Genomic DNA, 56,806 nt, shown 5'->3' with positions numbered 1-56,806 from the left:
AGACAATTTGAATGCTTTCACAATGACCAGATGGCCAGGATAGAATACAGCCTTCAGGATCGCAAAATTTTTCTAACAAAATTTGACATGCCCCAGGAAATGGTTGATGAAGGCTTTACAGAGCCTTTTATGGAAGCGGTTTTTGATGAAGTTAAAAGCCGAAATATCAGTTTGGTGCCCACTTGTGTCGAAGTAAAGTCTTTCCTTAGAAAACACAGAAGGAAATATAAGGGTTTACTGCCTGTTGGGATTAATATCTAACAATAGTATTTTAAATAATGCTTTATATTTAAAGCGTACCGATCTGGGTAGGCTTTGTTGATTTCTTACAACAAAATTTCATCTTTCACAAACTCAAAACGAACCAACCCATCGGCGTCAATTTCTTTGAGCCTAACGTGTTGCAAAGTGTTAACCAGTCCCGGATCCCAAGGCAATTTTACCTTGACATAATTTTCTGTAAAACCGTGAATATACCCTTCTTTGTTTTCACCTTCAAACAATACTGTGCGCGTTGAACCCAACTGGGATTCATAAAACGCACGTCTCTTTTTAACAGACAACCCTCTTAGCATTTTACTGCGCTTTGCTCGCACTTTTTGAGGAACTACTTCCTCCATAGCGGCGGCATCGGTATTGTCTCTTTCTGAGTATGTAAACACGTGTAAATAAGAAATATCCAATTCATTTAAAAAATGATAGGTTTCCAGAAAATGTTCATCGGTCTCGCCGGGAAAGCCTACAATTACATCCACACCAATACAAGCGTGTGGCAATACTTCTCTGATTCTTGCTACTCGATCTATATAAAGCTCTTTCAAATAGCGCCGTTTCATCTTTTTCAGAATTGCATTGCTACCTGACTGAAGCGGTATATGAAAATGGGGCACAAAGGTATCTGATTGTGCAACAAAATCGATGGTTTCATTTTTTAGTAAATTGGGCTCAATAGATGAAATACGTAAGCGTTCGATACCCTCTACAGCGTCTAAAGCCTTAACCAAATCTAAAAAAGTGTGCTCATGGCGCTTATTACCAAATTCACCTTTACCGTAATCTCCAATATTCACGCCTGTGAGTACAATTTCCTTTATTCCCTGGTCTGAAATTTCTTTGGCGTTTTGCAATACATTTTCCAACGTGTCACTGCGGGAAATCCCTCTTGCCAACGGTATTGTACAATATGTACACTTATAATCACAACCGTCCTGCACTTTTAAGAAGGCCCTGGTCCTGTCACCTATAGAGTAAGCACCCACATAAAAATCGGTTGCTTCAATTTCGCAACTATGCACTTCACCAAAATCGTTTTTGGATAAATCGTTGAGATAATCTGTGATTTTAAACTTCTCTTTAGCTCCTAAAACCAAATCCACACCATCAACTGCAGCAAGTTCTTCCGGTTTGAGCTGGGCATAGCAACCCACCGCTGCAACAAAGGCATCGGGATTGACCTTCTGTGCTTTTTTTACGATGGTCTTAAAACGTTTATCAGCATTTTCAGTAACTGAGCAGGTGTTGATGACATAAATATCAGCCATATCTTCAAACTCAACCCTGTCAAAACCTTCCTCAGTAAAACCCCTTGCAATGGTGGAAGTTTCTGAAAAATTAAGTTTGCAGCCTAAAGTATAAAAAGCTACTTTTTTTCTAACGTTCATTCTTGTATTTTTGGAAAATTGCCGGGCGGCAAAATTACGGATTTTTTTAGAGATACAATAACAGACAACAGACTTAAGAAGACAGGCTTATGAAAATCAATTGCACTATTTTATCATTTTGGCTTTTTATAAGTTTTTGTTTATTGAATGTTGCTTGCAAAGATGCTGACAAAAAGAACAATGATCACCTTGTCTTTCGTTACAATGAACATCAAAACATTGCTTCATTAGATCCTGCTTTTGCCCGAAATGCCTCAACCATTTGGGCAACCAATCAACTTTTTAATGGTTTGGTTCAACTCGATGACAATCTGAACATTCAGCCCGATATTGCAAAGCACTGGGAAATAAACGATTCTACACTCACTTATACTTTTTACCTGAGAGATGATGTGTGGTTTCATAAACACCGGCTGTTGGGAAAAGATTCAACACGAAAAGTAATTGCAGATGACTTTGTCTATAGCCTTGACCGATTGAAAGACCCCACGGTGGCTTCACCCGGAAGCTGGGTGTTACAAAATGTTGAAAGCTATGACGCAATAAATGATACCATACTGAAAATTAAGTTAAAACAAGCCTTCCCTCCCTTCATGGGCTTGCTGGCAATGCGTTACTGTTCTGTGGTCCCAAAAGAAGTGGTAGAACATTATGGAAATAACTTTCGGTCCAATCCCATAGGAACCGGACCGTTTTACTTCAAACTCTGGGAAGAAAATATCAAGTTGGTCTTCAGAAAAAACAAGCGCTATTTTGAAAAAGATAAAAACGGGAAAAACCTCCCTTATCTGGAAGCAGTGGCAATTACTTTTTTACCCGACAAGCAAAGCGAATTTTTACAATTTGCACAGGGAAAACTGGATTTTATCTCCGGCCTGGATGCTTCATACAAAGATGAACTGCTTTCTTCAAATGGAAAACTGAAGCCCAATTATGAAAATGATGTTTTTATGATTAAAGGACCGTACCTCAACACCGAATTTATTGCCCTTCAAAATAAATCAGAAAAAAACAAAGCACTGCAATCACCAATTTTCAGAAAGGCTATCAACTATAGTTTTGACCGAAACGTAATCATCACTTACCTCAGAAATGGAATTGGCACTACCGGCACAAGCGGAATCATTCCCAAAGGACTGCCGGGATATGAAAACATTGATGGCTACAACTACAATCCTGAAAAAGCCCTACAATTACTTGAACAATACAAACTAGAAACCGGCGACCAAAATCCAAGCCTGGTGTTGACAACAGACAGCAATTATCAGGATATTTTTGAATACCTGCAACGCGAGTTTGAAAAAATTGGGATACAAACCACCATTGATGTCATGCCTTCATCAGCGATTAGACAGGCACGTGCTGATGGATCACTGGATGCCTTTCGCTCAAGCTGGATTGCCGATTATCCCGATGCTGAAAGTTATTTATCGCTTTTTTACAGTCCCAATCACACACCCAATGGACCCAATTATACTTTTTATGAGAATAAAACCTATGATAGTTTATATGAACATTCCAACAAACTGGTAGACATCACCCAACGCAAAATCATTTATAAAAAAATGGATTCGCTAATGATAGATGAAGCTCCCATAGTGCCGCTTTTTTATGATGAAGCTGTGCGCTTTGTAAGAAAAAATGTATCCGGGTTAGGAATTAATCCTCAAAATTTTCTGGTGTTAAAGTATGTGAAGAAAGAAAAATATTAATTGATTAGGACTTCAGAATCCAAGTAGTAATGCCCTTGTTTTTTATAATGCCCTTTTAATAAACAAATAGTAAATATTTGCCCCAACAATAAACGCATTGGTAATGATGATGGGCCAGGAAGTCTGTAGCATAAATCCATAGACGATAAATGCAATACAACCCAGTGAATTAATAAGCCGAAGTGTCTTGATATTGCGCATCAAAAAAGAGATGATCAACAACAAAGAAGCCAAATAACCAATGAGTTCGGTGTTTGAAAAAAAATCGTTTTCCATAATAAAACAAAAAAAACACCTTTGATGCTTTGATACAAAAAAGGTGTTTAGTTAATTTTTAAACTCTATTCAATTTTATAACGCTTGCGATCTACTTCTTTTAAGTAAATTTTTCGCAAACGGATGTTTTTAGGAGTAACTTCAACATATTCATCCTTTTGAATATATTCCAGGGCTTCTTCCAGTGAAAACTTGATAGCAGGCACTATTTTTGCCTTATCATCTGCCCCTGAAGATCGCACGTTTGAAAGTTTTTTAGTTTTGGTAATATTAATCACCATATCGTCACCACGAGAGTTTTCACCAATCACCTGACCTTCATAAATTTCTTCTCCCGGGTCAACAAAAAACTTACCGCGATCTTGTAATTTATCAATTGAATAAGGAATCGCTTTTCCATTTTCCATGGAGATCAACGAACCGTTTTGACGCTCCGGAATACCCCCTTTAAACGGTTGGTATTCTAAAAAGCGATGGGTCATAATGGCTTCACCTGCAGTAGCAGTTAAGAGCTGATTTCTCAACCCAATAATACCTCTGGAAGGAATCTGAAACTTACAAACCATACGTTCGCCTTTACCTTCCATACTAAGCATTTCCCCCTTTCTGATTGTTACCATATCGATGGCTCGTCCTGATACATCTTCGGGTAAATCGATGGTTAGCTCTTCTACCGGCTCACATTTAACACCGTCAATTTCCTTGATGATTACCTGTGGCTGCCCTATTTGAACTTCATATCCTTCACGGCGCATGGTTTCAATTAAAACCGAAAGGTGTAAAACCCCACGGCCAAATACCATAAACTTATCGGCACTGTCTGTAGGTTGCATGCGCAAAGCCAGGTTTTTTTCCAATTCGCGTTCCAAACGCTCTTTGATGTGTCTTGATGTCACATATTTACCGTCTTTTCCAAAGAAGGGAGAGTCGTTGATCGTAAACAACATACTCATGGTGGGTTCATCAATAGCAATGGTTTTCAATCCTTCAGGATTTTCAAAATCGGCTACTGTATCACCAATATCAAAATTTTCCAGGCCCACTAAGGCACAGATATCTCCTGCAAAAACTTCGGTTACTTTCTTTCTTCCAAGCCCTTCAAAAGTGTGTAATTCTTTTATTCTTGATTTAACTATACTTCCATCTCTTTTTACCAGAGAAATTGGCATTCCTTCTTTCAATGTACCTCGTTGCAAACGACCAATGGCAATTCTTCCGGTAAATGAAGAGAAATCCAGTGAAGTGATTAGCATCTGGACGGTACCTTCTTCAATTTTTGGAGAAGGAATGTGTTCAATCACCATATCCAGTAAAGGTTCGATGTTTTGAGTGGGCTTTTTCCAGTCTTCACTCATCCAGTTATTTTTAGCAGAACCATATACTGAAGGAAAGTCTAGCTGCCACTCTTCTGCACCCAATTCAAACATCAAGTCAAAAACCGCTTCGTGTACTTCCTCGGGAGTACAGTTTTCTTTGTCTACTTTATTAATAACCACACAAGGTTTCAAGCCTAAATCTAGTGCTTTTTGCAACACAAAACGTGTTTGAGGCATAGGGCCTTCGAAGGCATCTACTAAAAGTAAAACACCGTCTGCCATATTCAGTACCCGTTCTACTTCACCACCAAAATCGGCGTGACCGGGGGTATCAATGATATTAATTTTTGTGTCTTTGTAAACTACAGAGACATTTTTTGAAGTGATGGTAATACCACGTTCACGTTCTAAATCATTATTGTCAAGAATGAGATCACCGGTGTTTTCGTTGCTGCGAAACAGGTTACAGTGATACATAATTTTGTCAACCAAGGTGGTCTTACCGTGGTCAACGTGTGCAATAATGGCGATGTTTTTAACTTTAGTCATAAAAAGGGCTTCTTTTTGAGCGTGCAAAGGTACGTTTTATTTTAATAGATTTAACGTGAAGATTTAAAATACAGCCTGTTAAATTTTTAATGGGTAAAGCAAATGAGTATTCCTTCTAAATTTGATTAACTTTGTTGTCTAATTTTAATTATATGAACCTCCAAATAATCCCAAAAATAAAACACACCCATTCCAACAACTTCTTTTTACTCGCAGGGCCTTGCGCCATTGAAGGGGAAGATATGGCTTTGCGCATCGCCGAGCAGGTAGTAAAAATTACCGACTCACTTGAAATCCCTTATATCTTTAAAGGAAGCTTTAAAAAAGCAAACCGAAGCCGAATTGATAGCTTTACAGGCATTGGCGATGAAAAAGCATTAAAAATTCTCAGAAAAGTCTCTGAAACTTTTGATGTCCCCACAGTGACAGACATTCACGAAGTGAGTGATGCAGCTATGGCTGCTGAATATGTAGACGTATTACAAATCCCTGCGTTTCTGGTAAGACAGACTGATTTGGTTGTTGCTGCAGCTAATACCGGTAAAGTAGTCAACCTCAAAAAAGGCCAGTTTATGAGTCCTGAAAGTATGAAACATGCTGTCACTAAAGTAACCGATTGTGGCAACCCACAAGTGATGGTGACTGATCGAGGCACTATGTTTGGCTATCAGGATATGATTGTGGATTTCAGAGGCATACCCACAATGCGGGAGTTCGCGCCCACTGTGCTGGATGTAACTCACAGCCTGCAACAACCCAACCAAAGTAGTGGCGTGACGGGGGGAAGACCTGATATGATTGCCACCATTGCCAGGGCCGGTATCGCTACAGGAGTGGACGGTATTTTTATCGAAACTCACTTTGACCCGGCCAATGCAAAAAGTGACGGCGCCAATATGCTTGATTTAAAATATTTGGAAAAATTATTAACTGATTTGACCGCCATTAGAAAAACCATCATTAAATTATAAAAAAGTGCTGAGAATATTATTTTTTACTTCTGTCCTCCTTTTTACCCTAGAATCTTTTGCTCAACCGGGAATAATACATGAATTTGGGAAACCATCTCTACCTGAGGTTAATATGAACGCATACCCTAAAGATACACTGGCAAAAGCAGTAGTCCTTTTTGAAACCGGAAATTATACATTTGAAGTGGTTGATTACAAAATTGTCTTAGTAAAAAAAGTGTACCGAAAATTAAAGGTTCTCCAAGAAGATGCCAAAAATTTAGCTAATATAGCTATACCCCTTTACAACAATAGTAAGGAAAGTGAAAGTTTAATTGCATTAAAAGCAGTAACCACCAACAAAAATGGCAGTGATTATCTCCAGCAGAAGGATATTTTTAACAACAGGGTAAACGGCCGGCTTAGTGAAATAACGTTTGCTTTCCCCAATGTGCAGAATGGAAGTGTTCTGGAATATGAATACACAGTTACATCTCCATTTATTTTCAATCTTGAGGGTTGGAGTTTCCAAAACAATTTTCCAACGGTTTACAGTGAGTTCAAAGCTGAAATTCCAGGTTTTTATCATTATAACCGTACATTAATTGGTGATAAAGGACTCGATGTAAACCATTCTGAAATCAAAAAGAACTGTTTTGAGCCGGTAAAAGGTAATCTGGCAGATTGCGAAATTTTAACATATGCAATGTCTGACATTCCCGCATTTATTGAGGAGGATTTTATGCTTTCCAAAATGAATTATCTCAATCGATTGGATTTTCAGCTAAAGCAAGCTATTGACCAAAGAGGTAATAAACACATGTACACTAAAAACTGGAAAACAGTGGATAGGGAATTTAAAAAAGATAAAAATATTGGCCTTCAAACCCGTAAAAACAATTTTCTTAGCAGACAATTACCGGAATCTATTTCTAACATTAATGACCCTTTAGAAAAAGCCAAGAGCATTTACAGCTATATCCAAAATCACTTTACCTGGAACAATAGTACAGCACTCTTTAGCGAAGCGGATGTAAAAAAAGCATTTAATGAAAAAGTTGGAAGTGCTGCAGAAATTAACCTTGCACTTATAAACGCACTTCAAGCTGAGGATCTTGATGCTGAAATTGGATTGCTATCCACTAGAAATAACGGAATCCCAACCAAAGAATTTGCTGTGATTTCAGACTTTAATTATTTAGTTGCACATCTAAAAATTAATGGTGAAACCTTTTTATTGGATGCAACAGATAAATATATACCCTTTGGAACAATCCCTTTTAAATGTTTAAATTATCAGGTAAGAGTGATGGATTTTAAAGAGGGTAGTTATTGGGAACCTGTTCATCCAAATAATCAAAATGTAAACCATGTGAACATTCAAATTGAAGTTGATGAAAATTATAACTTTATAGGCAAACTACGGGAAACCAATAAAGGTTACAACGCAATTTCTAAAAGAAGACAAATTTCTGAAACCAATAAAGAGGGTTATTTAAGACAAAAAGAGGCAGGATATTCAAATTTAGAAATTGCTACATACAAGATAAAAGATCAACAGGATATTGATAAGCCTATAAGTGAAGATTTTGAATTTACATTCACAGAAAAAGAGGCTGAAAATCTAATTTTTGACCCTTTTCTATTCAAATCGTTTGAAAAGAATCCATTTCAATTAAATAATCGCCATTACGCTGTTGATTTTGGACACCCCAGAACCTATTCCTATTTATTGTCATTAAATCTCAACGAAAAATATACGTTTGAAGAGCTCCCCGAGAATAAGTCAATACAAATGCCAAACAATATGGGGGAGGCTTTAGTTACCTACTCAGAAAACAATGGAATTATTCATTTGAGATTTTCTATGAATATCAATCAATATCATTTTGATCCCCAATCATATGATGGACTTAAAAGCTTTTTTAACCATGTTGTTCAAATACAAAACAATTCACCTATTGTATTAAAAAAGTTGTTTTAAAAAATTCTGATGATTTTAGTCTTTACTGACAATTATCATTTTTAGTTTTCTTTAATCAAATTAATTTCGTTTTTCAAAAATCAATAACCTATGGAACAATTAACCATACCTCTTTACTCTTGGGAAAACGGCGCTTTCATCATGACCATTATTTTTGGGCTTGTAATTATAGGCTTGATTGCCGGTGTTTATTTAATGATGAACAACGACAAGAAAAAGGATAATTAAATATTATTTCTTAACAAACTTAAAAGTGGAAATAGTCTGATCTCCGGTCACCCTTACCAGATACACCCCGTTATTTAAACTAGAAGTGTTCAGAAGTACTCGTTCTTGATCAATACGTGATTCAGACGTTACCCGCGCTCCTTTTAAATCAAACACCTCAATTCCGGTAACCCTGAATGTAGATACAATGTGCAATTGATTTTCTGCAGGGTTGGGATAAAAAGAGATTCCTTTTTTTTCAATTTCGGCTAGTCCTAAACTTTCATCCTTAATATTTTGAGCATAAATACGTGGCTCATTTCCTGTAGAAGCCCGCTCTTCTACAAACACAGCTACACTTTGATCTAGTACATTTTTAGTCAGGGCTATTCGACCTTTGGAGGCTTGATGGGTGGCGACTGGTCGGGTTTGTTCAGGCCATGCAAAATCTCCGTTTTCATCCAGATACACAGCGTGCAGTTCTGTTGGAAAAGCTCCGTTGTCAGTACCCAAATTGATTAAAAAGAGCGGCGTTGAATTCACACTCATCATTTGTAAAGCACCCCTTGGTGATTGATCATCTGAAGAAATAGCAAACACTTGTTTGGCACTATCTGTAAACAAACGGGCGCCGGTAACAGGATCAAATTTTTGAATATAGGTACCACTAATTGACTGGTTGCTGTCTGTATAACGGCAAACAGAATAAATACCTCCGGCCCCTGCCTGAATTGAAGTTTCCATTTCGTAAAAATCATTGGAAGTGTCAAAGTCACTTCCGTTGATACCCCAGGGCAATGTACCATCTTCTTCAATGCGTTGTAAAAAAGAATCAAACCGATTACCGGTAGAACCATAATAACCAATAACTACATCATTGCCATAGACAAGCAAAGGACCATAACGCCTGAATGAAGTGGTGGTTTGATTGGAAATCTGAACTGGATCTGTCCACAAAGCTTCCCCCGATGCATCATAACGCTGTGCATACAAGAACGAGCTTGGTGAAGAACTCATACGATCATGAAATATAATAACAAAACTACCATCTCCCAGTTCAGCCATTTCACCGGCATTCGTAAAGTTGGTGCCATTTAAAGGCTCAATAATTTTGTCTTCCGCCCAGAGTGCTGTGCCTGTTGGAGAAAACTTATTAAAAAAACCTTGATTGTCGTCTCCAATCCAGCTTACCACAATAGTATCATCGGCCATTGGTAACATTTTTACATCCACAGCCTCACCTAAATTGACACCGGTGGAACCCCAAAGGTAATCTCCCGAAGGATTGATGGCACTTACATACCCCTCAAAAGTTGATGTAGATGTATAGCCAATAAATAAATTGCCGTTAAAATCTACAGAGAGTGACATTAAAACAGTAAAAGTACTCATTGGTAAATTGCTGTTAACCAACAATCCTTCCGGGCCAAAAAGCAAATTTCCATCCACATCTATTTGTTGGACTCGTAATTCATAATTTTCGGGAGCGGAAACATTTTTCCAGAAAACAACATAGGTATGACCGTTATCCAGACCAATCGTTTGACAATCTGAAGATAAAGCATCAGCAACCAAAGTGTTTTGTGAAGTGTCTTCAACCCATTGTGAAAAAACTGAAAACTGAATGAACAGGACGATCAAAAGTAATTTTAATTTCATATATAATATATTTTTAGTTAGTTTGGAAATATAAATATACTGATTTTTAGAGGATCACGTCAATTGTAAAACAAAAAAAAGGTTGCGATACAGAATCACAACCTTTTAAAATAAAAGCCGCTTTTATTAACTCCCCAATTAATAAAGCTGGTGTAAAGATGCTATTATTAAGGTATATCAATCAAGGGTGTTTTCCCCTGAATTAGACAAGGGTGTTTTTCCCCTTTTGAAAAAGAGCACTGGTTGCTTACTTGCCCTCTACATAAGCTTGTAAATACTTAAATCGTTCTGTAAGCTTGCCATCTTTTGTTATAAGTGCACGTTTTAACACACCGTTTTGATCACCATTAAAGAAAGCCGGCATCACATGCTCTAAAAACATTTCGCCAAATCCCTCACTGGCATCTTTGGGAAGTTCACAAGGAAGATTATCAACCGCCATTACTGTGATAGCACCCAATGCGTCAAATGCAACTTCAGTTTCAGATTGTGGGTCGTAGCCGTAAAATGGGTCAGCGATGGTAGAAGGCCTTAGAGTCGATGCAACAGGACCGTCAATATCACAGGAAATATCAGCTACCAGATTAATTTTAAAATCACTCTTTCGGGCATCATCACGGGTAAACAAAAAGGGCGCTCCAGTACCATAAAAATGTCCGGTAATCAACATATCGGCCGTCTTGGCAAAACGCATAAAATTACTTTCATATACTGATGGATCTTTATAGAAGGTATACTTATCTCCTTGCTTTCCATCTTTGCGTTTGTTATAGTCCATCACATCAATAAAACAATAGACCGCTTCCTGAAAAGTAGTGTTCAAAAAAGAACCAATCGATACTTCTTTAACACCCAAGTGATCTAAAATTTCTTTGGCACCAAAAGCCACTTTACCCCTTCCGGTTAGCACAATTTTAACAGCAGGTAATTTAATTTTGTTAAGTTCGGCCTTAACAGCATCGAGATCCGGTAAATGTTCTACTTTGGGTAAGGTAAAAAGTTGATCTCTCAACCCCAAAGCCCTAAAACCGTTATAGGCACCCACTAACCCGGCATACCTTCCAAACCCAATAAGACGATGGCCATGTTCTGTCACAATCGTTTCGTGATCATACAGCTCAATGTTCTTGTCGAGAATGGCTCTCAACAAATCGCGATTATAGGGTTGCTTTTTGATGGTGTGGCTAAAGAAAAAGTATTTCTTATGAGGTATCAATGCAGCTATAGGTACTTCCTTCACTCCCAGCATCACATCACAATCTGACACGTCATTTTTGACCTCCATTCCTTTTTCCTCATAGGCCACATCCGGAAAAATCCTGACTTCTGAACTTTCCACGATTATTTCTGCTTCGGGAAAACGAACACTGACTTCCTGACATTTTTCAGGTGAAAAAACAACACGTCTGTCAGGCGGATTTTTACGTTCTTGAATGAGTGCGAACTTCATAGGCTTTTTGGAATGTTTTTTGATGTTGATAGTCTTGCAAAGATATAATTTTAAAATGTATCTTTGCAGTTCGCCTTTAGGCGAAACCTATTTCAACGGGGTCGACTGGTTTTGACAGCGAGATTAATGGAATAGTAAGCACGCCGAGCGCCGGATCATAGCTCGTAAATCTCATGGTTCAGACTTTTTAAACGGCGAAGATAACTACGCCCTAGCTGCATAACCCGAATTATAGTAAGGTAATGCCTCGTCCGACTAGGTCGGAAAGCAGGATGTCTCTCAACGGCCTTGGTTTGCGGCAATTGATCCAGAGACATCGTAAAAGTAAACCTAGAATTCACAGGGTCCTGATGTGATTTCGAAACTTAATTGGGAATAAGGATAACTTTGGATGTTTTTTTCCGGTGTTATCTCGAAAACCAATAAAAAACTAAGCGTGTAGAAAGCTGTTGTATTACTTGTTTGGACGAGGGTTCGAATCCCTCCGACTCCACCAGTAAGCTCGTAAATTCAATGTTTACGGGCTTTTCTATTTTTGGGGGCATAATAAGGGGCATATTTATTGTGTATAGTATTAAAAAAGCTTAGTATGCCTTGTGATAAAATTCAAGTTATTAAGTCCAGGTTAATTCAAATAAAACTTCTTTACCCATCCAGAGACTAAAATAAAATTTTCCAGAGTAAGTTAGTTTTTACTGTTTTGATATTCTCAAACATTAATCAAATATACATAAATATTTTTTTGAGCTACAGTCTAACAAAGAGCGTTGCTTTCAAGTTGAATTGACGCAACGTCGCACGTTGCGGATCGTTGTTATCGTGTTGGATGCACGTTGATTAATTTCACAACACGCTGTTTTACTGATATTTAAACAATATTACAACAAAGCAACACAACGCAACCCGCATCGTTTGGTGTGTCGTTGCGGTAAGTTGACTTTTAACTAAATTCTGAGTAAATAGCTGTATGACAAATTTTATAAAGATTGTAATGACTTTGCACCATCACTCAATCAACGTTGCATATTTTGTCCCAAAAAATAAAAAAGTAAATTAGCTGACTTTTTAAATATTGACAATGAATTTAAAAAACCTAATAAACAAAATCCAGGAAAGACAATTAGAAACTTTCCAATTAGTTTCCGAATTTCAAGATTGGAAAAAAACTCCTAATCTTCAAACAAAACGCCGAGGGTTATATTGGATTTGGACAAATCACTCTTCTGAGTCTTTACAAACAATATTAACTAAAGCAGGCACAAAAGAAGTTCCTATAACAGAATTAGTTACTCGTAGACATCAATTAGAAAACATTTGTAAAGTTTCTATTAACGGGTATAAAATTGTTTATAATGGTATTGGAGGTTATATAAAGGAACCACCGGCATTTGGTCTAAGAGAAAGGATAAATCAAGAGTTAAATTGTAATGACAAAAGGACTGGCACTTTAAATATTATAAACAGATTTAATGACTATAACTCATTAGATAATTGGGGAGTTTCCTATTTTGATTTTGATGACCCTAAAAATCAAGAAATATTAAAGCTTCTTCCTTATGAAAAAAATTTCTATTTAGAACATGCCAAAAACCTGGAAGTTGATTGGAGAATAGAATACGGTATACCAATACTAACAAGGCATTAAGACTCATCAGTCATCTAAATGAGGAATCCCGCAATACCTACATAAACTTTTTAATTACATTTGAATTGAGGGGTTATGCATTTTATGCTATATTTGAACATCCCCATTATTTTTTTAATTATAACCCCTTTAAAACAACCCAACTAACCCCATGTTTGAACAAACATTTAAAAACATTGACGATATACTTCATAAAGATGCCGGTTGCGGTAGCGAGTTAGACTATGTAGAACAAACCTCCTGGATCTTATTTCTCAAATACTTGGACGACTTAGAAAAAGACCGCGCAACGTCTGCTGAACTTACCGGTAAATCATATACTCCAATCATTGACATAGAATACCAATGGAGCGTTTGGGCTGCACCTAAATTAAAAGATGGAAAAATTGATCACAACGCCATGACAGGTGATGATCTGTTAGACTTTGTGAACGGCAAGCTCTTCCCCTACCTTAAAAAATTCAAGCTTTCTGCTGAAAGTCCAGATACCATTGAATACAAAATTGGTGAGATTTTTAGCGAACTAAAAAACCGCATACAAAGTGGTTACAACTTGCGTGAAGTAATCAACCGCATTGACGAGTTGCGTTTCCGCACACACGCTGAAAAGCACGAAATGAGCCACCTCTATGAAGCCAAAATTCAAAATATGGGCAACGCGGGGCGCAACGGGGGTGAATACTACACTCCCCGACCGTTGATTCGCACCATAGTAAAAGTGATTGACCCACAGATTGGCGATACCGTTTATGACGGTGCAGTGGGCAGTGCCGGTTTCTTATGTGAAGCATTCGACCATATGAAATTTGGCAAAGAACTTAGTAGTAAAGAATGGGAAACATTACAAAAACGCACCTTTTACGGTAAGGAAAAAAAATCTCTGGCTTATATCATTGGTATTATGAATATGATTTTGCACGGTGTAGAAGCACCCAATATCATACACACAAACACACTTGCCGAAAACCTGGCCGACATACAAGAGAAAGACCGTTATGATGTAGTACTTGCCAACCCACCTTTTGGAGGAAAGGAACGCGCAGAAGTACAACAAAACTTCCCGATCAAAACGGGTGAAACTGCTTCTCTTTTTTTACAACACTTTATTAAAATTTTAAAAGCAGGTGGTAAGGCAGGGGTGGTCATTAAAAACACTTTTTTAAGCAATACAGATAATGCAAACATTGCCCTTCGCAAAGAATTATTACAAAATTGCAACCTGCATACCGTTCTGGATTTACCGGGCGGCACCTTTACCGGTGCAGGTGTAAAAACCGTGGTTTTGTTTTTTGAAAAAGGAAAGCAAACACAAAAAACTTGGTTTTACTCGTTAAACCCCGGGCGCAACCTGGGCAAAACCAACCCGCTTAACGAAAAAGATTTGGAAGAATTTTTACAATTACAAAAAACCTTTACAGAAAGCGAAAACTCTTGGACTATAAATATCAAAAATGTTGACCAAAGCACTTTTGATTTAAGTGTAAAGAACCCCAATACCCCGGAGGCCGACCCGATACGAAAACCTCAAGGCATTTTAGAAGAAATAAAAGCCTTAGATGATGAAAGTGCAGAAATATTAAACTCTATCTCGGAACTAATATGAAGCAAGGTTGGGAATATTGTCAGTTAGAAGATGTCGTCAAAAAAGGCTCATCAAACATCTCACTGAATAAAATAAAAGGTGAAGATGGCGAGTTTCCTGTGTTTGCAGCAAAAGGATATGTTCAAAATGTTTCATTCTTCGATCAAGAAGAAGAATACTTGGCTATAATTAAGGATGGTGCTGGAATTGGAAGAGTTTCAAAACACCCTTCAAAATCTTCAGTGGTTGCCACTATGCAATACTTAATTCCAAAAAAGGGTTTTGATATTAATTTCATAAAGTACTTTTTAGAAGGAATTGATTTCGAAAAACACAGGAGCGGAAGTACAATACCACACATTTATTTCAAAGATTACAAGTCAGAGAAGTTCCCAAAAGTTCCCTTACCAGAACAACAACACATAGTTTCCATATTAGATGAAGCCTTTTCCGCCATCGACAAAGCAAAAGCCAATACAGAACAAAACCTCAAAAACGCCGCAGCACTTTTTGAAAGCTATTTACAAGGGGTGTTTTCAGAAATATTTCATTCCAACGAGACGAAGAAAATAAAGGAATTAGCAAAAGTAGTAGGAGGCTATTCATTTAAAAGCAAAGATTTCAAGAAATCAGGAAAATATCAGGTGATAAGAATGGGCAATGTTCGCCCAGGAATTATTCGAGAAAATGAAAATCCCGTATTTATTGACAAGATTGATGAAAAGGTTCTTTCAAGAGCCACGTTGCATCCAAATGATGTCATAATTACTCAGACAGGTACAAAAAATAAAAGAGACTATGGGTTTACGGTGATCATTGAGAAAACCAATTACCTATTAAACCAACGTATTGCTGCAATCAGATTTACAAAATTATATCTACCAAAGTTCTTCCTCTATTTTTCTTGGACGGATCTTTTCAAAGACCAATACTTTGCAAATGAAACAGGAACTGTTGGACAAGGAAACGTAGGTATTAAAGCAATCACAGATTCTAAAGTGCCTTTTATTCCATTAGATCAGCAGGAAAAAATAGTTGAAAAGATTGATACAATATTAGTCGAAACCCAAAAGTTGGAAACCATCTATCAAAAGAAAATTGATGATTTGGAAGAACTGAAAAAATCCATATTGCAAAAGGCATTTGCCGGGGAGTTGAAAGCGGAAATAGCACAGAAATATGATTTAAAAGACACCTTAAATTTGGCTGCTGAACCAACAATAAAATAGAAATAAATGAACGAAGCAGAAACAAGAGCAGAACTCATTGACCCTAAGCTAAAGGCTTGTGGTTGGGGCGTGGTGGAAGGCTCTAAAGTCCTTCGTGAATACCATATTACTGACGGTAAAATTCAGTCCGGTGGCGGTCGTGGTAAAAAAATCATTGCAGATTATATCTTGGTGCACAAAGGCATCAAACTCGCCGTAATTGAAGCTAAAAGCAGTTTGCAAGCAGTAGGTGAAGGCGTAATGCAAGCCAAACAATATGCTGATAAACTCAAACTGGATATCACATACAGCACCAACGGTAAAGAGATTTACCAAATCTGTATGAAAACCGGTAAAGAAGAGTTGGTAACTGACTACCTAAGCCCGGGACAGCTTTGGGATAAAACGTATGAAGAGCAAAACCAATGGAGGGAAAAATTTGCCAACGTACCATTTGAAGACAAAAGTGGTACCTGGCAATTGCGCTATTATCAGGAAATAGCCGTAAATGAAACCCTTGAAGCATTGGCCAAAGGCCAGAAACGCATTTTGCTCACCCTTGCAACCGGCACAGGAAAAACAGCAATCGCTTTTCAAGTTGCGTGGAAGTTGTTTCAAACCCGTTGGAACCTTCAACGTGATGGCAACCGCAGGCCACGCATACTATTTTTAGCAGACAGAAATATATTGGCCAACCAGGCATTCAATTCATTTTCTTCATTTCCTGAGGATGCTTTGGTGAGGATAAAACCAAGTGAAATTAGAAAAAAAGGAAGGGTGCCCACTAACGGCAGTATTTTCTTTACAATCTTCCAAACCTTTATGAGTGGCACCGATGAAAATGATAAGCCATCACCCTATTTCGGTGATTACCCGGAAGATTATTTTGATTTTATCATCATTGACGAATGTCACCGAGGTGGAGCCAATGACGAAAGCAACTGGCGTGGTATATTGGAATATTTCAGTCCGGCTGTGCAATTGGGTTTAACCGCAACGCCAAAAAGAAATGACAACGTGGATACCTACCGTTACTTTGGAGAACCGGTGTATATCTATTCACTCAAAGAAGGCATCAATGATGGCTTCTTAACGCCTTTTAAAGTAAAACGCATCAAGACAACCTTGGACGATTATCGATACACCTCAGACGATACCATTGTGGAAGGCGAAATTGAAGAAGGCAAGCTCTATGAAGAAAAAGATTTTAACCGCACTATCGAAATTGAAGAGCGGGAAGCAAAACGAGTAAACATCTACTTGGAAAGTGCTAATCAAAATGAAAAGGCAATTATTTTTTGTGCCAATCAGGCACATGCAGCTTTGATACGAGATTTGGTAAACCAAAACGCTAAAAGCAAAGACCCGTTTTATTGTGTACGCGTAACTGCCAATGATGGCGAAGAAGGCGAAAGAATGTTACGTGAATTTCAAGACAATGAAAAAACACTGCCAACCATATTAACCACCTCACAAAAACTATCAACCGGTGTTGATGCCAGAAACATACGCAACATCGTTTTGCTCCGGCCTGTAAACTCTATGATTGAATTTAAACAAATAGTTGGCCGAGGCACACGTTTGTTTGACGGCAAAGAGTTTTTCACAATCTACGACTTTGTAGATGCTTACAAACATTTCAACGATCCCGAGTGGGATGGAGAACCTTTGGAACCGGAACCAGTAACACCAAAACCTTATCCCTCACCAGAACCGGGTGAACCACCTGTTATAACAGAACCGGGTGAACCAAAACCACGCAAACCAAAAATCAAAATCAAATTGGCACGCGGTAAAGACCGGCAAATTCAATACACCACCCAAACCTCCTTTTGGAGCGCAGATGGAAAACCCATAACCTCTCATGAATTTATGAAAAATTTGTTTGGCGAATTACCCAAGTTTTTTAAAGACGAAGAAGAATTACGGAAACTTTGGAGCAACCCCATCACCCGTAAAACATTGTTAGAGAAATTAGAAGATGCCGGCTTCCCAAAATCAGACTTACTGACTTTACAGAAGTTAGTTGATATGGAAAAAAGCGATCTGTTTGATGTTTTGGAGTATGTTTTCAATGGCGACTACGTTGCGCTTACACGCGAAACAAGAGCCAAAACAGCCGAAGCAACCATATTTACCCTACTCAATGACAAACAAAAGGAGTTTATCTCATTTGTGCTAAGCAAATACATAGAAACCGGTGTTGATGAACTCGATCAAGAGAAACTACCAATCTTGCTAACAAACAAATACCAATCCCTGGAAGATGCCAAAGCAATTTTGGGTGATGTAGCAAACATCAGCAGCCTATTTATTGAGTTTCAGGAGCATTTGTATAAGGAGGAAGTGGCTTAAAGTGCGGATTAAAGTTTTCAATTTAATTAAACAACAAATATATATGGATAGAATTTTAAGAGAAGTTATAAATAATTACCTGACACAAATGGATTTACCTTTTGCTGGAAATGAACTTGCGGTTAAACTACGAAATGAATATCCAGCTCTTCTTTCACAAATTTTACCAGATCAGGAAAGATATAAAGTAACAGGTTCTCCCGGTAAAGGAGGATGGACACATAATCCTTGGATTGCTATATTAGATACAATAATTACAGAAACGCCCCAATCAGGCTACTACCCCGTTTTTCTTTTCAAAGCAGACATGTCTGGAGTGTATTTATCTCTAAATCAAGGAGTAACAGAAGTTAGAGAGAATTATAGAAGAGATGCAAAAAGAGTTCTTAGGCTAAGAGCTGAAGACTATAGTGGATAGGGCGGACAAAGTTAAATTTTAGAACTCCCATTTAGTATAATTAAAATAAAGGGGTAGTTTTAAAACAACTTTCTACAACTTGTTTAAAACAATAGAAAATGATAATAATTGATAATTACGCCGAGAAAGGTATAGAAATGAACTATGACTTGTCGAAATTGTATGACGATATTAGAGTGCGCTATAAGGATAACCCCGAAGAGGTTCTGAAAGAATATAGGCGTATATATCGCAAAAAAGAGCAGTTTATAACTTATTCTTATATTATGTGGTGGGGGTCATTATTTGTGATTTGGGGGTTGTTATATTTTGTTGATGATATATATTCTTTTTTTAAAACTGAAAGCATGTTTATATTTTGGGGTTTGTATATTGTTGCTTCTTTGTTTATTAGTACAATGTGTATAAAGTTTTATACACTGCTTCAGGGAGCAAGTGATTTACCTGATTATGGTAAGATAAAAGAAGTATACAAAACAGTGTATTTGAGACTTAAATTTGGAGGAGTTAATTACCCGATGGGACTTCGTTCAGGGTGGGCCATAAAAAGATGGTACTACAATAAGAAGATATTTAGATTGTGAAAAATACAGAAAAACAACGAAGGCACAACACAGCTATTAGCAATGGCTTGTCCTTGCCCACTCGGGTTTTGTTTACTACATTAGTTGCTTAAACCACGCCACAGGTAATAGTCAAGAAACGTTAGCTACAATTTAAACCAACCAATGAACTACTATCAAATTTCAGAACATATTCAGAAGAAATATCTTAAACCTTTAGAAAGTTTTGAGATTAAGAATTTACAAGATGTAAGGAGTTTCCACGATAAAATGATTAAAATTAATGTTGACTTAATCACTAAAGGCGGATTTCCTGTAATGCCACATTATAGGGGAGAACAGAATTATGGTTGGGATATATTGCCAGGTATTTTTAGAGAACCTTTCTCAAAACAAATTGATTTAAGTAAGGCACGAGAAATTGAAAAAAATGGAGCAGTGATTTTCAAGAAAAAAGTAATTGATCATTATGGAGAAAATCAGTTATTCAAACACAGTAAAAAGCCTTACGGAGAAGACTGGGATTTAATATTTCAAGCGCAACATGCTGGAGTTAAAACAAACTTAATTGACTTAACTACCTCAAGCGTTAGTTCAGCATTTTTTATGTCTGAACCTTCTACCAAGCACGAAAATTCTGATGGTCAATTATGGGGTTTACTTGTGCCACACGATTTTATTCTTAATGAAACTTCTGACTACGAAAAATTACTTTACCCTAATTTCAATCCTTATGATTTAGATTCATCTTTTGTATGTAATGTACCAATTTATATTAATGATATTGACCAAAGAACATATCAATTTAGGCTATTCAGACAACACGGTAGATTATTCGCTTCAAGCAACTCTGACATAGAAGTTCCTCTAAATAAAAAAGATTTTTGGAAAAATATGATTGTTAGAATCAGAGTAAAGGCCGAAGCAAAAAAATTAATATTTGATGAGCTAAAAGCAAATGGAATAGATAAAGATAGATTAGTCCTGACTCAAAGTGAGGAAGCGACTAAATTAATTGACGAAATAAATAACGAAATGAAAAACTTTAGTTAACGTTGCTATAAGTAATTGCTCCTCCTCGCCTACTTCTGAAAATCCTAACGGTTTTTCTATTTGGTTTTTAATTACTCAATTTTGGTGCTTATCTACTCAACTAATTTTTCATTTAAACTCTTTGGGGAAAAAAACAAATCTGGTTATTAGAATTAAACCTTTATGGTTTTGGAATTACATTCTATTTTATTCTTATCTAAAACACAAAGTATTAATAAAGGATTTGTAAAAGTGTAGTAGTAAACATTTTCTGCAAAAAACTCTTTACCTTTTATTCTATTATTTTCTTTATCATTAGGTAAATTCTCATCTGCCCTAATATAATAAAAAGGGAATAAATGGAAATTCCCCTTTCTTAATTTTTTAAAAAATTCTATCCAAGCACCAATTGGCCAATTTCTCGATTTTGGTCTTTTTTTTATATAATCTTCTCTCAAATCATTAAAATAATTCATATTTCTACGATTCATAAAATCCAATAATTCTTCATTCGGAATTTTTAAATCTTCAAATTCTACGACATTGAAATTTCCAGCATAATGTTTTTTACCCCAATCTACAGCAGCTTTATTGTTCTCTTCCCATAAATAGTAGCCTTCACCAAGAAAAGGAATTTTAAAAGTTCCTTCTGGTGTTTTCTTTACAGGTGCTTTAAAAGGAGCTTTTTTTAAAATGTAGGCGCTTTGACCCTTTCTACAAGTATGTTGATATGTAAACACAGTATTACTACTCATCTCCAATCTCATCTAAATCAATCATATTTTTGATTAAGTCATCTTTGAATCCAGATAAGTTTAGCGTCGGAAGAGTTATTGTATCAAAGCCAGATAGTGAAGTAAAATTAGAAATAAAGCTTCTGATATATGGAAAAATTATTGCTGGACCATTAATAGAAATAAAACTAAATAATGCTTTTTCATCATCAGTATTAAAATTAAACATCCCAATTGATAACATTTTCAAAATAAAATCATTGTCTTTATCAACAATTTCAATTTCTATGTTTATATGAAATTGGTTTTTAGACCGACTTATAAGAGCTTGGGGTTCTAAATTAAAAACATTTTCATCAGCTTCGACCCGGGTTTTCTCAAAATGAAATTTCGGCACTACAAAATTTACAAAGTTTAATTGTGATTCCATATTATAAAATTAAATAAAAAAAAGAACCTGTTTAGAGTTCTTTTTAATAATGTCTTGTTTTAAATTGACAGATTTTCGATGCTCTGCATCATACAACAGTAGTTTTTCAAAACTTGCAATCCATTGTTTGCTAAATGACTTTGAATTATGAAACCAGTTATTGTGTGATTCTATTTCATAATTATCAAACTCACTCATCAATTCATCTAATTCTGAATTTGACAAACTACTGGCAAGCTTTTTATTTAATTTCAAAGACTTGTCCATTAAGTTAGAATACATAGTTAATCTTTTAGGTTTATAATATTACTTTTCTTTAATCAAATATAGTGTTAAACTTAATATATACAACAAAATTAGTATTTATTTAGCTGTTTTTCGTTCTCTCTAATATTTTGCAAATATACAAAATTTTAATTAGCAAATTGTATGCAAGTATATATTGTTATAACAGATGTTTCATTTAAATTTATCAATAAAGCACTGCTAATAGCCTCAGCCGCTTCTATGAAAAATACTCTTTCACAACTTTTATTACTTTTAAATAATTTTTACATAAATTAACCTGGCAAATTAAAATAAAACCGTTATGTGCTTTCACACCTCACAAACCAAAAAAGTCACCAAACTTGAAAAGCGCTTCAAAGTAAGTTTAGATGACGATGATGCCAGAGATACATATGACATCCCCTCATTCCATTTAAACGGATTTGTACACCCGAGTATGCTCATCATCCCACAAGAAGAGCCAGCGGCATTGGTAGAAGGCAAATGGGGCATTGTCCCACAAAACAAAAAACCGGAAGATGTTAGTGAATATTACAAAGAAGCCGTGCGTTATGGTGGCGGGTTAAACGCCCAATCAGAAAAACTGTTCAATCATTTCATATATAAACACGCCGCACACTCAAGGCGATGCCTAATCCCGGTAACAGGTTTTTTTGAACCCCACGAAGAAAAAAGTAAAAAATACCCTTTTTACATCTCCCGAAAAGATAATGATGCTTTTGCATTAGCTGGCATTTACACTCTCATTGACGGGATGCCTACATTTTCAATTCTAACAAAATCGGCTTCACCCCTATTTGAAAAAATCCACAACAAAAGAAAAAGGCAACCCATTCTCATTCCCACAATAAATGAACATGACTGGTTGGCAGACAACCTTACAGACAAGGATATTCAGAACTTGATCAACAACATATATCCAGAAAACGAGCTAAATGCCTACACTGTTAGCAAAGATCTATTTAGTCCTAAAGTTTATAGCGATGTTCAATCCATTTTAGACGAAGTAAAGTATGAAGGAGTGTCTCTGTAGTATTACCCACCAACAAGCACTTGGTTATTTAAATTCTTTTAGACAAGGTGTGTTTTCCTTAACGAATTAACTCCAAAATTTTTTGTTGAATTGTTGAGTTCAAAAATAAATGTTTAGCAATAAAGTGCTCACAGAAAATTAAGGTTCAACAAAAAATCAACAAATTGAATTTTTTGTTTGTTGATTTTTTGTTGAATTATTAAAAGGGTTGGTTGACTTGGATTAGTTGTGTCAGGTAAAAGATGGTCAACAAATCAACAATTTTTAAGTTCATCAATAAACTCTTTTTTAAACTCATAGAAACGACCCTTTACAGAGTTTGAAAGTTGGTTCCAGGTGTTTTGATGAGGATCGTGTATATTTTTATACAAAGTATACGAGCTATTATAGCTTTGAAGGTTCCATTTTTTGTTTACAATGAGACTAATCTGTGATCTGGTTGCCCGATTATTGAAGCGCTTCAAGTCTTCTAACAAATCAGACAAAGAAAACTGCAGCGTATCTAATCCAATTTCTTCAAACTTTTCTGAAAGAAAAAGTATTAAATCTTTTTCAAGTGAATTTCTGGTACCTTTTACTAAATTACTCAGGGCTTCAGTCCATATTTGGTCTTTAGTAAACCACATTCTGGTTTTCCTTGGAGTCATTATTTCCCTCGTATTTAGAAAATATTTAAAGGCAGGAAGTTCCTTTTCAAACTCATCTAAAATATCAGGATTTTCAATCCTAAGAGATTCTATCTTAATTACCCAATAACGTATTTCCTTGTCGTCAATTAAGATGAAGTTATCTTCATTGTTGCTACATAGAATAAACTTTCCGAAAAAATCGGTTTCAAGTTTTTCCATACCTTTTACTTCCAATTTGTTGGATCTGGAGGTGGAAAGGTTTTTTATGCGCTCACTATCTTCTTTGCGATTAAGAAGTACTTCTTCTGCTGCGATTATCAGCTTGTTGCCCCAGTCCGAATTAAATCTACTTCTAAAATCCTCATTTTTATTGAAGGTCATGTTTCCTTGGAAAATCAATTTTAGCAAGTTCAGAAAGGTTGTTTTTCCGGTTTTTCGCTCCTCGCTTACCAAGCAAAGAATAGGCAAAATTTGTGTTGGATACCGCCAAATAATAGTCAAATAATCTAAACCTAAATCAAATTGATTTCCAAAAATATGTTGCAGGAATTTTTCAATGGTTTTAAAATCACCTTGTTTGATTTCTCCGGTTATTGGCAGATATTCATTATAAAATTCATTTACTTCCTGTTGAAAATTAGTATGTGACGGTAAGGTTACAAAACCTTTGTATTTGGGTATATCCTTTAAAAAGGCATTACCATGGTCATCTCTTATAGTTTCTCGCTTCCATTTTATTATTTGCTCATGTAAATGGCCGTCAATGGTTGGCTTTTTTACAATTCTAAAATATTGTGTTCCTATTCGTAAGTATTCCATCTTAATTATGTTTTTTGGTGATGTATAACGGGTAGTGAAGTAAGGAGCATCTATCATTTCTGGGATTCTCACATAGTAGTATTTTCACCTTGATCAGATCAACAGATTTATCTTGTTTGTATACTTCGTTCACTCCATAACTAAGGTTTGTGGCACTTAAAGAAGGGTGTTGGATTAACCTACCTCTTGATGCCTTAATCATTTCAATTAATTTGTTAAAGAAAACAATTGTGTGTTGTGGGTGCTTTTCATATAGTAGGGATCTTAAGATGATTTTTTGAATCTGTTTCAAGTCATCATCAAATAGCGGGTATGCAGAATTATAGGATAGCATTATCTTCTATATTTTAAAGATTTGACCTCCTTTAACGAATCTTCCATTTTTTTACGATTGATAACGATCCTGTTACCAATACGCTTCGCTGAAAGTGTTCCTCGCTTTATGTAATTTCTTACAGTAAGTTCAGATACATTTAAGTAGCGGGCAGTTTCCTTTACGGTGATAAAGTCATCCTTCTTTTCTTCTTCGGCTTTGGTGAGATAAAATTTAGAAACTGATTGTTCTACAGAAGTCTTTACTATGGCTTCAAGATCTTCTTGGGTAGTGATTATTAAATTCATTTTTCTTAACGTAGTTTTTAATGTGTTAAACTCTGACGCTAAGCTATGAACCTACAAAAGGGATGTAATTTGGGAGAGATGTTAAAATTTTAAAAACATATATATCTTATATTCAAATATTTAAAAAATACAAGTGCGTTGCAAAATGGTAATTTAATTGGGATAAGATTTTTGAAAAAGGTTAATTTTATCATAACTTACCAAAAAAAAGCATTATTCTTTTATAAAATTCAGGTTTGTTTACACTATCAGAATACGGGCTAATATACTTTTCAAAATTATTATAATATCTTTTTCTATCCCTTTTACTTCTTATAACTAATCTGTTCTTAAACCATTTATCTATTTCATTATAATGATTTGGAAAATTTCCTCTTAAATTATGTAAAAAACAACCCAGATCTTCTTGTGTAAAATCAGAACTAAGTAAATATAATTCTAATACCCCATCACTATTTATGTCAGTGTTAAAATAGAAGGAAGTTGGTGATATATGAATGAGTTTGTGTTCAAATAGAAAATCATAAATTTTCCTGAGTTTGGGATAGTCACTACCAAAGACTGTAGCTCTAAATATATCGCCATTGTAGAAATGCATAAGCTTAGCTTCTAATTCAGAAATTTTATATTCGGCTGATTTATATTTATTTTTAATTAATTCAATTTCATTTTGAAAATCAGTTTTAGCATTATTCAAGTTTTCATAATACTGTTTTTTCAACTCCTCTATTTCATCTTTTAGATCTTGGTTTTTCCGCTCAATATCTTTCTTTTCATTCTCCTGCTTTTTATAGAGAAAACTCTCAATATTTGTAACATCGGGAAAACCTACATTGAATCCTTTACTTTTTAAATGATTGCTAAAAGTATAGTGAAAACTAAGTATTCGTTTGTGATACATGTAATTAGCTAAACTTTTTTTTAAGGATTCTAAAGATCCCTTAATAAACATAGGTGAGTTCAATGAATAAAGGTATCTACAAAGCTCGTTTATAAATAAATCATTATTGTCGGCTGTTTTATTGTAAATTGAAAATATAAAATCTTTAGAAAAATAATTCAAATCATTTTTAGCCTTTTGAGTAGCTTGAAGTAAAGCTTCCGAATCAATTCCTCTATCGTTTATTAATTTGTTATTCTCAATGTCAAAATTAAAAATATCCAAAGCATAGATTTGCAACTTATTATACATCTCTTTGTCTGCTTCAGAAATAATATCTAATATATATTCATTAATATTAGATATATTTGTATCAGTTTCCAGTTTTTTTTTCCAAGAATCTGGTATCTTATTCATTATTAGCTCCATGCTTTTATCATTTCGTCCTCTCTAACCTTAGTGGACAGCTTTATATATTTCTGAAAACTACTATAACTTTTATGACCTGTGATGCTCATAACAACATCCGGACGCATCCCCTTTTCTAATGATAAGGTAATAAAGGTGCGCCTGGCAGTATGTGTGCTGATAAATTTGTACTTAGGCTTTTTAGTTTCAATGCGCTTTTTCCCAATAAAAGTAGTTTTAATAATATCCTCTACAAAACCTGCTTTTGCGCATGCTAATTTAATATAATCTCGAAATTTTGAAGGACTGATGATAGGTAAATTATAATTGTATTTTTCAAGTATTGCCTTAGAATATTTGTTTAAGGGTATCCCTAAATTATCTTTTCCCTTTTGTGCATTCTTATAAATAATACCGTTTCTGATATTTTCTTTTTTGATTGTAGAGTAATCACTATAGCGCATACCGGTGGAACAACCGAATATAAATATATCCCTTACACGCTCCAGGCGTGGGTGTTTTGTGAGATCAGCATTGTATAGTGTCTCAAGCTCTTCCATACTCAAAGCAATTTCATCCGTTGCGCTGGAAGGTTTTTTAAAGCTTTTAAATTCCAGATTATCGTGAAATTTATTATTAAATGCCCAGTTCATAAAAGTTTTTATGAACCCAATATTTCTCCCCAACGTATTGTCCTTATGCTTTAAGTGCTCGCGGGAATAATTTAAAAACTTCGTGTAGAAGTTCTGGTCTATGGAATTAAATTGAAGAGGGTAATTCTTTTTTAAGCTAAATTCTTTAAGAAGTGTTTGAATGTTTGTGTATCTATTAATTGTACCCTCGGTTATATTTCCTTGTTCCTTTTTTTCGGCAATTAATAAATCAAAAGCTTCAAGAAACTCATTTTTCTTTGGAGAATATTTTTTAAACTCTATATCTAATTCCTTGCGTATAACTTCAACGGTAAGTGGTTTATTTTGCAGCTCAAGAGTTCTACAAATCAACTGAAATTGTTCTTCATAACGACTGAGTTGAGAAATTATAGAATTGACTTCAATGGCTTCTTTAGTTTTCCCCTTTTGCTTTATTGGGAATTTACTCTCTGCATCCCATAATTTTGGGTGAATTTTTTCTCCTGTGGAATACTTTAAATATTTATTTTGAGACTTTATAGAGGCTCTCAAATAAATCAAAGTGGGTTTCTTACTTGAAGGATCTTTTAAGTTAAAGGTACAATTATATGCCATATGATTTTATTTAGGGGCATAATTAGGGGCATAATTTTGTCATAACCTCTAATTTTTTGCTGGAAATCAAATATAAACAAATTAAGCAATATAAGAGCTTAAAGGCATATTTTATTAGTGATGAGTGGTATTAGATGCAAAAAAGGTCGAATCCCTCCGACTCCACCTTCGCCCTCCGAAGCTTTCGAATTTATGAGAAAGCGTAGGAGGGTTTTTTATTTCATTTAATTTTTAAAAAATATTAGCTTGGGCTTCGGTGGACGCAGTCCACAGTATATAGTTTATTTCTAATAGTGCTTCGTTGAACATCGTCCACAGTATTTATTATATTACTCTAAAGAGGGCTTCGCCCTCCGAAGCTTTCGAATTTATGAGAAAGCGTAGGAGGGTTTTTTATTTCATTTAATTTTTAAAAAATATTAGCTTGGGCTTCGGTGGACGCAGTCCACTGTATATAGTTTATTTCTCAATAGAGCTCCGCGGTACATCGTCCAAAGTATTTACTATATTACTCTAAAGAGGGCTTCGCCCTCCGAAGCTTTCGAATTTATGAGAAAGCGTAGGAGGGTTTTTTATTTCATTTAATTTTTAAAAAATGTTAGCTTGGGCTACGGTGGACGCAGTCCACTGTATATAGTTTATTTCTCAATAGAGCTTCGCGGTACATCGTCCACAGTATTTATTATATTACTCTAAAGAGGGCTTCGCCCTCCGAAGCTTTCGAATTTATGAGAAAGCGTAGGAGGGTTTTTTATTTCATTTAATTTTTAAAAAATATTAGCTTGGGCTACGGTGGACGCAGTCCACCTTCACATAAATCTTCTATAAAAAAAGAAACCAATTACCACATCTAGAATGATAATTTTATTACTTTATTTTTTTTCATACTTTTAAATACTTCCTTAAATTGTATTTTATGTATGTAAAAAATGATAAGCTTTGGTATGTCTATATTTTGCAATGTAAAGACAATTCATTTTACATCGGTTGTACAGACGATCTGGAAAGAAGATTTGAGCAACACAACAAGGGTTACGTAAAATCAACCAAAATGAAATTACCGGTCTTAATTGTTACTCATTTAACATTTACTAATAAATACACAGCTTTTAATTTTGAAAAGTACCTGAAATCAGGTTCTGGTATTGCATTTAGAAATAAGAGGTTAGTTTAAGAATAGTTTATACCATAAGACCATAATGGTATTTGATAAAATAACTCCCATCCGAATGCAAAAAAATCATCACCAGATAATCCCAACTCTACTCATTATGTTTTCTTGACCAGGTTTTGTTGTTTAAAACGCCCGCACCTCTAGGGTCGGATGAATGACAAAACGTATTAAGCTTTCTTACGGGCAGTAAGCACCACCCCCACAAGTAAAACCACAACACTGATTATAACCGGTGTCCAGTTAGCCGAACTTACGGCGATATCCATCCCCAGAAAACTAAAACTTTCTGAATCCTCCATCGCCTGCAATCCAAAGACAATGGTGCCAAGAGCACCCAATAGCAATAATATTATTCCAAGTGTTTTCATAATGTTCGTTTTGATTGTTGATAGATAAAGATAGTAAAATTTGAAATAGGCTTTGAAAATAAAATAATCGAAATTATATTAAAATAAAACTAAATTTTATTTATATTTGCTTTAACTATATTCAATTATGATACCCAAGTTACCCATCCAATGTCCGTCCTGCGTAGAGTCCCTTCAGGTGGCCCAACTGCATTGTAGCAGTTGCGGGACATCGGTCAATGGGAGCTTTTCATTGCCCTTGTATTTAAAACTATCCCAGGAGGAACAGGACTTTGTCTTGCAGTTTTTAATCAACAGCGGCAGTCTCAAAGAAATGGCAAAACAAATGAATAACAGCTACCCCACCATAAGAAACAAACTTGACGATATCATAGAAAAAATAAACCGGTTGAAAGAAGATGAAAACACTGCTCTTTAATCCATTTAAAAAATACAGTGAGCGACCATTGCTCATCTTTGGTCTTATTACTTCTATTGCAGGAGTTGTTATTGCAACCTTAACAAACACCCGCTTTGATGGTGTCCTTGACACACACTTCGCAAAAGAAGTCAGCTTGACTACTGCCGGCCTCGAAAGCTTGTGCAACCTCTTTAGCATCGTTTTGGTATTTTTTATTTTGGGAAAGTTTATCAATTCTAAAACAAGGTTCATAGACATCTTGAACCTGGCACTCATCGTTAAAATACCTGCTTATTTTTTAACTCCCCTCAATTACAATAACTGGATACATACCAAAACATTCCACCTGATGGATACACTTGGAAACCCCTTAATTCCCAACCTCAGCCCAACCGATTTGTTGATACTCATAGGTGTTGGAGCTGCCTCATTAGTTGTATTAACCTGGTTTATTATAGTGTTGTATAACGGCTTTAAAATCGCAACAAACTTAAAAACAACAGCACATAAAGTTTTATTTGTTGTTGGAATCATAACTGCTGAAATCATATCAAAAATTCTTATCAATCAATTTGTACTTAAAGTATGACAGTTCATTGGTCCAATCCACTTTTTTTAACCCTGGGTTTAAGCGGTCTCATATTTTTGGCAGCAGGGTATATAATGCTGAAATACCCGCCAAAAAATAGAAATTATTTCTATGGCTATCGCACACGTCAGTCAATGGAGTCACAGGAAAAATGGGACTTTGCACAAACATTTGCTGCTCGTGAAATGATCAAACAGGCTTGGTATATGTTAACAATTGCCACAGTGGGGCTATTTCTAAATCCGGAAGAAATGTTGAGTATGTTTTTGAGCTTTGGTTTCATTCTTCTTTCAGTTATCATAATGTTAGTCAAAACTGAAAACAAACTCAAACAAAAATTTAAACAAGCAAAATGAAAAGGTTTCAGGAAATACAGCGTTTTGACCAATGGTGGATAAAAGCATTACTAATTATAGTTATAATTGCAACCCTCCTTCCAATTATTAGCATCGTGCAACAGACCAATACAGGTCCTGAAGATATCATTGCAGCTTCAGTAGGGTTTATTACTGTTTTGGCTGTGAGTGTATTTATTTTCTCTTTACAACTAAAAACCACCATCAATTCCCGTGGAATAGAATATCAATTTAAACCGTTTCAGAAAAAAACAATTCCCTGGAAGGAAATCACAGAATGTTACGTTAGAACTTATAACCCTTTAAGGGAATATGGTGGCTGGGGTTTACGTTGGGGCCTGAGCGGAAAAGCACTCAACATCAAAGGAAATAAAGGCATACAAATTGTACTGAAAGACAATAAAAAAATTCTTTTGGGAACTCAAAAAGAAAATGAAGCTAAAAACGTTATAGAAACATACTTTACGATAAATAATTCTACACCATGAAATACATCACTCTAGTAGTTGCTCTTTTAATCACTTCAATCACTTGGAGTCAAAGCAATCTTAAAGAAGAAAAAATTGACATAAATAGCCTTATTGAAGGAACATTGTTGGTTCCAGAGAATCAAGAAACACTCACCTTGGCGATCATTATTCAGGGCTCCGGACCCACAGACCGCGATGGAAATCAACCCAACGCAAAGAACAACTCACTAAAATACCTGGCCGAAGGGCTTTCAAACAATGGAATCGCCACTTTTAGATATGACAAACGCCTTGTAAAACTGGCAAGACAAGGAAATCTTAAAGAAGAGGAGATATCGTTTGACCATTTTATTGATGATGCTGAAGAAATTATCACCTACTTTCAAAACCAAGAACGTTTTAAAAATATCACAGTGATTGGTCACAGTCAAGGCTCTCTGGTGGGAATGGTAGCTGCTTATCGCAATCAGGCGGATGCTTTTGTGTCCATTGCCGGGGCCGGTCAGGAAATTGATGATGTAATCGTTGAACAATTGCAACGTCAGGCACCGGCACTGGTTGATGATGCGCGCCAAAGTTTTGATGACCTGCGGGTTAACGGGATTGCATTGAATTATGGTGAAGGCCTGGCTTCAATATTCAGGCCGGGCATTCAGCCATTTATGCGCACCTGGATGCAATACAACCCTCAAACTGAAATTGCCAAACTCGAAATTCCCGTTCTAATTCTTAACGGAACAGAAGATGTTCAGGTAGATGAAGAAGAGGCCAAATTATTGCACAGAGCAAAACCCAATGCAGAAATGTACTTGATTGAAAATATGAACCACGTACTGAAAGAAATTGCCGCGGGTGATACAATGGACAATTACAAATCATACAACGAGCCTAAGCGACCGGTGGTAGAGGATTTAGTTGAAAAAATAACAGTGTTCATCAATGCTTTGGAGAAATAACATCCCTTATTAGATTGTACTGCCAAGCGCTTTAGTTTTTTGCTTTCTTTCGCTTAAAGCGAAATGAATAAGGGTTACCACCTGATGATAACACTTCCCCAGGTAAAGCCACTTCCAAAAGCTGCCAAAACAACCAAATCACCCTCTTTTATTTTTCCCTGCTCCCAGGCTTCAGTCAAAGCAATGGGCACTGAAGCCGCTGTCGTGTTCCCATATTTCATGATATTGTTGAATACCTGATCGTCTGAAAGACCAAACTTCTTCTGCACAAATTGAGAAATTCGCAAATTGGCCTGATGTGGAATCAACATATTAATGTCTTCTTTTTTCAATCCGTTGGTCATCAATCCTTCCATAATGACCTCTGAAAAACGAACCACAGCATTCTTAAACACAAACTGACCGTTCATATATGGAAAATAAGATTCGTCATTGGGGTCATTATCGGCTAAAATATCATTCACCCAGCGCTTGCCCATTCCGGGGGCAATCAAAGAAAGTTCCTCGGCATATTTACCTTGAGAATGTAAATGAGTTGAAAGCAACCCCTTGCCATCGTCTTCAGAACGACTGAGTACTGCGGCTCCCGCTCCATCTCCAAAAATTACTGTAACACCTCGACCCCGCGTGGTTTTATCCAAACCGTGTGAGTGCAACTCTGAACCAATTACCAAGATGTTTTTATACATTCCGGTCTTGATAAATTGATCAGCAACCGAAAGTGCATAAATAAACCCGGAACACTGATTTCGAACATCCAACGCTCCCACAGTCTTAATATCCAACTCCTGTTGCACCTGCACACCGGGACCGGGAAAATAATAATCCGGACTCAAAGTGGCAAAAATGATAAAATCAATGTCATCTTTTGAAATTCCGGCTCGCTCAATAGCAATTTTGGCAGCTTTTACACCCATCGTGGAAGTGGTTTCTCCGCTGCCGGGTTTCACCCACCGTCGCTCTTTGATACCGGTGCGCTCTTGAATCCATTCATCATTGGTATCCATCATCTTGGATAAGTCCTCATTTGTAACCACATTTTCAGGCACATAACTTCCCATTCCGGAAATTCTCGAAGTATATAATTTTTTCATTCGTAGTGTAATTTTGAAAAAGGCAAGATAGAGATTTAAAGCCATTGGTAAAGGGCTTTAACAAGGCATTTTATATGCATGCATAATAATTAAACTAAATAAAAGAGGCACACTCTTTAGAATCTGAGTATGCCCCTTTAAAACAACCTAACCAATAAATAAAAATTCTCTGTGTTTTATGAAAATAGTTGGTTCATAGCAATTAATTTTCCACATCGATTTTCTTTAATACTGTAAATATAATACTGTTTATATTTTAACCAAATTATTTAAACAAAATGTTTTGTTAATATTTTAAACTGCTACTTTTTTTTCGGGTACATAATTTAGATATCTGTTGATAGAAACCCGGGCGCCCAAATCATTCATCAGATTGTACAGACCAAAAAAGGTCCTGTTAATGTAAAGAAAGTGCTTTGAGCCTCGGTTTCCATTCATCTTCCTGATTTCAGTGTCTTTAGAATATTTATCGCTGAGCTCAGCTATCTTGCCAAAAAATTCTGGATCTGAAAAATCAAAAGTTTCTCTGTGAAATGGCTGGGTGAACAAACTGAGCATTTCGTAAAACAGTTCCGAAAAGAACTTCAGCTCTTCAGCGGTGTCTTCCTTCCTGAGGATTTCAAGCGCCATCATCTTTTCCGTAAAGATTTCAGGGTTGTTGATGTTCTCAGGTTTAGCAAGTTCAAAATAAGGGTCATAAAACTCCTGAGGTACACGCTTGATACATCCAAAATCAATAGCAATGAGTTCCCCTTCCTTATTGACCAGGAAATTCCCGGGATGCGGATCAGCATGAACGCTTTTTAAAACATGCATTTGATACATATAAAAATCCCATAGGGTTTGACCCACTTTATCAGCCAATACCCTATCTCTGTTGCGCTTGGTGAACTCTGAAAGATGCTCCCCTTCCATCCAGTCCATTGTAAGGATGCGTTCGCTGGACAAGTTTTCATAATAATCAGGAAAACTTAAATTGGGAATATGTGAACAAGCCTCTGTGATTTCACGACTCTGCTGTAACTCCAGATTGTAATTGGTTTCCTCCAGTAATTTGTCTTCAATTTCCTTAAAATATTTTTCTGAATCTTTAGCCTTGAGATTAAACATCTTTAAGGCAACAGGCCGCACCAAAGCCAAATCACTGCTGATACTTTCAGCAATACCCGGGTATTGAATCTTAACAGCCAGTTGTTTGCCATTCAACATGGCACGATGCACCTGACCAATACTGGCCGCATTGACAGACTCTGCTTCAAAACTGTCATACAGTGCTTCAGGTTCTTGACCCAAATAACGTTTAAATGTTTTACGCACCAGCGGAGCAGACAAGGGAGGCACCTGAAACTGGGCCAATGAAAATTTCTCAACATAGGCCTTCGGCATAATGTTTTTTTCCATACTCAGCATCTGGGCCACCTTCAAGGCGCTGCCCTTCATGCTTTTCAGTCCATCATAAATATCTTCAGCATTGTCTTCGTTGAGCTTATCCCTAGTTAATTCAGGGTTGACAAGCTTTCCACTATAGTATTTTAAATAGTTTCCACCCACCTTAACGCCGGTTTTGACTAGTTTTGAAGCTCGCTGTATTTTCCCGGTCGGGATGTGATCTAATGTTTTCATTCGTTACACGGTATTAAATTTGGGGTGAGCCTTATCAGGGGTATACATTTCTATCTTTTCTATTTTCTTTATTCTATACTCTAAATACTAAGCCATTTTCTCTTTCCATAAAAACTTACCAAAATCAACCACACTTTCCAAAGGCGTAGTGGCAAACACATCAAAAATGGCACGAACCGATTTTTCAATTACTACATCCGTCTTTTCAAAAGAAGGGGAATTGTCATCCATCCAAAATTTTAAGATAAATACAAACTGGAGCCAGGCTCCTTCAGAAAAAATTACTGCAAGGTGCTTGAGGAATTTAAGTTGTTGCTCGTCATTTTTTTCCTCTATGAGTTCTGAAGCAAAAGATTTTACTTTCTTGCGTAAAGGAGCTAGTTGTTGTAAGGTCTTTAGTTTGTCTTTCTCGTGAGTAAGGGTAAATAAAACAAACGATCGATTGGCAGTCAATAATTCAAAAAAAGTATAGAAAAAAGTCAGCATCTTTTCCTGATTGCTGAAGTGATCATAGTCCTTATTCTTTTCAGACAAATCCATGGTCATCTCATAAAAAGTGGTCCAAATACCTGATTTCAATCCTTCAAACGAACCAAAGTGAGTGTAAAAATCCTGTTCGCTAAAACCGTTTTCTTTTGAAAACTTAAAGATGGAAACCGGCATTTTTTCGTTTTCTAGAACATAGGCCATATAGCTGTCTATAATCTGCTGTTTGGTGATTTTTTTCTTTGTCGAAGTTTTTTTTGTCGTTGCCATATCATTGAATTTTATTTCAATACAAAAATAATCAATGTTTAACTTTATTTATTGTTAATTAAACAGAAAGTTGTGTTAAATAAAAAACAGTTCCCGTGGGATGTATTAAAAATGCCATCTTGTCACTCCAATCACACTTGGTATTTTTTTTGCCATTAACATCCCAAACATTAATAAAAAGAAATATCATGACAAAAGGAAACATTAATGTATCGGTAGATAATATCTTTCCGTTAATTAAGAAGTTTTTATACAGCGACCACGAGATTTTTCTTCGCGAATTAATCTCTAACGCCACAGACGCCACCCTCAAACTAAAACACCTCGCTACACTTGGTGAAGCAAAAGTAGAATATGGCAATCCTGTCATCGAGGTAAAATTGGATAAAGACAACAAAACCCTGCATATCATTGACCGGGGTATTGGAATGACCGCAGAAGAAGTGGAAAAGTACATCAACCAGATTGCTTTTTCAGGTGCTGAGGAATTCATCGAAAAATACAAAGACAAAAATGGTAAAGATGCCGGCATCATCGGTCATTTTGGTCTTGGTTTTTATTCCGCCTTTATGGTAGCCAAAAAAGTAGAAATCATCACAAAATCTTACACTGATGCCCCTGCAGCACATTGGTCTTGTGACGGTTCACCGGAATTCACCCTGGAACCTGCTGATAAAACTGAACGCGGAACCGAAATCATCCTGCACATTGCTGATGACAGCGAAGAGTTTTTAAGCGAAAGTCGGATCAACGAACTTTTGGTCAAATACAACAAATTCATGCCAGTTCCCATCAAATTTGGAACCCGCACCGAAACCCTGCTAAAACCCAAAGACGCAAAAGAAGACGATCCTGCCCCTACCAAAGAGGTAGATAACATCATTAACAATCCTGAACCGGCCTGGACCAAAATGCCCACCGACCTCAAGGATGAAGATTACAAAAACTTCTACCGTGAGCTCTATCCAATGCAGTTTGAAGAGCCTTTGTTTCATATCCACCTCAATGTTGACTACCCGTTTAACTTGACAGGTATCTTGTATTTCCCCAAGTTAAACCACGAAATGGTGGCCCAAAAAGACCGCATCCAATTATATCAAAACCAGGTGTTTGTCACCGATAATGTAGAAGGCATTGTGCCCGACTTTTTGACCATGCTGCGCGGGGTGATCGATTCACCTGACATTCCGTTAAACGTTTCGCGAAGCTACCTCCAGGCCGATGGCGCAGTGAAAAAAATAGCAAGCTACATTAGCCGAAAAGTTGCCGATAAACTCAACTCCTTGTTCAATGATAACCGGGAAGATTTTGAAAAGAAATGGGACGACATAAAAATTGTCATTGAATATGGAATGCTCTCAGAAGATAAGTTCTTTGAAAAAGCACAGAAATTTGCACTTTACCCAACTGTAGACGGCAATTATTTCACTTATGACGAGCTGGTTGAAAAAATCAAAGTCAACCAGACTGACAAAGATGGAAAACTGGTGGTACTGTATGCAAAAGATAAAGACGAGCAACATGCATATATTTCTGCAGCCAAAGACAAAGGCTATGAAGTGCTTCTGCTCGACTCGCCCATCGTGCCACACCTCATCCAAAAACTGGAATCTGAAAAAGAAAAAGTAAGTTTTGTACGAGTGGATGGAGACCACATAGACAACCTCATCAAAAAAGAGGATGCAGTCATTTCAAAATTAAACGATGAAGAAAAAGAAAAATTGAAAACCACTCTTGAAGAAATAGTTCCTAAAGAGAAGTTCACCGTGCAAATGGAAGCAATGGACAGCAATGCCAATCCGTTTGTAATCACCCAGCCGGAATTTATGCGCCGTATGAAGGAAATGAGCCAAACCGGTGGCGGAGGTATGTTTGGTATGGGCAATATGCCTGAAATGTACAACCTGGTGGTAAATACCAATCACGAACTCGTTTCAGAAATACTCAATACCAAAACACAGAAGAAAAAAGAACGTTTGGTAAATCAGGCACTTGATCTCGCAAAACTATCTCAAAACCTGCTTAAAGGCGAAGATTTAACCGCCTTCATCAAGCGCAGTTATGAGATGATAAAGTAAAACACATATTTTTATAAAAAGTGAAAAGCTCCTGTAAAATCAGGAGCTTTTTTTTTCGCTTCTTTGCGCTCTTCATAAATGTCTTTATCCGCTTTGGCAAAGTACTTGATGATAACTTATTTGAGTCTCTAAAATAAATCTTATGAAACTAGTATTACTTTTCACTTTAAGCTTTTTCAGCTTTCAGGCAGCTACTTCCCAAACAATTCAAAATTCAAGCTTCAGCACCACCGCTTACATCAAAAATGACGGTAGAATTCAAAATGCTAGTTACAGCACCATAGGTTACATCAAAGATGATGGACGTATTCAAGATAGCAGCTACTCAACGATTGGCTACATCACAGAAGATGGCAAAATTCAAAACAGCAGTTATAGCACTGTGGGGTATGTAAAAGAAGATGGGCGCGTACAAAACAGCAGTTATTCAACCATAGGTTATATCAAAGAAGATGGCAGGGTACAGGACAGCAGCTACAGTACCCTAGGATATGCAAAAGGCATAAAAAAAGAATGGGCTGCCGTGGTCTTTTTCTTTTTTGAATTTGAGTAAAACAAGCGATTCAAAAAATTACTGCTTTACATTCAATTAAATTGTTTTATTTTGTAACAATTACCAGCGTCAAGCCACAAACAAAAACATTCTAAGTGCCTTGAAAAAAAACACAATAAGAATTGGTATTCCTTTAGTTCATAAAAAATAAAACAAATGAAAAATAGTATTGTAATTACGCTTTTGATAGTCGCAGGAATTCTAAATGCCCAAACAGATAAAGAGCTTGCCCAAACTTTTATAACTAAAGAAAAAATCGAAAGCCACCTCTACTTCCTGGCAGGTGATGAAATGCTGGGGCGTGAAACAGGAACCCGGGAAGAACTCATCGCAGCACAATACCTGGCCACTCAACTGCACAGCTATGGCGTACAGCAAGTGCCCGGAGCAGACGGTTACTTCCAACAAGTTCCCATGATAAAAACCATCCCTCCGTCAATGGCAAAACTAAAAGTGAATGAAAACGAACTTCCAAAGTTCGTAGCCGTAAATGGAGGCAACATATCCTACAACGGTAAGGCTGTATATCTTAGTTATGGGTTGGAAGCAGACTACTCCGGTAAAGATGTAAAAGGAAAAGTAGTGTACCTTAAAGGCGGAAGTGAAACAGCCCAATCAGCACAGGAACAATTTCAATTAATGGAACAAAAAAGAGCGATCGCAAAAAAAATGGGTGCCAAAGCAGTCGTCGAATTTCTTGCCATCAATCCAATGATCTGGAACTATATAGAACACGCATATAGCGAAACCATTATTTCACTAAAATCAGACAATGAGGATGAAGACGAATTCAATTACATGATTGCACTTGATAACGATGGAGAAACTGCAAACAAATTGAGTATGGAACAAAACAATGAGGCAGAAATCACCATCAGTGGAAGCAAAAAAGAAGAATTTAACGCACGCAATGTAGTAGCAATGGTTGAAGGAACAGACCCCAAACTTAAAGAGGAGTTCATCATTTATTCGGGACACTATGACCACGTGGGAGTGGGCAAACCCGATGCCACTGGCGACTCTATTTACAACGGGGCACGTGACAATGTAGTGGGAATCACCACCGTGTTAAGTATGGCTGAAAACCTGGCAAAATACCCCACCAAACGCAGCGCTTTGTTCATCCTGTTTACGGGTGAGGAAAAAGGCTTGCTGGGTAGTAATTACTATGTCAACAACCCCTTAATTCCTCAAAAACAAACCGTATTTTGCTTCAATAGCGACAATGCCGGTTACAACGATACCTCTAAAGTTACGATCGTCGGACTCGGAAGAACAACTGCAGAACAGGACATCAAAGTAGCAGCCTCCGCTTTCGGACTCGATGCCATCGACGACCCGGCACCGGAACAAAACCTCTTTGACAGAAGTGACAATGTTCATTTTGCAGCTGCAGGTGTCCCCGCTCCTACCTTTTCAATGGGTTTCACCTCCTTTTCAGGCAAACTTACCGAAACATATCACCAGCCAAGTGACAATCCTGATACGGTCGATTATGACTATCTTGTGAACTTCTTCAAATCCTATGTCCTGGCCGGAAGACTTATTGCAAACAACCCGGTAACCCCTTTTTGGGTAAGTGGTGATAAATATGAAGCCGCAGGAAAAGAACTGTATCAAAAATAAACATTAAACATTGAACTTTGAATTTTGAATCTTAAACCACCCTCCCATGACCAATAACGATATACTCAAAAAACTGCGCGTAGCACTGAAATTAACAAACGACGACATCGTGGAGATTATGAAACTGGTAGACTTTCAGGTTTCAAAATCAGAACTGGGTGCTTTGTTTAGAAAAGAAGACCATCCTAAGTACATGGAATGTGGCGATCAGTTTCTACGTAATTTTTTAAATGGCCTCATCATACACCTGAGAGGACCGCGGGAAGAACCCAATAAAAAGTAAAAGCCCTTTTCCCAAAGGAAAAAGGCTTTACACTAACTAACAAATTGGGGGTAAAAAAAGGGAAATCTAATTTTTTGCAAATGTGAGCAAATCAACACTGCCGTCACCACCACTCACATGTCTTAACTCCAGGAGTGTTGAAGTAGCCGTTTCAATATGCCAGTCTTCACTAATTTCTTCAAAAGGACCGCTACTGTCTGAAAAATTCAAAATCAGTTTGGGTGTACTGTCATCTGTACCGGTCAACCAGGTACCGTTTTTGGTCGTTGAACCATTGGCAGCAATTAATGTCCCATTGGTATTAAATGTAAATTCAAAATTATTGAAATGATAGGTTTGGTCTGTTCCGTCTTCAACAAAGTCGATTACGTTCCATTTTCCATCAACAACAGTATTGTCAATTTGTGCAATACTGCCGCCATCATCATCAAATCCGTCATCGTCATTACCATCATCATCCAGTGAACAGGTTGAAGACATTAAACTCATTGAAAATATTGTTAGAAATGCAAGAAAAAAATTGGTTCTCATAAATATGGTTTTAAAAGTTAAAGGTTAGATTATTATAGTTTTTCAAATTTTAAGATATCGCCATCATCGTCATTTTCCTCAATGAGGTCTATTAGGGTATTGCTAAAACTCACAACACTCCAGTCCTCATCTAATTCATCAAGCGGGTAGACATCAATAAAGTTCAAAACAAGCTTTAAGTTAGAGTCGCTTCCACTTACAAACCAGGTTCCTTCAAGGGTCACACTACTATTGGAAACTGCAATCTGACCGTTTTCCATGAAGTCAAAAGTAAACGAATTAAAGTGTGAGGTTTCATCCTCATCGCCGTCTTCCAGATAGAGTGAAATAAACCAGTTACCATCTGTCATAGCATCTCTTAACTCTTGTGCCTCTGAACTTCCACCACCGTCTGTGGGGGTTCTAGAAAACGTAAGATAATCAGTGCTGCCATCTCCGCCACTGATATCAAACAAGCGAATGAGCTCATTGCTAAACTCCATTACCTTCCAGTCTTCTTCAAGTTCATCAAACGGATCGTTCACACCAAAATCCAGGTTGAGTTTAAGTTGCCCGCTGCTCGAGTTGGTGATAGACCAGCTTCCGGGAATGCTTGTGCTTCCATTGGTGGCTGTAGCCTCACCACCCGGATTGAAGAAAAATTCATAGCCTGCAAACACAAAGGTTTCATCTTCATCATCAAAAAAGTAAGACACAAACCAACTATCAGTTGTAAGAACGGTTTCTAAATCAAGAGGTGTTGGAGGGTCATCACCGGGCTCATCACAATTTTCAATGATACCCTGCAGTTGAGCATTACTGGTGACAGTCACTTGACTGCCGTCACCAAGAATCACTTCTATAGGGAAATCAATCGCGATATAAACGCCGGCATCGAGCCCGGTGATGAATTGAAATAATTCAGCATTGGAATTAATGACAACCGTGCCGGTTTGTTCATTATTGGAATTATAGGTGAAAAATGTAACGGGATAAACAAACTCAACACAGTTAATGGCCTCATCAATCGTTTGACAAAGCGCGGCCAATTCATTAAGCTCCTGTTGGCTGTTAATTTCAAGCGTCGAAAAATCTTCAAAGACCACAGTTACAGGAAAAACAACTGTGATTGTTGCAGTGGTGTTTACAAGATTGTTTAAATCATCCTCATCGGCGATGGTGATGGTTTGCCCGTTAATAATCACCTCATAAGGAAATTGAATTGAAGAACAGGACGTGCCATCAATAAAGTCATCAATACCACCACTGTTTTGAGAAGTGTTGATTAATAGTTTGGCAAGATCAGATGCTGCAGTAATTGCATCTGAAGGAGTTTCATCAATGATGTCTATCTCCTCCTTTTGGCAGGAAATAAAAAAGATGCTAACAAGTAGCAATAGCAAAGTTGGTTTGTGAAATAGTTTCATTTTTGATATCATTATACTAGTAAAACAATTAGGATAAAAAATACCCTACCCTTTTTTTTTAAAATCTTTTAAATACATTTACACCTAATATATAGAAATATTATGAGTGATCAGGAAACTGTGTGCAAAGAATCTGTTTACAATAAATTGTTTCAGTCCCTTTCACCGGCCATCTACAATTTCATCTATTTCAAATGTGGTGATGTAGCCCGGGCAGAAGATTTGGTGCAGGAAGCATTTATTAAACTTTGGGAAAACTGTTCCAAAGTACCGCAGAATAAAGCAAAATCTTTTTTATATACCGTGTGCAATAACGCTTTCCTCAATGAAGTGGCCCACCAAAAAGTAGTCCTGAATTTTACTAAAAAATCAGTTCCAAAAATCAACGATCAATCACCTCAGTTTGTGCTGGAAGAAAAAGAATTTGAAGCAAAACTTGAAAAAGCACTGGCAAACCTCACAGAAGCACAACGCACCGCTTTTTTATTAAACCGCATTGAAGGAAAAAAATACCGCGAAATTGCCGAAATACTCGACATCTCAGTAAAAGCTGTTGAAAAAAGAATGAGCCAGGCACTGGATTCGTTGAGAACTGAATTAAAAAATATGAATATATAATGATTAAGGTAGGGTAAACCCATTAGCAACTGTTTTATAGCAAGAGAATCAAATACAATGAATGAAGAACTTTTACATAAGTATTTAAATAACGAAATTTCAGAAGAAGAGCTCAAAACACTCCGGGCTTCTGAAACCGGGCGCGAATTTCTAAAAATTGCAGAAACAACGGCCAAGTTAAACACGCCCCCGTTTGAAAAAGAAAAAACCTGGGAAAAACTGTCACAAAAAACAGTTTCAAAACCCAAAGTGATAACTTTATTCAACTACAAATCATTGCTCAAATATGCCGCAATGCTGGTATTGATCCTCACCGGATACCTCTATGTAACCAGTCTCGACGCAAGTGTTACTTCTGGTCTCGCAGAAAAAAGAACAACTGTACTTCCCGATAAATCTGAAGTAGTACTCAATGCAGAATCAAAGATCATCTTCAATAAAAAATCCTGGGATAAAAAACGCACACTTTCTCTGCAAGGAGAAGCATTTTTCAAAGTAGCAAAAGGTAAAAAGTTTGATGTGGAAACCAATCAGGGCATAGTAAGTGTCCTCGGAACAGAATTTAATGTACTTAGCAGAAACAATCGCTTCATCGTGACTTGCTATGAAGGATTGGTGGAAATATCGTTTAAAAATGAAAAACTACAACTACCCGCTGGCAACAAAGTCATCATTGAAAACGGTGAAATCATAACACAAAACCAAATTGCCGTCAACAAACCAAGTTGGATGAACAATGAAAGCACCTTTCAAGACAGCGAGCTTATTCTGGTAATCAACGAACTTAAAAGACAATATGCCATTGAAATCAATCTGGAAAATGTCAATACCAAACAACATTTCACCGGGACATTTACACACACCAATCTTGAAGACGCTCTAAAAACAATCACGCTACCATTACAACTCACTTATACAATTGGAGAGAATAACTCGGTGACAATTTATGGGAATAAATAAGGGGCAAAACACATTTATAAAAGTTATTTTTATTCTCCTGTGTTGGAGCCTTCCAATCAATGCCCAAACCGACGATAAAATTCCACTAACAGAGGTATTGAAAAACATAGAAGAAAACCACGACGTGCGATTTTCCTATGCCCAAAACGACATCGATACCATCACACTGTTACCTCCCCGTTCCGGATTGGACATCAACCAACTCCTGGAATATTTAAACAATAATACTCACCTTTCTTTTCAACAAATAGATGAACGCTACATAGCGGTAAGCCCTGCACCCGTCAATGTAATCACCCTGTGCGGAATCATATTGGACGCGCATACAAAGCAACCCCTGTCCGGTGCAACAATCCAAGTGCTCAATACATCACAAGCAACCGTTACAGATTTGGACGGACGCTTCCATATCAAAAATATTCCCGAAAACGCACAACTCACCATCAGATACCTCGGCTATGAAACGACTCAATGGCCGGTGAGCACTTTCATTGAAAAACCCAATTGCTTTCAGCTACAGCTTCAACCCAAAACTGACGAACTCCAAGAGGTCGTACTGCGGGATATTTTTACCAAAGGAATTAGCAAAACCGCAGAGGGGTCCTTCAATTTGAATGTCGATAACTTCGGAAGCCTGCCCGGACTTACAGAACCTGATATCCTGCAAATGATACAATCATTGCCCGGAATTGTAAGCGTCGATGAAACGGTCTCTAACATTAGCATCAGAGGAGGAACAACCGATGAAAACCTCATCCTTTGGGACGATATAAAAATGTATCAAAACGGACATTTTTTTGGACTCATTTCCGGTTTTAACCCCTACCTCACCAAGGAAGTTTCAGTCTTTAAAAACGGTACCCACGCTCGCTATGGCGAAAGCGTTTCTGGAGTAGTCGCTATGCACTCTGATGACGACTTCACCCAATCACACCAATTAGGGATTCAGCTCAATATGATCAACTTTGGAACGTTTGCAAAAATTAAGGTGAACGATAAACTTGCCCTCCACCTCTCGGGAAGACGCACTTTTACTGATATAGTTGAAAGCCCGGCATACAAACAACTATTTGATAAAGTATTTCAGGATACCGAAATAACAAACCTGCAAAACCTGGCCGGAACCGGCTCATTGAGTTCTGATGAAGAATTTTTCTTTTATGATTTTAGCTTCAAAGCCATTTACAATGCTACAGAAAAAGACCGCTTGCGGGTCAATTTCTTAACCATTAATAACTCACTCAACTTTACTGAAACCTTTACCACAGAAACTATTGAAAACTCAGAAACCAGTGAGCTCGACCAAAACTCATTAGCAGGTGGAATCTCCTGGGAACGTGACTGGAACCCCAAACTCTCAACAACTGCCCTTGTATATGGAACTTACTACTTACTGGATGCTTCTAATCTCGACATTTTTTCAAATCAAAAATTCATTCAGACAAACGAAGTGCTAGAAACCGGAACCAAAATCGACTTGACTCAAAGCTTCAGTCGGGCTTACAGCCTCTCTGCTGGCTATCAATTTACCGAAACAGGCATCGCTAACAAGCAAGAAGTAAACATACCTCTGTTTCGCAATTATGTGAAAAATGTGTTGCGCACCCACGCGTTCTACCTGAGTAATGCCTTAAACCTGGAAAATTCTGGAACACGCATCACAGCAGGCTTAAGAGCCAGTTACATCCCAAAATTTGAAGAATTAATACTCGAACCCCGCCTGAATATCCACCAAAAACTGGGTGGCGGATTCGCCCTTGAAGGGGCCTATGAACAAAAAAGCCAGACAGTCACACAACGCATAGACTTTCAAAGCGACTTCCTGGGTGTGGAAAAACGACGCTGGGTATTGGCCAATAACAATGACGTTCCCATTAGCAAAAGCAATCAATTTTCACTCAACCTGCTCTATCAAAAAAATAACTGGTTACTGCAACTGGAAGGGTTTTCCAAAAAAGTAACGGGAATTACATCGGCCAATCAGGCATTTCAAAACCAATTGCAATTTGTGCGCATCAATGGTGAATACAAATCTGATGGCATCGAACTCATCGTCAATAAGAAAACAAAAAACTGGAGCTTTTGGACAAGCTATACCTTCGCAGAAAACAACTATACATTCAGCCAACTCGAGCCTGAAACATTTCCACATAATTTTGATATCAGACATAAATTGACGCTGGCATCTTCTTATAACATCAACCGCTTAAAATTAGCAGGCAGCATTAACTGGCACAGTGGAAAACCCGTTTCACTCCCACTGAGCAGAAATGCAATTGAAATTATAAATGGAACGCCCACCATTCAATATGACATCCCCAATCAGGCCAGAAACGATGACTATATCAGAGTAGATCTTTCAGCAGAATATGACTTCAAAGCCGGTGAAAAAACAGAAATAACAGTCAATGCCGCGGTGCTCAACCTTACCAATCGTAAAAATGTATTAAACACGTATTTCGTCGTGGAAGACAGTGATACTTCAAATCCTGTCATCAATCAGGTAGAACAAATTTCACTGGGAATAACACCCAATATCTCAGTGCAGATTCTTTTTTAATAGGAGACAGATTCAATTCAAATACTAAATCAAAGGACCCTCAACTCTTCATTAACAATTCTAAAAAAAAATTATCAATTATTAATTCTTAAGTACCTAAAATCAGGTTCAATAAAACTTACATCCGTTCAGGAACTGAAATCCCAAGCAATCTGAACGATGAGGCAATCACCGCTCCCACTTTGCGGGACAATTGCACTCTAAACAAACGCTTCACGGCATCAATCTCAGCCAAAATGGGTACACTTTGATAAAATGAATTGTAGATCTTCACCAGCTCATAAGTATAATTGGCTACCAACGCAGGACTGTAATTTGCAGCCGCCAGTTGAATCACATCCGGAAAAACAGACAATTGCTTGATAAGCTCTTTCTCCTTCGCATGCATTTCCACAACTTCAGGAAGCGACTGGTTTAAACCGGAATCCTTTCGTAATATAGACTGAATGCGCGCATAAGTATACTGAATAAACGGCCCGGTATTCCCTTGAAAGTCTACTGATTCCTCAGGATTAAATAAAATGCGCTTCTTGGGATCTACTTTGAGAATATAATATTTTAAAGCCCCCAGACCTATCGTGGAATAAAGCTGCTTTTTCTCCTCTTTGGTATACCCATCCAGTTTGCCCAATTCCTCAGAAATACGCTCTGCAGTTTGAGTCATATCAAATATCAAATCATCGGCATCAACAACAGTACCTTCACGGCTTTTCATTTTTCCGCTGGGCAGGTCAACCATACCATAGCTTAAATGAAATAAATTCGCAGCCCAACTATAGCCCAGCTTTTTGAGAATTAAAAACAATACCTTAAAATGATAATCCTGTTCATTCCCAACGGTATAAACCATACCACCCACATCGGGGTGGTCTTTCACCCGCTGTATGGCTGTGCCAATATCCTGGGTCATATACACGGCGGTGCCATCACTGCGCAAAACGATCTTTTCATCTAGGCCTTCATCGGTTAGGTCAATCCAAACGCTGCCGTCCTCTTTCCTGTAAAAAACATCCATTTCCATTCCGCGTGCTACAACATCTTTGCCCAGTAAATAGGTGTCACTTTCGTAGTAATAAGAATCAAAATCAACGCCTATATTTTGATAGGTAACTTCAAAACCCGCATACACCCAGCTGTTCATCATTTTCCACAACGCTACAACTTCTTCATCACCATTTTCCCATTGTTGAAGCATCAATTGCGCTTCCAGTAATAAAGGTGCTTGCTTTTTAGCTTCCTCCTCTGGCATTCCTTGCGCTGTAAGAGAGGCAACTTCCTTTTTGTATTCCTGATCAAATTTCACATAATAATTCCCCACCAATCTGTCACCTTTAATTCCGCTGATTTCAGGGGTTTCTCCATGGCCAAATTTCTTCCAGGCCAACATACTTTTGCAAATATGAATCCCGCGATCATTGATAATCTGCGTTTTATACACCTTCTTACCAGATGCTTTTAGAATTTCAGCAACCGAATAGCCCAGCAACACATTTCTGATATGCCCCAGATGAAGCGGCTTGTTGGTATTGGGAGAAGCATATTCAACCATCACAGCCTTGGAGCCCGGTTTAACCTCTTGAATACCAAAGTTGGGCTGATCCAATATCCCTTTAAAAAAATCCAGATAAAAAGACTCCGAAATAACCAGGTTCAAAAAGCCCTTCACCACATTAAAATCGGCCACCTCAGCAACATGAGTCACCAGATAGGTGCCCAGCTCCTGTCCCAACTGTTCCGGGTTCCTCTTCACATACCGCAGCATCGGAAAGGTCACCACGGTAACATCACCCACAAAATCCTTTCGCGTAGCCTGAAACTCTACTGAAGGCAATGTGGTCTGATACAATGATTGAAAAGCCTCTTTAGTAGTATAGTCCAGTATGTGTTGTAAATTCATAATTTTATTTTTAAAGCCCTTTTTCAGCCTGCAAAGATAGTGGAAAAAATTCCTTTTCCCCCTACCCCACAATCCCTCAAAAAAAAAAAACAACCCAATTCAATTCGGATTCATTCGGTAAAATTCGGATAAATTCGGAATCATTCGGATTAATTCGTATTTTTATAGAATGCTGGTAAACGTCTCTTATAACAATCCCAAGATCAAACGAAAAATAGATGCCGAAGTGGGCAAACCCTTCCCGCTGACTGAACGCATCAAAATGGGAGGCATTGGTTCACCGGGTCTCGACATTAACGCTGCAAGTCTGGAAATCTATAACCTGCTCATTCTTGACAATAACCAAAACCGCTGCAATATCGAAATGCGCCCGGGCGGAATCATCGTGGGGTTTCGATCACTGCTGGAAAGCTATGCACTGGTAATTCCTTATTACAAATTAAACATTTACAAAGGCAAGGCAGAAGAATATGGCATCTACAAAGACCATCACTTTATCAAAGTAGGCGCCACACAAAAAGCAACCCACCGCTTTTTCCAAAAAATAATCAATTATAAAATTGATAACAGCCCAACACAAATTGAGGATTTGTAAAATTTATTAATGAAGCCTCAAAAAAATTAAACCTTCCTGCAGCGAACTGGCCGTTAGGAAATTTTCCGAGTGAGCATGGACAAGCCATAGATTATTACCGGTGCTGTGTATAGTTTTTTTTATTCGGTTATTCTCTTTTTTAAATCCATTCTCTCGTGTAAAATCCTAGTGATTTCAACATAGTTTTCATTTATAGATCGGTAGAATATGATATGGCTATTTACTTTCATTCCAAGAAGGGATTCTGTAATTCCGTCATAGGTTTTTCCTAAATTTGGATTATCTGCAATACCTTGACAGTTTGAAATTAGCATTTCATAATAGTTGTCCGCTTGATTTTCAGACCAAACTTTAAAAGTATAATCCCAGATTTTCGCTAAATCCTCAACAGCTTTATTAGTCAGCTTATACTCAGCCATTCGAGTGCTTTTTAGCTTTCAGAGATTCAAGATGTCTTTTCGGGTCAAAGTCGTGTGCAATTCCGCTATCAATTCCCTCTTGAATTGCATTTCTCAATGCAACAGCCTTACTTTCTTCTTCTTCTAAAAGTCTTAATCCTGCGCGTATAACTTCGCTAACATTTTTAAATCGACCTTCCTTAATTCTACCTTGAACGAATTGGTCAAAATAATTTCCGAGTGATATTGATGTGTTTTTGTTCATTTTGATATTATTTGATTCAAATATACCAAATATTGGTATAACATCCAAATTCTCAAATTACACACAACGGTCTCGGCTCTGAGCTGTGGCGTGCATGCCCGCCTCAGGCTCGGATTAAGCAACCAACCTTCCTGCCGGCAGGTGTAGCAAACAAAACCCAGACCTGAGGAAAATCCGATAGATACGAGCTTCTCCTTCGAAGTTTTACTACTTAGAAGGAGCGCAGCGAATTTTAACCCTCCGAAGGCTGCCTGGCCGTCAGGCAATTTTAAGAAGTAGGCGAGAACAAGCAATTAATTAAACCCATTTTTGTGTGCAGTTTTTTATTTCAGTCGTTTTTTTATATCCATTCTCTGATGTAAAATTCTAACGATTTCTACAATATCATTTTCGACTTTTCTATAAAAAATCAGATGCGATTTGATTGTGGTTACTCGATAGTTTTTCCGAGTTTGTTCTGTTGATTTTCCAGTCAAATAGTTGTCCGCTATAAATTCAATCTCTCCAATTATTAAGTCATAATATCTGTCAGCCTGTTCTTTAGACCATTTGTAAAAAGTATAAACCCAAATATCATTTAAATCATCAATCGCTTGCTTACTTATTCGATATTTGTTTTTACTCATAAGTGTTGGCGATGTAATTCAGTCAGGTTTTGTTTTGGGTCGAAATTTTCAACAAATCCGCTATTTTCTCCAACTTCGAGAGCTTTAATCAGTTCTCTTTCTTTTTTTTCTTCACGTTCTAACAAACGTAATGCTGAACGAATAACTTCGCTAACTGAACCATATCTTCCAGAATTTACTTCTTCTCTAATAAAATCCTCAAAATGATCTCCGAGTGATATTGATGTGTTTTTTCCCATTTTGACTAAAATTTTAATCAAATATACCAAATCTTGGTAACGCAGCCAAATTGCGCACTACGGTTCTCGCATATGAGCTGTGGCGTGTCTCAGCACGAACCTTTGAAAGTACAAAACCAGTAGGAAAATCCGATAGGCACGAGCGCGAATTTTAACCCGCCGAAGGCTGGCTGGCCGGAGGCAATTTTCCAAGTAGGCAAGAACCAAGCAATTATTTTTAAACGGTATTAGCCACTGGCTTTATTTTAATAATCTTGAACCAAAACTTCAGTTGGAATGTGAAGAGTTGTGTTCAGTTTTCTAATCATATTTAAAGTCAGTTTTCTTTTTTTATTTAATATTTCACTTACTCTGCTTTTAAAGCCAACAACTTCTGCTAAATCTTTTTGATTCATTCCCATTTGTTCCATTCTGAACTTAATTGCCTCGATAGGGTCGGGCATTCCGATTGGGAAATTCTCATTTTCGTATCGGTCAATCAAGATTGAAAGGATTTCCAATTCGTCTCCTTCTTCCGTTCCTTTTTTTGCATCAAAAATATCCTCAAGTCTTTCGAGCGTTTTTTGATAGTCTTTTTCGTTTCTAATAGGTGATATTTTCATAATCAGATGTTATTTGCGTCAATTTTGTCATATTCTGCGTGAGTTCCAATAAACCGTATCCAGCATATTCCGTATTCAAAGTTGAATTTTACAATCAAGCGATAATTATTGCCTTTGATGTTATAAACAATTCGATTGTCTTTTAAAATACTTGCACTTGGATATTCATTCTTTAAATCGTTAACGTTTTTCCATTCCAATTTTTCGGTTTCTCTGTACCACGATTTTAATTGTTGTTCGCAATCAACGTGTTTTTCCCAAAAATCTCGTAATGTTCGTTTCGCTATAACTCGCACATTATAATTGTTTGTCGCAAACATAATAAAATAGTTACCAATATGGTAATTATTTCGTTTTTTTTCAGCTTGTGCTAACGTGTTTGTGTAACAGGTGTTGCGTGGTTTAAGGACTAAGATACTTAAAAAACACAAACGTTCATGCTTGCGAGGATTTTCCGAAGGATACGAGCGCAGCGAACTAACGCAAGCAAAATCAGAAGCAATGCGTGTTACACGGTGTTGGCATTAGTACTTTTTAGTCGACAAACGTTTCTTTTATTACTTCTTTGCATTTGTCAATTTCCGAACTGGTAAGATTTTCAAAAACTTTAATAATTCTAACCTTGTCAACTGTCCGAATTTGGTCGATTGCAATCATTCCCTTTTTTCCGTTGTGCCTAACGGAAACCCTGGTCGGATATTTTTTCAGGTTCGTTGTCATTGGAGCAAGTACAATTGTGTTCAAATATTTATTCATTTCATTTGGCGAAATAATAACACAAGGTCTTGTCTTTTTTATTTCACTACCAATTGTTGGGTCAAGATTTACAAGAACGATTGAGTATTGTTTTAATTCCATTCCTCAAGGTTTTCGTCATCGAACACATCATTCATTAGTAACTTGTCATCTCCATTTTCACTCATTTTCTTAAATTCCTTTTCCCAATTTTTCCGTGGTGAAGCTATTGGTTTGAGAATAATCTGCTCCTTTTCAAGAATAAGCTCAACCTTGTCCTTGATATTGTATTTTTCCAAAATGGTCTTGCTCAAGCGAAGTCCTTTTGAATTTCCTATTTTTATTATTGAAGTTTCCATAACTTTTAAAATGTTATTACAAAGTAAATACATTTTATTGAGATATCAAAATCCGTTCCGTATTAATGCCAACGTTCTCTGGTATGGCAAGTAGCGTGCAAATAATCGCTAACCATTCCGATTTGGATTTATGTTTTTCAATATTCAAAAACTTTGGGTTAAGCACTTAGCAACTATTTGTTATACCAGTTGTTGTGATGTCGTTTTTTTTACGCTGACATTGGTTTTACTTTGATTTGTCCGCCAATGGCTTTCAATACTTTCATTATAGTACCAAATTGTGGTTTTGCTCCGTCGGATAATGCTTTATACAGACTTGGTCTGCTCATTCCGGTTTTCTCCGCAATTTTAGTCATTCCAATTGACTTTGCAATATGTCCAATTGCAACTATCAAATCAGAGCTGTCTCCATCTTCGAGAACTGTATTCAGATATTCAGCAATCATTTCTTCGCTGTCCAAATAGTCCGCTATGTCAAATCTTGTGGTTTCCATTTCAATCTTTTTTTATTTTGTTCCAAATTTTTTTCGCTTTTTCAATATCCTTTTGTTGAGTCGATTTATCTCCACCAATTAGAAGAATTACAATTTTGTTGTCCTTTTCCTTAAAATAAACTCGGTAGCCTTTAGCGTAATTAATTCTCATTTCGCTAATTCCGTCTCCTACAGGTTTACAATCTCCGAAATGTTCATCCGTTTCAAGTTTTTGGATTCGGAAAAGTATTTTGGATTTTGCCCGAATGTCTTTCAACTTTCTAATCCACTTGTCAAATTCAGATGTTTTTTCGGTAACTATTATTCAAAAGTGTATCCATTAAGATACAAATATAGTTAATGTTTTGGATTTGAAAAAGATTTTTGATTTATTCTAAAAGTTAGTCTTAAATGCACGCCAACGTGTTTGTGTATGATTAGTGGCGTGTTTAAACACCTAATTTAGCAAATAAAAACCAGATAGAAAATCCGCGAGGATTTTCGTAAGTAGGCGTGAACTAGCCATTAATTATACACGGTGTTGTGCTTTCGTTATTTTTAAAATAACTTAATTTTTTAAAACCTTACATTGTTAAATAAAAGTGTTAGCGATATTTCTAGTTATTGTTAAGCCAAGCCAAAGTAGATACAAAATAAAGCTATAGTGTTAAAAAAACCGTGTACGGCAATAACAAACCACAAATCGTATTTACGTAAATAGAATATCAAAGCTATTAGTGCTCCTATAATCCAAGTAACAAGTTGTCCTGTAATGCCTTGGTGACTGTGCATAAAGCCAAAAAAACCAGTAATTAGGATAATATTAAGTGCTATACTGATCTTACTTTCTCCAAAGAATTTAACGAACTGTCGCATAAGAAAACCTCTAAAAATAATTTCTTCTCCAAATCCTGCTGTAGCCCATACTAATAATAACCAGACGATGGTGAGTTGAAGGTTTCCTTCCAATTGGCTCATACTCGAATAATCAATAGGAACTCCTGTTAACATCTCGATTCCAGGAACTATTGCAATGACATAAAAAACAAAGATTGCTATAGCTACTAATGGGGCAAGAATAAGAAGATTTTTTGCATTGAATTTTGCACGTTGAAATCCAAGTGCTGAAAATGGTTTTCCTTTGTATTCTATATAATTAGCTATAATGATGATTATAGAGATAATTATATTTTCAAAAGGTGTTCTGTTGATTGGTCCAAAGTACATGAAACAAATAATCGCCATGGTAATTAATGGAATTAATGTTTGTCGTAAGGTAATTTTATTCATCGTTTTTAATTTTAAATTCCAAGCGAAATAATGAACAAAATCTCTGATAGTCCCTTTAAATACTTTTGTTTTTACTGAATGGTAGTAAATTTGTAACTGAATAGTAGCTAGTTTTTGTTATCTTTTATTGAAACCAATTCATAAATGCTTTTCGCTTGTAACGACTGATATTGATTTCGGCAATCGCTTCGTTTTCTATGGAAGCTTTTAATCGAATACGCAACTTGCCATTTTCGATTTTTTCAATTTGGTCTACAGCATCTTTGTGAATAATAATTTGCCTATTGGCTCTAAAAAACAATTGATTGTTTATTTTTTCTTCGAGCTCATTCAATGTAAAATCGGTGCTGATTGTTGTGCCATTATTTTGAACCGTATACACAATTTTGTTTTCACTGTAAAAGCACGCAATATTTTCATAGGTAAGCTTCGTCATTTTCGCGCCGCTTTCAATAGTAATTTTAGCATCTTTTATGGATAACTTATATAAATTGTATATGTCTTGTGCATACCATAAACCTATGAAAATAAAACTCACTAATAAGGTGATTAGCAAACCGATTAATAAATAATAGAACTCTGTCTGTCCATCTGCAACTATATTGAAAATAATATTTACAGGAATATACATGATTGTAATATATCCTAGAGTAGAAGCCATAAACCATACGATGGTTATAATTTCTATCTTTTTAGAGAAATATTTTTTCTTGTAAAATTTAAAATTAAGATAAGCTATGATTCCAATGAGAATAAATAAGACAATAGACGACAGAAAACCTTCTATAGGGAATCTATACGATTCACTATCTGGAAAACTATCGCGCGTTGCTAAATGATTTACCACTAAAGAGAAAACCATTAATATAATTGCTTTCTGAATCCAACTCCTTGCAGAACTACTGATAAATTTATGCCATGCTATTTTTACTTTATTTTTGGTTGGTTGTGTAGTAATCATGAATTAGAAACTCTTTTCTTGTAAGATTCAAAAGTAAATAATAATTTCTCCAAGAATATGTTTAAAATATTTTTAAATTTTACCTGAGGAAGTAAATTTTGTATAATTTTTCTAAAGAGTTTCATTATTGGTTAGCGGTTTCTGATAATGAAGCACAACGTGATTGTATATGGTTTGTTGCGTGGTTTAAGCACTAAATTTAGCAAATAAAAACCAGATAGAAAATCCGTGAGGATTTTCGTAAGTAGGCTAGAACTAGCAATAAATTATATACGGTGTTGCCAGCAGTACTTTTTTCAGTCGTAATGAAATCTGCATTTCGCAATTAATATTTCTCCTTCTCTATATTGGTAAATCAGTCGATGTTCACTATCAATTCGTCTTGACCAAAATCCAGCGTATTTGTGCTTTAGAGGTTCGGGTTTTCCAATTCCATCAAAAGGATTTCGAGCGATGTCTTTAAGAAGTTCATTTATTTTCTTCAGCTTTTTCTTGTCGGTTTTTTGCCAATATAAATAATCCTCCCAAGATTCGTCAACGAATATATATTTCATCTTAATCTTCGATTAGGTTTTTATTAAAAGTCGTTCCGCTTTTTAATTTTTCAATTGCAGAATCTAATCGTAATTCATTTTTTCGAGAAGACAATTCGTGGTTTGTAGCCATTAGAGAATTGTATTCCTGCAAAGACATTACTACAATTCCAGAGTCTTTTCCACGATTGATAATTAAAGTCTCAAAGTTTTTTACAACTCTGTCCAAGTATGTTTTAATATCTTTTCTAAAATCAGAAACAGTTGTTATTTGCATAATATTGTATTTTATTAAGTACAAATATATGTACAATATATGATATACGCAATTTTTTTCCGTATTGCTGGCAACGGTCGCAGCTAAACGAAGTGTACAAATCCTACACTTAGCAAACAACCCATTATTTTTATTAGTCCTAAAAATACAAAAAATACACCTGCTTTACCCGCACATTTTGTTTAGCTGATGTTGCAGAGTGTACTTCCTCAGCGTTCCCCTCCGTTACGCAAATCTTTCACTTATTTCGCAAAAAAAAAGAGACCTTATTCTTAAAGTCCGGTCCTCGCAAACTGGTGGTTTCGGCGTTGCTTGCGTTCTGAATGTCAAAGTTTTTATCTCTGCGAACTCCTTCCGAACTACTCCGCACAGATTGGAAATTAAAAAAATTAACCGCACCGCCGCCCCACTTAGTTTTTTCTATCTGTATACTCTGCAACGTTTCAGGCTCGTATGTTTACAGTGTTTAATTTATTATCCATAAATATAGTAGTTTTCCATTTAATAATAAGAGCTAAAATAGAAGGGACAGAGAGTTTTCTNAACAGTACCTAGATCCAATTTATAGAGATCGAATCAAATGCGAGCAAAGATGGCAAAGGGAATTATGGCTTTAAAAAACAATTATAATGAATACAATATTGAAACAATGTTTGGGTATCGATGTCTCTAAGTCAAGCTTGAGCATATCTTTAGGTTATCTGACTAATAATCTAAGTAAGAAATTTGAGGGTCATGTAGATGTCAGTAATGATCTTTCGGGCTTTAAGGTCTTGCATAAATGGTTAAAGAAATCCCTTGATGCTGGGATTAATTTCACAATAGTTATGGAAGCCACAGGTGTCTATCATCAGCATGTGGCACATTACCTTTATGAGCAGGGATATGATGTATGTATTATGCAATCGGGACGTGTAAAGCGCTATGCCCAAAGCTTGGATCAACGCTCCAAGACAGATGCCCTGGACAGTAGAATGCTGAGCATGCTGGGTCTGGAAAGGAACCTTCGCCCTTGGCATCCACCAAGTAAAACCATGCAACAATTAAAGGTATTGAGCCGAGAGCGCAGTTCTTTATTGAAGGACAGAACGGTAGAGATCAATCGTCACGGAGCGATTTTATCAAGCGTTGGCAATAATACCAAGGCATCAAAGAGGCATGCGGCCAGGCTTAAGCTGTTGGACATCCAGATAGATTCCATCGAGGAGGAGATGCGTTGTTTGATATCAAAAGATCAGGCATTAAACAGGAAGCTTGGTTTTTTGGAAAGTATTCCAGGTATTTCTTTCATATCAGCAGCTACAGTCGTTGGAGAGACCTTAGGGTTTGAATCAATAACTAACGGGAAACAGTTGACAAGTTATGCAGGCTATGACGTTGTATTAAGAGAATCGGGTAATTTTAAAGGAAAAACAAGGATAAGTAAGAAAGGAAATAGCCATATCCGGGCAGTCCTGCACATGCCATCAATGACCTGTGTGCGTTGCAACCCCACTTTG

The 56,806-nt window shown here is 36.7% G+C and carries 62 protein-coding genes and 1 other RNA gene (1 of these 63 cut by a window edge); 29 read left to right on the top strand and 34 right to left on the bottom strand.

All coding sequences use genetic code 11. The annotated features are described in order from the left end of the window. Positions 1-261, top strand: the 3' portion of a protein-coding gene (locus tag IEV69_RS11855) for a GNAT family N-acetyltransferase (protein ID WP_188442730.1). Its footprint begins 39 nt before the window's first position; 261 of the gene's 300 nt are visible here — the last part of the coding sequence; its start codon lies beyond the left edge, outside the window; its stop codon occupies positions 259-261. A gap of 65 nt (positions 262-326) precedes the next feature. Here IEV69_RS11855 and mtaB read toward each other — a convergent pair whose 3' ends face one another. Beyond that, positions 327-1,661 (bottom strand): tRNA (N(6)-L-threonylcarbamoyladenosine(37)-C(2))-methylthiotransferase MtaB, encoded by a 1,335-nt coding sequence (gene mtaB, locus IEV69_RS11850; RefSeq protein WP_188442728.1) that lies wholly within the window; start codon positions 1,659-1,661, stop codon positions 327-329. An 89-nt stretch (positions 1,662-1,750) separates the two neighbouring features. Here mtaB and IEV69_RS11845 point away from each other — a divergent pair, with 89 nt between their 5' ends. After that, a complete protein-coding gene (locus IEV69_RS11845) occupies positions 1,751-3,373 on the top strand; it encodes an ABC transporter substrate-binding protein (protein ID WP_188442726.1) in 1,623 nt (540 codons plus the stop codon). A 42-nt stretch (positions 3,374-3,415) separates the two neighbouring features. On the opposite strand, the gene IEV69_RS11840 is transcribed toward IEV69_RS11845, so the two are convergent. Together IEV69_RS11840 and typA are read right to left on the bottom strand one after the other, a co-directional pair. Then, the gene (locus IEV69_RS11840; RefSeq protein ID WP_188442724.1) at positions 3,416-3,649 is read right to left on the bottom strand and encodes a uroporphyrinogen decarboxylase; all 234 of its coding nucleotides are present in this window, start codon (positions 3,647-3,649) and stop codon (positions 3,416-3,418) included. 65 nt (positions 3,650-3,714) lie between these two features. Beyond that, positions 3,715-5,514: a translational GTPase TypA gene (typA, locus tag IEV69_RS11835; protein ID WP_188442722.1), complete on the bottom strand. Its 1,800-nt coding sequence runs from the start codon at positions 5,512-5,514 to the stop codon at positions 3,715-3,717. A gap of 152 nt (positions 5,515-5,666) precedes the next feature. On the opposite strand from typA, the gene kdsA reads away from it, so the two are divergent. The 3 genes from kdsA to IEV69_RS11820 all read left to right on the top strand — a co-directional run bounded on the left by kdsA (position 5,667) and on the right by IEV69_RS11820 (position 8,676). Further along, complete coding sequence (kdsA, locus tag IEV69_RS11830; RefSeq protein ID WP_188442720.1) at positions 5,667-6,485, top strand: 3-deoxy-8-phosphooctulonate synthase; 819 nt, start codon at positions 5,667-5,669, stop codon at positions 6,483-6,485. A gap of 112 nt (positions 6,486-6,597) precedes the next feature. Next, entirely contained in the window at positions 6,598-8,448 is a 1,851-nt protein-coding gene (locus tag IEV69_RS11825) for a transglutaminase family protein (RefSeq protein WP_188442718.1), read from the top strand. Between the two features lie 90 nt (positions 8,449-8,538). Continuing rightward, positions 8,539-8,676 carry a hypothetical protein gene (locus IEV69_RS11820; protein ID WP_188442716.1) on the top strand — a complete coding sequence of 46 codons (138 nt, stop codon included), beginning with the start codon at positions 8,539-8,541 and terminating at the stop codon, positions 8,674-8,676. Between the two features lie 3 nt (positions 8,677-8,679). Here IEV69_RS11820 and IEV69_RS11815 read toward each other — a convergent pair whose 3' ends face one another. Both IEV69_RS11815 and IEV69_RS11810 read right to left on the bottom strand, forming a co-directional pair. Next, on the bottom strand, positions 8,680-10,314 hold the full coding sequence (locus tag IEV69_RS11815) for a T9SS type A sorting domain-containing protein (protein WP_188442715.1): 1,635 nt from the start codon (positions 10,312-10,314) through the stop codon (positions 8,680-8,682). Between the two features lie 247 nt (positions 10,315-10,561). After that, entirely contained in the window at positions 10,562-11,764 is a 1,203-nt protein-coding gene (locus IEV69_RS11810) for an NAD(P)-dependent oxidoreductase (protein ID WP_188442713.1), read from the bottom strand. Positions 11,765-11,861: 97 nt separating this feature from the next. On the opposite strand from IEV69_RS11810, the gene ssrA reads away from it, so the two are divergent. The 8 genes from ssrA (at position 11,862) to IEV69_RS11770 (ending at position 20,588) form a co-directional block, all read left to right on the top strand. Further along, positions 11,862-12,260: a transfer-messenger RNA gene (gene ssrA / locus IEV69_RS11805) on the top strand. Between the two features lie 582 nt (positions 12,261-12,842). Beyond that, complete coding sequence (locus tag IEV69_RS11800) at positions 12,843-13,409, top strand: hypothetical protein (RefSeq protein WP_188442711.1); 567 nt, start codon at positions 12,843-12,845, stop codon at positions 13,407-13,409. Between the two features lie 151 nt (positions 13,410-13,560). Next, positions 13,561-15,012 (top strand): class I SAM-dependent DNA methyltransferase, encoded by a 1,452-nt coding sequence (locus IEV69_RS11795; RefSeq protein WP_188442710.1) that lies wholly within the window; start codon positions 13,561-13,563, stop codon positions 15,010-15,012. Then, entirely contained in the window at positions 15,009-16,220 is a 1,212-nt protein-coding gene (locus IEV69_RS11790) for a restriction endonuclease subunit S (RefSeq protein WP_188442708.1), read from the top strand. Before IEV69_RS11795 ends, IEV69_RS11790 begins: the two co-directional genes overlap by 4 nt. Positions 16,221-16,226: 6 nt before the next feature. Next, entirely contained in the window at positions 16,227-18,554 is a 2,328-nt protein-coding gene (gene hsdR / locus IEV69_RS11785) for an EcoAI/FtnUII family type I restriction enzme subunit R (protein WP_188442706.1), read from the top strand. Between the two features lie 43 nt (positions 18,555-18,597). Next, positions 18,598-18,972, top strand: a complete 375-nt coding sequence (locus IEV69_RS11780) for an MrcB family domain-containing protein (protein ID WP_188442705.1) — start codon at positions 18,598-18,600, stop codon at positions 18,970-18,972. 98 nt (positions 18,973-19,070) lie between these two features. Continuing rightward, positions 19,071-19,556 carry a hypothetical protein gene (locus IEV69_RS11775; RefSeq protein ID WP_188442702.1) on the top strand — a complete coding sequence of 162 codons (486 nt, stop codon included), beginning with the start codon at positions 19,071-19,073 and terminating at the stop codon, positions 19,554-19,556. 144 nt (positions 19,557-19,700) lie between these two features. Beyond that, positions 19,701-20,588 (top strand): FRG domain-containing protein, encoded by an 888-nt coding sequence (locus IEV69_RS11770; protein ID WP_188442700.1) that lies wholly within the window; start codon positions 19,701-19,703, stop codon positions 20,586-20,588. A gap of 152 nt (positions 20,589-20,740) precedes the next feature. Here the strand turns inward: IEV69_RS11770 and IEV69_RS11765 are convergent, their stop codons facing one another. From IEV69_RS11765 to IEV69_RS11755, 3 genes are read right to left on the bottom strand one after another with little or no spacing between them, the layout of a single operon-like run. After that, a complete protein-coding gene (locus IEV69_RS11765) occupies positions 20,741-21,322 on the bottom strand; it encodes a hypothetical protein (RefSeq protein ID WP_188442698.1) in 582 nt (193 codons plus the stop codon). After that, positions 21,315-21,731 carry a protein-export chaperone SecB gene (locus IEV69_RS11760; RefSeq protein WP_188442696.1) on the bottom strand — a complete coding sequence of 139 codons (417 nt, stop codon included), beginning with the start codon at positions 21,729-21,731 and terminating at the stop codon, positions 21,315-21,317. Before IEV69_RS11760 ends, IEV69_RS11765 begins: the two co-directional genes overlap by 8 nt. 9 nt (positions 21,732-21,740) lie before the next feature. Then, the gene (locus IEV69_RS11755; protein WP_188442694.1) at positions 21,741-22,013 is read right to left on the bottom strand and encodes a hypothetical protein; all 273 of its coding nucleotides are present in this window, start codon (positions 22,011-22,013) and stop codon (positions 21,741-21,743) included. 307 nt (positions 22,014-22,320) lie between these two features. On the opposite strand from IEV69_RS11755, the gene IEV69_RS11750 reads away from it, so the two are divergent. Continuing rightward, entirely contained in the window at positions 22,321-23,052 is a 732-nt protein-coding gene (locus IEV69_RS11750; RefSeq protein ID WP_188442692.1) for an SOS response-associated peptidase, read from the top strand. A 254-nt stretch (positions 23,053-23,306) separates the two neighbouring features. Here IEV69_RS11750 and IEV69_RS11745 read toward each other — a convergent pair whose 3' ends face one another. The 5 genes from IEV69_RS11745 to IEV69_RS11725 form a co-directional block, all read right to left on the bottom strand. After that, positions 23,307-24,500: a primase-helicase family protein gene (locus tag IEV69_RS11745; RefSeq protein WP_229741439.1), complete on the bottom strand. Its 1,194-nt coding sequence runs from the start codon at positions 24,498-24,500 to the stop codon at positions 23,307-23,309. Position 24,501: 1 nt separating this feature from the next. After that, on the bottom strand, positions 24,502-24,834 hold the full coding sequence (locus IEV69_RS11740) for a hypothetical protein (RefSeq protein ID WP_188442795.1): 333 nt from the start codon (positions 24,832-24,834) through the stop codon (positions 24,502-24,504). Next, a complete protein-coding gene (locus IEV69_RS11735; protein ID WP_188442690.1) occupies positions 24,834-25,121 on the bottom strand; it encodes a helix-turn-helix domain-containing protein in 288 nt (95 codons plus the stop codon). The genes IEV69_RS11740 and IEV69_RS11735 overlap by 1 nt, the downstream gene beginning before the upstream one ends. Positions 25,122-25,311: 190 nt before the next feature. Continuing rightward, entirely contained in the window at positions 25,312-26,418 is a 1,107-nt protein-coding gene (locus IEV69_RS11730) for a hypothetical protein (RefSeq protein WP_188442688.1), read from the bottom strand. A gap of 2 nt (positions 26,419-26,420) precedes the next feature. After that, positions 26,421-27,656, bottom strand: a complete 1,236-nt coding sequence (locus tag IEV69_RS11725; RefSeq protein ID WP_188442686.1) for a tyrosine-type recombinase/integrase — start codon at positions 27,654-27,656, stop codon at positions 26,421-26,423. Between the two features lie 916 nt (positions 27,657-28,572). Between IEV69_RS11725 and IEV69_RS11720 the strand changes: the two genes are divergently transcribed. Continuing rightward, a complete protein-coding gene (locus IEV69_RS11720) occupies positions 28,573-28,830 on the top strand; it encodes a GIY-YIG nuclease family protein (RefSeq protein WP_188442684.1) in 258 nt (85 codons plus the stop codon). A 167-nt stretch (positions 28,831-28,997) separates the two neighbouring features. Here the strand turns inward: IEV69_RS11720 and IEV69_RS11715 are convergent, their stop codons facing one another. Further along, a complete protein-coding gene (locus tag IEV69_RS11715; protein WP_188442682.1) occupies positions 28,998-29,198 on the bottom strand; it encodes a hypothetical protein in 201 nt (66 codons plus the stop codon). A gap of 127 nt (positions 29,199-29,325) precedes the next feature. Here IEV69_RS11715 and IEV69_RS11710 point away from each other — a divergent pair, with 127 nt between their 5' ends. From IEV69_RS11710 to IEV69_RS11690, 5 genes are read left to right on the top strand one after another with little or no spacing between them, the layout of a single operon-like run. Next, positions 29,326-29,616, top strand: coding sequence for a DUF2089 family protein (locus IEV69_RS11710; RefSeq protein WP_188442680.1), 291 nt, complete (start codon positions 29,326-29,328; stop codon positions 29,614-29,616). Then, positions 29,597-30,187, top strand: coding sequence for a hypothetical protein (locus IEV69_RS11705; RefSeq protein ID WP_188442679.1), 591 nt, complete (start codon positions 29,597-29,599; stop codon positions 30,185-30,187). The genes IEV69_RS11710 and IEV69_RS11705 overlap by 20 nt, the downstream gene beginning before the upstream one ends. Further along, a complete protein-coding gene (locus IEV69_RS11700) occupies positions 30,184-30,543 on the top strand; it encodes an SdpI family protein (RefSeq protein ID WP_188442677.1) in 360 nt (119 codons plus the stop codon). Before IEV69_RS11705 ends, IEV69_RS11700 begins: the two co-directional genes overlap by 4 nt. Beyond that, the gene (locus IEV69_RS11695) at positions 30,540-31,031 is read left to right on the top strand and encodes a hypothetical protein (RefSeq protein WP_188442675.1); all 492 of its coding nucleotides are present in this window, start codon (positions 30,540-30,542) and stop codon (positions 31,029-31,031) included. The genes IEV69_RS11700 and IEV69_RS11695 overlap by 4 nt, the downstream gene beginning before the upstream one ends. Further along, complete coding sequence (locus IEV69_RS11690; protein ID WP_188442674.1) at positions 31,028-31,969, top strand: alpha/beta hydrolase; 942 nt, start codon at positions 31,028-31,030, stop codon at positions 31,967-31,969. The genes IEV69_RS11695 and IEV69_RS11690 overlap by 4 nt, the downstream gene beginning before the upstream one ends. Before the next feature lie 74 nt (positions 31,970-32,043). Here IEV69_RS11690 and IEV69_RS11685 read toward each other — a convergent pair whose 3' ends face one another. From IEV69_RS11685 to IEV69_RS11675, 3 genes are all read right to left on the bottom strand, one after another. After that, on the bottom strand, positions 32,044-33,063 hold the full coding sequence (locus tag IEV69_RS11685) for a 3-oxoacyl-ACP synthase III family protein (RefSeq protein ID WP_188442673.1): 1,020 nt from the start codon (positions 33,061-33,063) through the stop codon (positions 32,044-32,046). Positions 33,064-33,357: 294 nt separating this feature from the next. Then, on the bottom strand, positions 33,358-34,686 hold the full coding sequence (locus IEV69_RS11680) for an ABC1 kinase family protein (RefSeq protein ID WP_188442672.1): 1,329 nt from the start codon (positions 34,684-34,686) through the stop codon (positions 33,358-33,360). 87 nt (positions 34,687-34,773) lie between these two features. Next, on the bottom strand, positions 34,774-35,442 hold the full coding sequence (locus IEV69_RS11675; protein ID WP_188442671.1) for a TetR family transcriptional regulator C-terminal domain-containing protein: 669 nt from the start codon (positions 35,440-35,442) through the stop codon (positions 34,774-34,776). A gap of 188 nt (positions 35,443-35,630) precedes the next feature. Here IEV69_RS11675 and htpG point away from each other — a divergent pair, with 188 nt between their 5' ends. The 4 genes from htpG (at position 35,631) to IEV69_RS11655 (ending at position 39,982) form a co-directional block, all read left to right on the top strand. Next, the gene (gene htpG, locus IEV69_RS11670) at positions 35,631-37,520 is read left to right on the top strand and encodes a molecular chaperone HtpG (protein WP_188442669.1); all 1,890 of its coding nucleotides are present in this window, start codon (positions 35,631-35,633) and stop codon (positions 37,518-37,520) included. A gap of 142 nt (positions 37,521-37,662) precedes the next feature. After that, positions 37,663-38,073 (top strand): 5-fold beta-flower protein, encoded by a 411-nt coding sequence (locus tag IEV69_RS11665; protein ID WP_188442667.1) that lies wholly within the window; start codon positions 37,663-37,665, stop codon positions 38,071-38,073. Positions 38,074-38,229: 156 nt separating this feature from the next. After that, positions 38,230-39,699 carry a M28 family peptidase gene (locus IEV69_RS11660; RefSeq protein ID WP_188442665.1) on the top strand — a complete coding sequence of 490 codons (1,470 nt, stop codon included), beginning with the start codon at positions 38,230-38,232 and terminating at the stop codon, positions 39,697-39,699. Between the two features lie 46 nt (positions 39,700-39,745). Beyond that, positions 39,746-39,982, top strand: coding sequence for a DUF1456 family protein (locus IEV69_RS11655; RefSeq protein WP_188442663.1), 237 nt, complete (start codon positions 39,746-39,748; stop codon positions 39,980-39,982). Between the two features lie 66 nt (positions 39,983-40,048). On the opposite strand, the gene IEV69_RS11650 is transcribed toward IEV69_RS11655, so the two are convergent. After that, positions 40,049-40,513: a hypothetical protein gene (locus IEV69_RS11650; RefSeq protein WP_188442661.1), complete on the bottom strand. Its 465-nt coding sequence runs from the start codon at positions 40,511-40,513 to the stop codon at positions 40,049-40,051. Between the two features lie 32 nt (positions 40,514-40,545). After that, positions 40,546-41,919: a hypothetical protein gene (locus tag IEV69_RS11645; RefSeq protein ID WP_188442659.1), complete on the bottom strand. Its 1,374-nt coding sequence runs from the start codon at positions 41,917-41,919 to the stop codon at positions 40,546-40,548. Positions 41,920-42,021: 102 nt separating this feature from the next. Here IEV69_RS11645 and IEV69_RS11640 point away from each other — a divergent pair, with 102 nt between their 5' ends. From IEV69_RS11640 to IEV69_RS11630, 3 genes are read left to right on the top strand one after another with little or no spacing between them, the layout of a single operon-like run. After that, positions 42,022-42,537 carry an RNA polymerase sigma factor gene (locus tag IEV69_RS11640; RefSeq protein ID WP_188442657.1) on the top strand — a complete coding sequence of 172 codons (516 nt, stop codon included), beginning with the start codon at positions 42,022-42,024 and terminating at the stop codon, positions 42,535-42,537. 57 nt (positions 42,538-42,594) lie between these two features. After that, the gene (locus IEV69_RS11635; RefSeq protein WP_188442655.1) at positions 42,595-43,497 is read left to right on the top strand and encodes a FecR family protein; all 903 of its coding nucleotides are present in this window, start codon (positions 42,595-42,597) and stop codon (positions 43,495-43,497) included. Further along, complete coding sequence (locus IEV69_RS11630; protein WP_188442653.1) at positions 43,484-46,057, top strand: TonB-dependent receptor; 2,574 nt, start codon at positions 43,484-43,486, stop codon at positions 46,055-46,057. Before IEV69_RS11635 ends, IEV69_RS11630 begins: the two co-directional genes overlap by 14 nt. Positions 46,058-46,175: 118 nt before the next feature. Here IEV69_RS11630 and argS read toward each other — a convergent pair whose 3' ends face one another. Next, entirely contained in the window at positions 46,176-47,954 is a 1,779-nt protein-coding gene (gene argS / locus IEV69_RS11625; protein ID WP_188442651.1) for an arginine--tRNA ligase, read from the bottom strand. Between the two features lie 169 nt (positions 47,955-48,123). Between argS and IEV69_RS11620 the strand changes: the two genes are divergently transcribed. Further along, positions 48,124-48,549, top strand: coding sequence for a hypothetical protein (locus IEV69_RS11620; protein ID WP_188442649.1), 426 nt, complete (start codon positions 48,124-48,126; stop codon positions 48,547-48,549). Positions 48,550-48,668: 119 nt separating this feature from the next. Here the strand turns inward: IEV69_RS11620 and IEV69_RS11615 are convergent, their stop codons facing one another. The 14 genes from IEV69_RS11615 to IEV69_RS11550 form a co-directional block, all read right to left on the bottom strand. Next, entirely contained in the window at positions 48,669-48,968 is a 300-nt protein-coding gene (locus IEV69_RS11615; protein WP_188442647.1) for a type II toxin-antitoxin system RelE/ParE family toxin, read from the bottom strand. Further along, positions 48,961-49,212 carry a type II toxin-antitoxin system ParD family antitoxin gene (locus tag IEV69_RS11610; RefSeq protein WP_188442645.1) on the bottom strand — a complete coding sequence of 84 codons (252 nt, stop codon included), beginning with the start codon at positions 49,210-49,212 and terminating at the stop codon, positions 48,961-48,963. Before IEV69_RS11610 ends, IEV69_RS11615 begins: the two co-directional genes overlap by 8 nt. Before the next feature lie 323 nt (positions 49,213-49,535). After that, positions 49,536-49,838, bottom strand: coding sequence for a type II toxin-antitoxin system RelE/ParE family toxin (locus IEV69_RS11605; protein ID WP_188442643.1), 303 nt, complete (start codon positions 49,836-49,838; stop codon positions 49,536-49,538). Beyond that, positions 49,835-50,077: a type II toxin-antitoxin system ParD family antitoxin gene (locus IEV69_RS11600; protein ID WP_188442642.1), complete on the bottom strand. Its 243-nt coding sequence runs from the start codon at positions 50,075-50,077 to the stop codon at positions 49,835-49,837. Before IEV69_RS11600 ends, IEV69_RS11605 begins: the two co-directional genes overlap by 4 nt. Positions 50,078-50,322: 245 nt before the next feature. Further along, the gene (locus tag IEV69_RS11595) at positions 50,323-50,679 is read right to left on the bottom strand and encodes a helix-turn-helix domain-containing protein (protein ID WP_188442640.1); all 357 of its coding nucleotides are present in this window, start codon (positions 50,677-50,679) and stop codon (positions 50,323-50,325) included. Between the two features lie 2 nt (positions 50,680-50,681). Then, a complete protein-coding gene (locus IEV69_RS11590; RefSeq protein ID WP_188442638.1) occupies positions 50,682-50,975 on the bottom strand; it encodes a type II toxin-antitoxin system HigB family toxin in 294 nt (97 codons plus the stop codon). A 238-nt stretch (positions 50,976-51,213) separates the two neighbouring features. Beyond that, positions 51,214-51,537: a type II toxin-antitoxin system PemK/MazF family toxin gene (locus IEV69_RS11585; RefSeq protein WP_188442636.1), complete on the bottom strand. Its 324-nt coding sequence runs from the start codon at positions 51,535-51,537 to the stop codon at positions 51,214-51,216. Beyond that, complete coding sequence (locus IEV69_RS11580) at positions 51,528-51,773, bottom strand: AbrB/MazE/SpoVT family DNA-binding domain-containing protein (RefSeq protein WP_188442634.1); 246 nt, start codon at positions 51,771-51,773, stop codon at positions 51,528-51,530. Before IEV69_RS11580 ends, IEV69_RS11585 begins: the two co-directional genes overlap by 10 nt. 209 nt (positions 51,774-51,982) lie before the next feature. Continuing rightward, positions 51,983-52,267 (bottom strand): addiction module antidote protein, encoded by a 285-nt coding sequence (locus IEV69_RS11575; protein ID WP_188442632.1) that lies wholly within the window; start codon positions 52,265-52,267, stop codon positions 51,983-51,985. Position 52,268: 1 nt separating this feature from the next. Then, on the bottom strand, positions 52,269-52,568 hold the full coding sequence (locus IEV69_RS11570) for a type II toxin-antitoxin system RelE/ParE family toxin (protein ID WP_262891976.1): 300 nt from the start codon (positions 52,566-52,568) through the stop codon (positions 52,269-52,271). A gap of 305 nt (positions 52,569-52,873) precedes the next feature. After that, positions 52,874-53,536 (bottom strand): CPBP family intramembrane glutamic endopeptidase, encoded by a 663-nt coding sequence (locus IEV69_RS11565; RefSeq protein WP_188442630.1) that lies wholly within the window; start codon positions 53,534-53,536, stop codon positions 52,874-52,876. Positions 53,537-53,660: 124 nt separating this feature from the next. Then, complete coding sequence (locus IEV69_RS11560) at positions 53,661-54,497, bottom strand: LytR/AlgR family response regulator transcription factor (protein ID WP_188442628.1); 837 nt, start codon at positions 54,495-54,497, stop codon at positions 53,661-53,663. Positions 54,498-54,793: 296 nt separating this feature from the next. Then, complete coding sequence (locus IEV69_RS11555) at positions 54,794-55,051, bottom strand: Txe/YoeB family addiction module toxin (protein ID WP_102088350.1); 258 nt, start codon at positions 55,049-55,051, stop codon at positions 54,794-54,796. 1 nt (position 55,052) lies between these two features. After that, positions 55,053-55,307: a type II toxin-antitoxin system Phd/YefM family antitoxin gene (locus tag IEV69_RS11550; RefSeq protein WP_188442626.1), complete on the bottom strand. Its 255-nt coding sequence runs from the start codon at positions 55,305-55,307 to the stop codon at positions 55,053-55,055. Positions 55,308-55,936: 629 nt separating this feature from the next. On the opposite strand from IEV69_RS11550, the gene IEV69_RS11545 reads away from it, so the two are divergent. Further along, the coding region (locus IEV69_RS11545; RefSeq protein ID WP_188442625.1) for an IS110 family RNA-guided transposase at positions 55,937-56,806 on the top strand (870 nt) is incomplete at its 3' end.

It is taken from the genome of Planktosalinus lacus (genome assembly GCF_014640155.1).
Lineage (GTDB): Bacteria > Bacteroidota > Bacteroidia > Flavobacteriales > Flavobacteriaceae > Planktosalinus > Planktosalinus lacus.
This window is presented reverse-complemented; position numbering and strand designations above follow the sequence as displayed.

Bases quoted from the DNA above. Each gene is read 5' to 3' on its own strand.
- mtaB (WP_188442728.1), bottom strand. From the start codon at position 1,661: ATGAACGTTAGAAAAAAAGTAGCTTTTTATACTTTAGGCTGCAAACTT.
- IEV69_RS11845 (WP_188442726.1), top strand. From the start codon at position 1,751: ATGAAAATCAATTGCACTATTTTATCATTTTGGCTTTTTATAAGTTTT.
- IEV69_RS11840 (WP_188442724.1), bottom strand. From the start codon at position 3,649: ATGGAAAACGATTTTTTTTCAAACACCGAACTCATTGGTTATTTGGCT.
- typA (WP_188442722.1), bottom strand. From the start codon at position 5,514: ATGACTAAAGTTAAAAACATCGCCATTATTGCACACGTTGACCACGGT.
- kdsA (WP_188442720.1), top strand. From the start codon at position 5,667: ATGAACCTCCAAATAATCCCAAAAATAAAACACACCCATTCCAACAAC.
- IEV69_RS11825 (WP_188442718.1), top strand. From the start codon at position 6,598: ATGAACGCATACCCTAAAGATACACTGGCAAAAGCAGTAGTCCTTTTT.
- IEV69_RS11820 (WP_188442716.1), top strand. From the start codon at position 8,539: ATGGAACAATTAACCATACCTCTTTACTCTTGGGAAAACGGCGCTTTC.
- IEV69_RS11815 (WP_188442715.1), bottom strand. From the start codon at position 10,314: ATGAAATTAAAATTACTTTTGATCGTCCTGTTCATTCAGTTTTCAGTT.
- IEV69_RS11810 (WP_188442713.1), bottom strand. From the start codon at position 11,764: ATGAAGTTCGCACTCATTCAAGAACGTAAAAATCCGCCTGACAGACGT.
- IEV69_RS11800 (WP_188442711.1), top strand. From the start codon at position 12,843: ATGAATTTAAAAAACCTAATAAACAAAATCCAGGAAAGACAATTAGAA.
- IEV69_RS11795 (WP_188442710.1), top strand. From the start codon at position 13,561: ATGTTTGAACAAACATTTAAAAACATTGACGATATACTTCATAAAGAT.
- IEV69_RS11790 (WP_188442708.1), top strand. From the start codon at position 15,009: ATGAAGCAAGGTTGGGAATATTGTCAGTTAGAAGATGTCGTCAAAAAA.
- hsdR (WP_188442706.1), top strand. From the start codon at position 16,227: ATGAACGAAGCAGAAACAAGAGCAGAACTCATTGACCCTAAGCTAAAG.
- IEV69_RS11780 (WP_188442705.1), top strand. From the start codon at position 18,598: ATGGATAGAATTTTAAGAGAAGTTATAAATAATTACCTGACACAAATG.
- IEV69_RS11775 (WP_188442702.1), top strand. From the start codon at position 19,071: ATGATAATAATTGATAATTACGCCGAGAAAGGTATAGAAATGAACTAT.
- IEV69_RS11770 (WP_188442700.1), top strand. From the start codon at position 19,701: ATGAACTACTATCAAATTTCAGAACATATTCAGAAGAAATATCTTAAA.
- IEV69_RS11765 (WP_188442698.1), bottom strand. From the start codon at position 21,322: ATGAGTAGTAATACTGTGTTTACATATCAACATACTTGTAGAAAGGGT.
- IEV69_RS11760 (WP_188442696.1), bottom strand. From the start codon at position 21,731: ATGGAATCACAATTAAACTTTGTAAATTTTGTAGTGCCGAAATTTCAT.
- IEV69_RS11755 (WP_188442694.1), bottom strand. From the start codon at position 22,013: ATGTATTCTAACTTAATGGACAAGTCTTTGAAATTAAATAAAAAGCTT.
- IEV69_RS11750 (WP_188442692.1), top strand. From the start codon at position 22,321: ATGTGCTTTCACACCTCACAAACCAAAAAAGTCACCAAACTTGAAAAG.
- IEV69_RS11745 (WP_229741439.1), bottom strand. From the start codon at position 24,500: ATGGAATACTTACGAATAGGAACACAATATTTTAGAATTGTAAAAAAG.
- IEV69_RS11740 (WP_188442795.1), bottom strand. From the start codon at position 24,834: ATGCTATCCTATAATTCTGCATACCCGCTATTTGATGATGACTTGAAA.
- IEV69_RS11735 (WP_188442690.1), bottom strand. From the start codon at position 25,121: ATGAATTTAATAATCACTACCCAAGAAGATCTTGAAGCCATAGTAAAG.
- IEV69_RS11730 (WP_188442688.1), bottom strand. From the start codon at position 26,418: ATGAATAAGATACCAGATTCTTGGAAAAAAAAACTGGAAACTGATACA.
- IEV69_RS11725 (WP_188442686.1), bottom strand. From the start codon at position 27,656: ATGGCATATAATTGTACCTTTAACTTAAAAGATCCTTCAAGTAAGAAA.
- IEV69_RS11720 (WP_188442684.1), top strand. From the start codon at position 28,573: ATGTATGTAAAAAATGATAAGCTTTGGTATGTCTATATTTTGCAATGT.
- IEV69_RS11715 (WP_188442682.1), bottom strand. From the start codon at position 29,198: ATGAAAACACTTGGAATAATATTATTGCTATTGGGTGCTCTTGGCACC.
- IEV69_RS11710 (WP_188442680.1), top strand. From the start codon at position 29,326: ATGATACCCAAGTTACCCATCCAATGTCCGTCCTGCGTAGAGTCCCTT.
- IEV69_RS11705 (WP_188442679.1), top strand. From the start codon at position 29,597: ATGAAAACACTGCTCTTTAATCCATTTAAAAAATACAGTGAGCGACCA.
- IEV69_RS11700 (WP_188442677.1), top strand. From the start codon at position 30,184: ATGACAGTTCATTGGTCCAATCCACTTTTTTTAACCCTGGGTTTAAGC.
- IEV69_RS11695 (WP_188442675.1), top strand. From the start codon at position 30,540: ATGAAAAGGTTTCAGGAAATACAGCGTTTTGACCAATGGTGGATAAAA.
- IEV69_RS11690 (WP_188442674.1), top strand. From the start codon at position 31,028: ATGAAATACATCACTCTAGTAGTTGCTCTTTTAATCACTTCAATCACT.
- IEV69_RS11685 (WP_188442673.1), bottom strand. From the start codon at position 33,063: ATGAAAAAATTATATACTTCGAGAATTTCCGGAATGGGAAGTTATGTG.
- IEV69_RS11680 (WP_188442672.1), bottom strand. From the start codon at position 34,686: ATGAAAACATTAGATCACATCCCGACCGGGAAAATACAGCGAGCTTCA.
- IEV69_RS11675 (WP_188442671.1), bottom strand. From the start codon at position 35,442: ATGGCAACGACAAAAAAAACTTCGACAAAGAAAAAAATCACCAAACAG.
- htpG (WP_188442669.1), top strand. From the start codon at position 35,631: ATGACAAAAGGAAACATTAATGTATCGGTAGATAATATCTTTCCGTTA.
- IEV69_RS11665 (WP_188442667.1), top strand. From the start codon at position 37,663: ATGAAACTAGTATTACTTTTCACTTTAAGCTTTTTCAGCTTTCAGGCA.
- IEV69_RS11660 (WP_188442665.1), top strand. From the start codon at position 38,230: ATGAAAAATAGTATTGTAATTACGCTTTTGATAGTCGCAGGAATTCTA.
- IEV69_RS11655 (WP_188442663.1), top strand. From the start codon at position 39,746: ATGACCAATAACGATATACTCAAAAAACTGCGCGTAGCACTGAAATTA.
- IEV69_RS11650 (WP_188442661.1), bottom strand. From the start codon at position 40,513: ATGAGAACCAATTTTTTTCTTGCATTTCTAACAATATTTTCAATGAGT.
- IEV69_RS11645 (WP_188442659.1), bottom strand. From the start codon at position 41,919: ATGAAACTATTTCACAAACCAACTTTGCTATTGCTACTTGTTAGCATC.
- IEV69_RS11640 (WP_188442657.1), top strand. From the start codon at position 42,022: ATGAGTGATCAGGAAACTGTGTGCAAAGAATCTGTTTACAATAAATTG.
- IEV69_RS11635 (WP_188442655.1), top strand. From the start codon at position 42,595: ATGAATGAAGAACTTTTACATAAGTATTTAAATAACGAAATTTCAGAA.
- IEV69_RS11630 (WP_188442653.1), top strand. From the start codon at position 43,484: ATGGGAATAAATAAGGGGCAAAACACATTTATAAAAGTTATTTTTATT.
- argS (WP_188442651.1), bottom strand. From the start codon at position 47,954: ATGAATTTACAACACATACTGGACTATACTACTAAAGAGGCTTTTCAA.
- IEV69_RS11620 (WP_188442649.1), top strand. From the start codon at position 48,124: ATGCTGGTAAACGTCTCTTATAACAATCCCAAGATCAAACGAAAAATA.
- IEV69_RS11615 (WP_188442647.1), bottom strand. From the start codon at position 48,968: ATGGCTGAGTATAAGCTGACTAATAAAGCTGTTGAGGATTTAGCGAAA.
- IEV69_RS11610 (WP_188442645.1), bottom strand. From the start codon at position 49,212: ATGAACAAAAACACATCAATATCACTCGGAAATTATTTTGACCAATTC.
- IEV69_RS11605 (WP_188442643.1), bottom strand. From the start codon at position 49,838: ATGAGTAAAAACAAATATCGAATAAGTAAGCAAGCGATTGATGATTTA.
- IEV69_RS11600 (WP_188442642.1), bottom strand. From the start codon at position 50,077: ATGGGAAAAAACACATCAATATCACTCGGAGATCATTTTGAGGATTTT.
- IEV69_RS11595 (WP_188442640.1), bottom strand. From the start codon at position 50,679: ATGAAAATATCACCTATTAGAAACGAAAAAGACTATCAAAAAACGCTC.
- IEV69_RS11585 (WP_188442636.1), bottom strand. From the start codon at position 51,537: ATGGAATTAAAACAATACTCAATCGTTCTTGTAAATCTTGACCCAACA.
- IEV69_RS11580 (WP_188442634.1), bottom strand. From the start codon at position 51,773: ATGGAAACTTCAATAATAAAAATAGGAAATTCAAAAGGACTTCGCTTG.
- IEV69_RS11575 (WP_188442632.1), bottom strand. From the start codon at position 52,267: ATGGAAACCACAAGATTTGACATAGCGGACTATTTGGACAGCGAAGAA.
- IEV69_RS11565 (WP_188442630.1), bottom strand. From the start codon at position 53,536: ATGAATAAAATTACCTTACGACAAACATTAATTCCATTAATTACCATG.
- IEV69_RS11560 (WP_188442628.1), bottom strand. From the start codon at position 54,497: ATGATTACTACACAACCAACCAAAAATAAAGTAAAAATAGCATGGCAT.
- IEV69_RS11555 (WP_102088350.1), bottom strand. From the start codon at position 55,051: ATGAAATATATATTCGTTGACGAATCTTGGGAGGATTATTTATATTGG.
- IEV69_RS11550 (WP_188442626.1), bottom strand. From the start codon at position 55,307: ATGCAAATAACAACTGTTTCTGATTTTAGAAAAGATATTAAAACATAC.